The sequence below is a fragment of the Mesorhizobium sp. CA13 genome (genome assembly GCF_020165235.1).
Lineage (GTDB): Bacteria > Pseudomonadota > Alphaproteobacteria > Rhizobiales > Rhizobiaceae > Mesorhizobium.
This window is the reverse complement of the sequence record NZ_JAIUHS010000013.1, coordinates 115343-173013: the sequence shown is the minus strand read 5'-3', so window position 1 is coordinate 173013 and position 57671 is coordinate 115343. Positions and strand designations below refer to the sequence as shown.

44 protein-coding genes (1 of these 44 cut by a window edge) are annotated in these 57671 nt (G+C 62.2%); 26 read left to right on the top strand and 18 right to left on the bottom strand.

What is annotated here, in order from left to right; genetic code table 11:
* The 7 genes from LB566_RS25050 to LB566_RS25020 form a co-directional block, all read left to right on the top strand.
* On the top strand, nt 1-777 hold the final stretch of the coding sequence (locus LB566_RS25050; protein WP_224628323.1) for a DEAD/DEAH box helicase. It extends 4311 nt beyond the left edge of the window; the window shows 777 of its 5088 coding nt (coding positions 4312-5088); its start codon lies off the left edge, out of view; it ends in the stop codon at nt 775-777.
* Nucleotides 778-1007: 230 nt separating this feature from the next.
* Entirely contained in the window at nt 1008-3536 is a 2529-nt protein-coding gene (locus tag LB566_RS25045) for a DEAD/DEAH box helicase (protein WP_224628321.1), read from the top strand.
* Nucleotides 3536-7396, top strand: a complete 3861-nt coding sequence (locus LB566_RS25040; RefSeq protein ID WP_224628320.1) for an Eco57I restriction-modification methylase domain-containing protein — start codon at nt 3536-3538, stop codon at nt 7394-7396. Before LB566_RS25045 ends, LB566_RS25040 begins: the two co-directional genes overlap by 1 nt.
* Before the next feature lie 42 nt (nt 7397-7438).
* Nucleotides 7439-8617, top strand: coding sequence for an HNH endonuclease (locus LB566_RS30515; protein ID WP_224628318.1), 1179 nt, complete (start codon nt 7439-7441; stop codon nt 8615-8617).
* A 142-nt stretch (nt 8618-8759) separates the two neighbouring features.
* Nucleotides 8760-10649, top strand: a complete 1890-nt coding sequence (locus LB566_RS25030) for a DUF262 domain-containing protein (RefSeq protein ID WP_224628317.1) — start codon at nt 8760-8762, stop codon at nt 10647-10649.
* Nucleotides 10650-10668: 19 nt separating this feature from the next.
* Nucleotides 10669-11013: a hypothetical protein gene (locus tag LB566_RS25025; protein ID WP_224628316.1), complete on the top strand. Its 345-nt coding sequence runs from the start codon at nt 10669-10671 to the stop codon at nt 11011-11013.
* Between the two features lie 71 nt (nt 11014-11084).
* Complete coding sequence (locus tag LB566_RS25020; RefSeq protein ID WP_224628315.1) at nt 11085-11888, top strand: hypothetical protein; 804 nt, start codon at nt 11085-11087, stop codon at nt 11886-11888.
* Between the two features lie 161 nt (nt 11889-12049).
* Here the strand turns inward: LB566_RS25020 and LB566_RS25015 are convergent, their stop codons facing one another.
* Entirely contained in the window at nt 12050-12412 is a 363-nt protein-coding gene (locus LB566_RS25015) for a hypothetical protein (RefSeq protein WP_224628314.1), read from the bottom strand.
* Nucleotides 12413-13268: 856 nt separating this feature from the next.
* Between LB566_RS25015 and LB566_RS25010 the strand changes: the two genes are divergently transcribed.
* The 5 genes from LB566_RS25010 to LB566_RS24990 all read left to right on the top strand — a co-directional run bounded on the left by LB566_RS25010 (nt 13269) and on the right by LB566_RS24990 (nt 22847).
* Nucleotides 13269-15266, top strand: a complete 1998-nt coding sequence (locus tag LB566_RS25010; protein WP_224628313.1) for a hypothetical protein — start codon at nt 13269-13271, stop codon at nt 15264-15266.
* Complete coding sequence (locus LB566_RS25005; protein WP_224628312.1) at nt 15266-16237, top strand: OmpA family protein; 972 nt, start codon at nt 15266-15268, stop codon at nt 16235-16237. The genes LB566_RS25010 and LB566_RS25005 overlap by 1 nt, the downstream gene beginning before the upstream one ends.
* Entirely contained in the window at nt 16234-17562 is a 1329-nt protein-coding gene (locus LB566_RS25000; RefSeq protein WP_224628309.1) for an EH signature domain-containing protein, read from the top strand. Before LB566_RS25005 ends, LB566_RS25000 begins: the two co-directional genes overlap by 4 nt.
* Nucleotides 17559-20648, top strand: a complete 3090-nt coding sequence (locus tag LB566_RS24995; RefSeq protein WP_224628308.1) for a DEAD/DEAH box helicase — start codon at nt 17559-17561, stop codon at nt 20646-20648. Before LB566_RS25000 ends, LB566_RS24995 begins: the two co-directional genes overlap by 4 nt.
* An 810-nt stretch (nt 20649-21458) precedes the next feature.
* Nucleotides 21459-22847, top strand: coding sequence for a multicopper oxidase family protein (locus LB566_RS24990; RefSeq protein WP_224628307.1), 1389 nt, complete (start codon nt 21459-21461; stop codon nt 22845-22847).
* A 21-nt stretch (nt 22848-22868) separates the two neighbouring features.
* Here LB566_RS24990 and LB566_RS24985 read toward each other — a convergent pair whose 3' ends face one another.
* From LB566_RS24985 to LB566_RS24975, 3 genes are all read right to left on the bottom strand, one after another.
* A complete protein-coding gene (locus tag LB566_RS24985; protein ID WP_140513359.1) occupies nt 22869-23156 on the bottom strand; it encodes a PTS sugar transporter subunit IIB in 288 nt (95 codons plus the stop codon).
* 17 nt (nt 23157-23173) lie between these two features.
* Nucleotides 23174-23635, bottom strand: a complete 462-nt coding sequence (locus LB566_RS24980; protein ID WP_140552662.1) for a PTS sugar transporter subunit IIA — start codon at nt 23633-23635, stop codon at nt 23174-23176.
* A 74-nt stretch (nt 23636-23709) separates the two neighbouring features.
* Nucleotides 23710-25116, bottom strand: coding sequence for a PTS galactitol transporter subunit IIC (locus tag LB566_RS24975; RefSeq protein ID WP_224628306.1), 1407 nt, complete (start codon nt 25114-25116; stop codon nt 23710-23712).
* 594 nt (nt 25117-25710) lie between these two features.
* On the opposite strand from LB566_RS24975, the gene LB566_RS24970 reads away from it, so the two are divergent.
* The 3 genes from LB566_RS24970 to LB566_RS24960 all read left to right on the top strand — a co-directional run bounded on the left by LB566_RS24970 (nt 25711) and on the right by LB566_RS24960 (nt 27723).
* Nucleotides 25711-27024: an NAD(P)H-dependent oxidoreductase gene (locus tag LB566_RS24970; protein WP_224628305.1), complete on the top strand. Its 1314-nt coding sequence runs from the start codon at nt 25711-25713 to the stop codon at nt 27022-27024.
* Nucleotides 27025-27088: 64 nt separating this feature from the next.
* Nucleotides 27089-27331 carry a type II toxin-antitoxin system VapB family antitoxin gene (locus tag LB566_RS24965; RefSeq protein WP_140552658.1) on the top strand — a complete coding sequence of 81 codons (243 nt, stop codon included), beginning with the start codon at nt 27089-27091 and terminating at the stop codon, nt 27329-27331.
* Nucleotides 27331-27723 (top strand): type II toxin-antitoxin system VapC family toxin, encoded by a 393-nt coding sequence (locus LB566_RS24960; protein WP_224628304.1) that lies wholly within the window; start codon nt 27331-27333, stop codon nt 27721-27723. Before LB566_RS24965 ends, LB566_RS24960 begins: the two co-directional genes overlap by 1 nt.
* Nucleotides 27724-27791: 68 nt before the next feature.
* Here the strand turns inward: LB566_RS24960 and proC are convergent, their stop codons facing one another.
* The 3 genes from proC to LB566_RS24945 are packed head-to-tail and all read right to left on the bottom strand — an operon-like array spanning nt 27792 to nt 30980.
* Entirely contained in the window at nt 27792-28607 is an 816-nt protein-coding gene (gene proC, locus LB566_RS24955) for a pyrroline-5-carboxylate reductase (RefSeq protein ID WP_224628302.1), read from the bottom strand.
* 59 nt (nt 28608-28666) lie between these two features.
* Nucleotides 28667-30013 (bottom strand): O-antigen ligase family protein, encoded by a 1347-nt coding sequence (locus tag LB566_RS24950; RefSeq protein WP_224628300.1) that lies wholly within the window; start codon nt 30011-30013, stop codon nt 28667-28669.
* Nucleotides 29982-30980: a glycosyltransferase family 2 protein gene (locus tag LB566_RS24945; RefSeq protein WP_224628297.1), complete on the bottom strand. Its 999-nt coding sequence runs from the start codon at nt 30978-30980 to the stop codon at nt 29982-29984. Before LB566_RS24945 ends, LB566_RS24950 begins: the two co-directional genes overlap by 32 nt.
* A 170-nt stretch (nt 30981-31150) precedes the next feature.
* On the opposite strand from LB566_RS24945, the gene LB566_RS24940 reads away from it, so the two are divergent.
* The 3 genes from LB566_RS24940 to LB566_RS24930 are packed head-to-tail and all read left to right on the top strand — an operon-like array spanning nt 31151 to nt 34040.
* Nucleotides 31151-32323 carry a glycosyltransferase family 4 protein gene (locus LB566_RS24940; RefSeq protein WP_224628295.1) on the top strand — a complete coding sequence of 391 codons (1173 nt, stop codon included), beginning with the start codon at nt 31151-31153 and terminating at the stop codon, nt 32321-32323.
* Nucleotides 32320-33114: a WecB/TagA/CpsF family glycosyltransferase gene (locus LB566_RS24935; protein ID WP_224628294.1), complete on the top strand. Its 795-nt coding sequence runs from the start codon at nt 32320-32322 to the stop codon at nt 33112-33114. The genes LB566_RS24940 and LB566_RS24935 overlap by 4 nt, the downstream gene beginning before the upstream one ends.
* Nucleotides 33111-34040: a DUF6492 family protein gene (locus tag LB566_RS24930; RefSeq protein ID WP_224628273.1), complete on the top strand. Its 930-nt coding sequence runs from the start codon at nt 33111-33113 to the stop codon at nt 34038-34040. The genes LB566_RS24935 and LB566_RS24930 overlap by 4 nt, the downstream gene beginning before the upstream one ends.
* 45 nt (nt 34041-34085) lie before the next feature.
* Here LB566_RS24930 and LB566_RS24925 read toward each other — a convergent pair whose 3' ends face one another.
* Entirely contained in the window at nt 34086-35381 is a 1296-nt protein-coding gene (locus LB566_RS24925) for a lipopolysaccharide biosynthesis protein (protein WP_140552650.1), read from the bottom strand.
* Between the two features lie 199 nt (nt 35382-35580).
* On the opposite strand from LB566_RS24925, the gene LB566_RS24920 reads away from it, so the two are divergent.
* The 4 genes from LB566_RS24920 to LB566_RS24905 all read left to right on the top strand — a co-directional run bounded on the left by LB566_RS24920 (nt 35581) and on the right by LB566_RS24905 (nt 42088).
* Nucleotides 35581-38175 (top strand): Wzz/FepE/Etk N-terminal domain-containing protein, encoded by a 2595-nt coding sequence (locus LB566_RS24920; protein ID WP_224628262.1) that lies wholly within the window; start codon nt 35581-35583, stop codon nt 38173-38175.
* 241 nt (nt 38176-38416) lie between these two features.
* Complete coding sequence (gene folD / locus LB566_RS24915; RefSeq protein WP_224628260.1) at nt 38417-39316, top strand: bifunctional methylenetetrahydrofolate dehydrogenase/methenyltetrahydrofolate cyclohydrolase FolD; 900 nt, start codon at nt 38417-38419, stop codon at nt 39314-39316.
* Nucleotides 39317-39371: 55 nt separating this feature from the next.
* Nucleotides 39372-40334 (top strand): GlxA family transcriptional regulator, encoded by a 963-nt coding sequence (locus tag LB566_RS24910; RefSeq protein WP_140501084.1) that lies wholly within the window; start codon nt 39372-39374, stop codon nt 40332-40334.
* A gap of 89 nt (nt 40335-40423) precedes the next feature.
* Nucleotides 40424-42088, top strand: a complete 1665-nt coding sequence (locus LB566_RS24905) for a vWA domain-containing protein (RefSeq protein ID WP_224628259.1) — start codon at nt 40424-40426, stop codon at nt 42086-42088.
* A 69-nt stretch (nt 42089-42157) separates the two neighbouring features.
* Here LB566_RS24905 and edd read toward each other — a convergent pair whose 3' ends face one another.
* From edd to zwf, 3 genes are all read right to left on the bottom strand, one after another.
* Nucleotides 42158-43981, bottom strand: coding sequence for a phosphogluconate dehydratase (edd, locus tag LB566_RS24900; RefSeq protein ID WP_224628257.1), 1824 nt, complete (start codon nt 43979-43981; stop codon nt 42158-42160).
* Between the two features lie 73 nt (nt 43982-44054).
* Nucleotides 44055-44771 carry a 6-phosphogluconolactonase gene (pgl, locus tag LB566_RS24895; protein WP_224628255.1) on the bottom strand — a complete coding sequence of 239 codons (717 nt, stop codon included), beginning with the start codon at nt 44769-44771 and terminating at the stop codon, nt 44055-44057.
* Nucleotides 44753-46225: a glucose-6-phosphate dehydrogenase gene (gene zwf, locus LB566_RS24890; protein ID WP_140501096.1), complete on the bottom strand. Its 1473-nt coding sequence runs from the start codon at nt 46223-46225 to the stop codon at nt 44753-44755. The genes pgl and zwf overlap by 19 nt, the downstream gene beginning before the upstream one ends.
* A 313-nt stretch (nt 46226-46538) precedes the next feature.
* Here zwf and LB566_RS24885 point away from each other — a divergent pair, with 313 nt between their 5' ends.
* On the top strand, nt 46539-47285 hold the full coding sequence (locus LB566_RS24885) for an SDR family oxidoreductase (RefSeq protein WP_224628253.1): 747 nt from the start codon (nt 46539-46541) through the stop codon (nt 47283-47285).
* Between the two features lie 68 nt (nt 47286-47353).
* Here LB566_RS24885 and LB566_RS24880 read toward each other — a convergent pair whose 3' ends face one another.
* The 4 genes from LB566_RS24880 to LB566_RS24865 form a co-directional block, all read right to left on the bottom strand.
* Complete coding sequence (locus LB566_RS24880) at nt 47354-48208, bottom strand: SH3 domain-containing protein (RefSeq protein ID WP_224628251.1); 855 nt, start codon at nt 48206-48208, stop codon at nt 47354-47356.
* Between the two features lie 224 nt (nt 48209-48432).
* A complete protein-coding gene (locus tag LB566_RS24875; RefSeq protein WP_224628250.1) occupies nt 48433-49719 on the bottom strand; it encodes an NAD(P)/FAD-dependent oxidoreductase in 1287 nt (428 codons plus the stop codon).
* Nucleotides 49720-49789: 70 nt separating this feature from the next.
* Nucleotides 49790-50152 carry a four helix bundle protein gene (locus tag LB566_RS24870; RefSeq protein ID WP_224628338.1) on the bottom strand — a complete coding sequence of 121 codons (363 nt, stop codon included), beginning with the start codon at nt 50150-50152 and terminating at the stop codon, nt 49790-49792.
* Between the two features lie 55 nt (nt 50153-50207).
* Nucleotides 50208-51641, bottom strand: a complete 1434-nt coding sequence (locus LB566_RS24865; protein ID WP_224628248.1) for a glutamine synthetase family protein — start codon at nt 51639-51641, stop codon at nt 50208-50210.
* Between the two features lie 144 nt (nt 51642-51785).
* Here LB566_RS24865 and LB566_RS24860 point away from each other — a divergent pair, with 144 nt between their 5' ends.
* The gene (locus LB566_RS24860; protein WP_224628246.1) at nt 51786-52496 is read left to right on the top strand and encodes an HAD family hydrolase; all 711 of its coding nucleotides are present in this window, start codon (nt 51786-51788) and stop codon (nt 52494-52496) included.
* A 15-nt stretch (nt 52497-52511) separates the two neighbouring features.
* On the opposite strand, the gene LB566_RS24855 is transcribed toward LB566_RS24860, so the two are convergent.
* The 3 genes from LB566_RS24855 to aceA form a co-directional block, all read right to left on the bottom strand.
* Nucleotides 52512-52955, bottom strand: a complete 444-nt coding sequence (locus LB566_RS24855; protein ID WP_181172613.1) for a response regulator — start codon at nt 52953-52955, stop codon at nt 52512-52514.
* Between the two features lie 240 nt (nt 52956-53195).
* A complete protein-coding gene (locus LB566_RS24850) occupies nt 53196-53438 on the bottom strand; it encodes a hypothetical protein (RefSeq protein WP_140498529.1) in 243 nt (80 codons plus the stop codon).
* Nucleotides 53439-53490: 52 nt separating this feature from the next.
* Nucleotides 53491-54780, bottom strand: coding sequence for an isocitrate lyase (gene aceA / locus LB566_RS24845; RefSeq protein WP_224628244.1), 1290 nt, complete (start codon nt 54778-54780; stop codon nt 53491-53493).
* Between the two features lie 237 nt (nt 54781-55017).
* On the opposite strand from aceA, the gene LB566_RS24840 reads away from it, so the two are divergent.
* The gene (locus tag LB566_RS24840; RefSeq protein WP_224628242.1) at nt 55018-56463 is read left to right on the top strand and encodes a short-chain fatty acyl-CoA regulator family protein; all 1446 of its coding nucleotides are present in this window, start codon (nt 55018-55020) and stop codon (nt 56461-56463) included.
* A gap of 140 nt (nt 56464-56603) precedes the next feature.
* Nucleotides 56604-57557, top strand: a complete 954-nt coding sequence (locus LB566_RS24835) for a DMT family transporter (RefSeq protein WP_224628240.1) — start codon at nt 56604-56606, stop codon at nt 57555-57557.
* Nucleotides 57558-57671: the final 114 nt, after the last annotated feature.

The following is a 57671-nucleotide window of genomic DNA, read 5'->3' as shown; positions in this document are numbered from 1 at the left end:
GTCACACAACGGGTCGTGCCCATCGTTCAGGACAACAAGAACGCAGCCTTGTTCCGCCCGGCTGATCAGCAAATAAGCGAAACCTCCATTGCCACCGTGCAACATGCGCTTACGCGCGGTATCGAGATTGCGTTCCAGCTTGAGGAGGGCGAGGTCCTCACCGAGCCGGTGCCCAGCCGAGAAAACCGTCGCGCTATCCTTGCGTTCGAGGCCACCGAGGGCGGCGCGGGCGTGCTTGGACGCATCGTCGATGAACCCGAAGCCATCAGGAGAGTTGCGAGAACGGCACTGCAACTCATGCATTTCCAGCGCCTGGAGGAAGCAATCGCCGCTCGCGATCCTGCCTTGCTGGTGGATGCGCCGGATGCGAATTGCGTAAAGGGCTGCTATCGCTGTCTGCTTTCCTACTACAACCAGCCAGACCAGGAGCTGATCGATCGGACGGACGAAGCTGCGAAGCGCATGCTCTTGCGACTGGCGTGCAGCGAGATTCGACCGTCATCAGTCGACTCGGCGGTCGCGACGGGCGGCGGAGGTTGGGCCTCGGCATTCAAGGATGCAGGGATACCCAGCCATGACGCCGATCCACTGAAAATCGGCAACCAGACATTGCCATTGGTGTGGCGCTCCCATCTGGTTGTCGCAAGCGATTCCCCGGTGGCACCTGAGGATCTCGCCGAGATCGAGGCGCATGGGTTTGCATTTGTTGAATTGCCGCAGAGTCCTTCGCGGTCGGCACTGACGGAATTGCGGCGTTTGCTGGGAGTATCGGATTGACGGCGGCGTTTTCTCCGGGAGATCTCGTCCACGCTCGTGGTCGCGAATGGGTTGCCTTGCCTTCGCCGGAGGAAGGGTGGCTTTGCCTTCGGCCGCTTTCAGGGGCGGAGGCTGATATTCAGCTCATTCATCCCGAACTTGAGACCGACAAGCCTCGGCCGGCGCGATTTGCCTTGCCGGAACGGGAGCCGTTAGCCACGCAGTCGGCTGCCCAATTGTTGTCGGAAGCGTTGCGACTGTCGCTCCGCCGCGGCGCCGGTCCGTTCCGTTCCGCAGCCCGGTTGTCGTTCGAGCCTCGCGCCTACCAGCTCGTTCCGCTCATCATGGCGCTCAGGATGCAGACCGTCAGGCTGCTGATCGCCGACGACGTAGGTATCGGTAAGACCATTGAGGCCGGGCTCATTCTACGCGAGCTGATCGATCGCGGCGAGGCGGAAGCATTCACTGTCTTGTGCCCACCGCATCTTGTCGAGCAATGGACCGGCGAACTGAAAGAGAAGTTCGACATCGATGCGGTTGCCGTCACCGCAGCCTCGGCCGCGAGGCTCGAGCGCGGCTTGCCCCAGCACATGACCCTGTTCGATGCGCACCCGCAGACGGTCGTCAGTCTGGACTACATCAAGGCCGACAAGCGTCGCGACTCCTTCGCCAGGGCCTGCCCCAATCTGGTCATCGTCGACGAGGCGCATGCCTGCGTCGGCACCCACCAAGGGCGCCAGCAGCGTTTCGAACTGCTGAAGCGGCTCGCCGAGAATACAAACCGTCATCTGATCCTACTCACCGCCACACCGCACAGTGGCGACGAAGAGGCATTCGAGCGTCTGCTGGGGCTCATCGATCCTCAGTTCTCTGGTGGGGCCTTCGAAGATGAGCGCTCGCGCATCCGTCTGGCCCGTCATTTCGTGCAGCGGCGTCGCATCGACGTCACTTCGCGCGACTGGGGAGAGGAGCGCTCGTTCCCGCGTCACGAGACGAGCGAAAGTTCCTACAGGCTCGACAGCGCTCACAGTGCCTTCCACGACGCTGTGCTCGACTATTGCCTCGGTGTCGTCGAAGGTGCTGGGACCGGCCAGCGCGAACGTCGCCTGGCGTTCTGGGGCACGCTGGCGCTGATGCGCTGCGTCGGTTCGTCGCCCGCGGCCGCGGCGAGCGCGCTCCGCAACCGTTTGAGATCCGACCTGGAACTCTTGGGCGATCACGTCTTCGACGACGACGGCGAGGACGAGGATGCGATCGACGTCGAACCGGCTTCGGGGCTGGACAACGGTCCGCTGGCGTCGCTCGTCACCCAGGCTGAGAACCTGGCTCGTCAGCCGGACCCCAAGGTTGCTGCAACCGTAAAGGTCCTGCAGCCGCTGATAGCGGGTGGCGCCAATCCGGTAGTGTTCTGCCGATACATTGCCACGGCCGATCATGTCGCCGAGGGGTTGCGCAAGGCATTCCCAAAGCTGCGCATCGAGGTGGTGACAGGTGCCCTAACAGGCGAGGAACGCCGTGCGCGTGTCGAAGGCATGGCCGACGAAGGGCAGCGCTTGCTGGTCGCAACGGATTGCCTGTCGGAAGGCATAAACCTGCAGCACCTCTTCGACACGGTGATCCACTATGACCTTTCCTGGAATCCGACCAGGCACCAGCAGCGCGAGGGCCGCGTCGATCGTTTCGGCCAGTCAGCGACGCTGGTGCGCTCGGTGCTGCTGTTTTCGCCGGACAGCGCGATCGACGGTGCGGTGCTCGAGGTGATCCTGCGCAAAGCCGAGGCCATTCGTCGGGCTACCGGCGTGACGGTGCCATTGCCCGAAGAGCGTGGCGCGGTCACCGGCGCGCTGATGAACGCCGTCCTTCTGAGAAAGGGCCGCAGCCGGCAGCTCAGCTTGGATTTCGGCCTTGAGCAGGACACCAGGGCTTTCGAGATTCGGTGGCGTGATGCCGAAGAGGGCGAAAAAGCCTCTCGCGCCCGGTTTGCTCAGAATGCCATGAAGCCGGAGGAAGTGGCGCCGGAGTGGAAAAAGTGGCGCGAGCTGCTCGGCGGCCCTGCAGAGCTGCTTCGCTTTACCAGCCAGGCCATGAGCCGACTTGGCGTGCAGCTCGAAACGGCTAGGCAGAATTCATACCGCGCTCATTTGGGCGAATTGCCAAAGCCCATTGCCGAGCGCCTGGCCTCGCGTGGCCTCGCGGGCACGATCCAACTATCCTTCGACGAACCGCCTTTGCCCGGCCACATGGTGGTTACGCGCAGCCATCCGCTGCCGGCGACGCTGGCTGAATCTCTTCTCGAAGGTGCCCTGGATCCGGTCTCCAGCCCGCTGGATCCGATCGGGCGCGCCGGTGCCTGGTCGTCGTCCGCCGTCAACGCAATGACGACCGTCGCCCTCCTGCGTCTTCGCTTCAAGCTCACCGTGCATGGCCGGACAGAACGTATGCTGCTGGTGGAAGAGGCGAGTGCAATTGCCTTCGGTCCGACGGGCATCGCCGCCGCTGGCGAGGCGGCGCGAAGACTGCTTGATGCGGAGGCGGCCGGCAACCTGGCGGACGTTGCGCGCTTTCGCCTTGTCGACGCCGCTCTGTCTCGCGTCGCCTCGCTGATTGACGGTCCGATTGCCGACCATGCCAAGGCCCGCGCCGAGGCGCTTGCCGAAGACCATGATCGTTTGCGGCGGGCGGGCGCCGACGCCAGCCGCTTCCTGTCGCGCGTCTCCGTGGAGCCTGTGCGTCCCGCTGACATTATCGGCCTCTTTGTTCTCGTGCCTTCCGCAAGCTGATGAAAAAGAAACCTATCGCCCTCGAATTCTCGGCGCTGCAGATCGAAGGCAACCTAATTTCGCCGGCCATGCTCTCGGCGGTCGACCGGCAAGCCGCTGGCGACCAGGCCGAGGCTGACTACGGCGTGCCCAAGGGTCTCACCATCCGCGATGAAGTCGCGCGCTATTTTCGAATAGGCCAGGCATTGTTCGCGGACTTCGCCAAGGCTGAAACGCCCTCGTCGCGCGCCACGACACGCTTCGTCGAACAGCTGCTCGGCCAGGTGCTGGGCTTCTCCGACATCACCCATGTCGGCAGCCGCACCGAGGATGGTCGCCTGTTCGCGATCACCTTGGAAGCCCTCTCCGGACGCGTCCCGATCGTCGTCGTTCCTCCCACAGACGATCTTGACCATGCCAGCGAGAGCCTGCCGACCGACGGCCGCAAGCGCTCGGCCGCCACGGCGATGCAGGATTGGCTGAATCACTCAGACGCGGCGCTCTGGGGTCTCGCGTCCGATGGCGAGAAGCTTCGCCTGATGCGGGACAACCAGAGCTTGACGCGTCCCACATTTATCGAGGCCAATCTACGGCAGATCTTCGAGGCGGAGGATTTCGCCAGCTTCGCGGCGCTTTGGCTGCTGATGCATGCCAGCCGCTTCGGCAAACCGCCGGCGCCGGCCACCGATTGCGCCCTTGAACGATGGCGTGAGCAGGGCTCAAAGCAGGGCATCGCCGCGCGCGATCGCCTTCGCGACGGCGTTGAGGCCGCGCTGGTCGCGCTGGGCACCGGCTTTCTCGCTGAAAATCCAGTCCTGCGCGACCGCGTCACGTCTGGCGACTTACCGCTGACGGGCTTCTTCTCGGAGCTTCTGCGGCTGGTTTACCGGCTGATCTTCTTGATGGCGGCGGAAGATCGCGACCTGCTGCATCCGCTATCGGCGCCGACCGCTGCGCGCAGGCTCTATGCCCAAGGCTATTCACTAGGCACCTTGCGCGAGCGCTCGATCCGGCGCTCCGCGTGGGATGCCCATCGCGACCGCTGGGAGGGTCTGAAGATCACCTTTGCGGCGCTCGACCGGGGCGAGAAGCTGCTCGGCCTGCCAGCGCTGGGTGGCCTCTTCGCGTGCGGCGAGGTCCCCGACCTCGACAATGCACGACTCTCCAACCGAGCATTGATGGAGGCGATCTATCGGCTTGCCTGGCTGAAGGACGCTTCTTCGCTCCAACCGGTCAACTGGCGCGACATGGAAACCGAGGAACTGGGCTCGGTCTATGAAAGTCTGCTGGAGCTCACGCCTCGTCTGGTCGACGAAGGCCGCGCCATGACGTTTGCCGAAGGCGCCGAAACGAAGGGCAATCAGCGCAAGACGACCGGTAGCTACTACACCCCCGACAGCCTCGTGCAAGCGCTGCTGGACTCGGCACTCGATCCGGTGCTCGATCGCACCGAGGCGGAGGCTGATGACCCCGGAGGCGCGCTGGAGCGCGTTACCGTCATCGACCCTGCCTGCGGTTCGGGTCATTTCCTGCTTGCTGCTGCCCGACGCATAGCGACGCGCCTAGCGCGTGTCCGTTGCGGTGGCGTGGCGAGTGCGGCGGACTATCGTCATGCGCTGCGAGACGTTGTTCGCAACTGCATTCACGGCGTTGACCGCAATCCGATGGCCGTGGAACTGACCAAGGTCGCTTTGTGGATCGAGACGGTGGAGCCGGGCAAGCCGCTCGGCTTCCTCGACGCCAACATCCGCTGCGGCGACGCGCTGCTTGGGATCTTTGATCTTGATGCACTGAAGCATGGCATTCCCGATGCCGCCTATAAGCCTCTGACCGGCGACGATAAGGAGGCGGCAAAGATCGCCGGGCGCAACAATCGTGCCCAGCGCGAGGAGCGGAGCCAGCAGGAACTTGCTTTGGCGCAGGGCAGGACGGCATTTTCGCGCGCGAGCCGCGATGTTAAGGCCATGCCGGAGGACGATGTGGCTGCTGTGCGGGCCCGCGCGCGTGCCTTCGAGGTGGCGCATGCCGACCGCAGCTGGTGGGCCGCCAAGACTGCCTGCGACCTCTATGTCGCTGCGTTTCTCATCCCGAAGAAGTTCCGGGCCGGTGCAATGGCGCAGGCGAAGAACCCCGACCTTGTGCCGACGACGCGGGACGTTCGCGCAGCATTTGCCGGGCGTTCGGCCGACCATCAGCTCGTCGCCAAAGGCGTCGATTTCACGGGCGCCGCGCGTGCCTTCCACTGGCCGCTGGAGTTTCCCGACATTTTCGAGCGCGGCGGTTTCGACTGCGTGCTGGGCAATCCGCCGTGGGAACGCATCAAGCTGCAGGAGCAGGAATTCTTCGCCGCGCGCGATCCGGAGATTGCCGAGGCGGCCAATGCCGCGGTGCGGGAACAGATGATTGCAGCGCTTGCAAAGGCTGACCCGGGCACCAGGGAATGCAACCTGCATGAAGAGTTTGAGCTCGCAAGACGAACAGCCGAAGCAACGTCGACGTTTGTCCGAACCACGGAGGAGGAGGTTGGGCGCTTCCCGCTGACGGGGCGTGGCGATGTTAATACCTATGCACTTTTCACCGAGCTATTTTCTCGGCTCGCAGGTCGCAAAGGCCGTGCAGGCGCCATAGTGCCGACCGGAATCGCTACCGACGCAACTACCGCCCCCTTCTTCGGTGCGATGATCGATCGCAAGCGGCTCGCAAGCCTTTTCGATTTCGAAAATCGAGATGCGATCTTCTCTGCAGTCCATCGTAGCTACAAATTCAGCTTGCTCACGATAGGTAGCGACGTTGAGGAGGCGGCTTTCGCGTTCTTCCTCACCAATCCCTTGCAGCTGGGGGAACCAGAGCGCAACTTTACCCTCACGTCTGACGAGATTGCAGCGATCAACCCAAACACCAAGACTGCTCCGGTTTTTCGTAGCGCGGAGGATGCACGCCTAGCGACGTCTTTGTCTGGCCGACATGGTGTCATTTCTCTGGCGGCACCCGGCACAGACTTCTACCGGTGCGTAGACGTCAACAAAGACGCAAAATACCTTTCTAGATACTCCCCTGTCGCGGACGCAGACTGGGTTCCATTATACGAAGGCAAGATGCTTCATTTTTTCGATCATCGCGCCGCAGGCTACGGCGAGCGTGGGGACGATCGAGGATATCGTGTCTTACCCGAGACAGCGCTCGATGAACATCAGGACCCCTCATTTCGCCCGGCATTCTTTTGGCAGGTGCGGGCTTCGGTTGTGGAGGAGAGGCTTCCTCTTTCATGGCCGCATCAATGGTTGATCGCATACAAGGACATAAGTTCTGCGACGAATGAGCGATCTCTCATCGGGTGCATCGTGCCCCGATTGGGAACGGACTACTCTATCCGCTTATGTTTTCCTGAAGGAAAACCCGAACAAAAGGCGTTGTTTGCAGGAATGCTGAATTCGTTCGTATTTGACTACATGCTTCGCCAGAAAATGAACGGGTTGCACATTTCCGATTACATTATGAAGCAAATGCCGATTTGTGCTTTGACATCTACCGGCAGTGCCAGCGCTTTGGAGGCAATCTTGGAACTCACTTATACGTCAAAGGATCTTCAGCCGTTCGCACTCGACCTCGGTTTCGATGGCCCGCCGTTCGCCTGGAACGAGGGGCGCCGTGCGAACTTGCGCGCCGAGCTCGACGCCTTTTATGCTCGTGCCTACGGCCTCACCCGTGACGAATTGCGCTACATTCTCGACCCTGCCGACGTGAAGGGACCGGATTACCCTTCTGAAACCTTCCGCGTTCTCAAGAACAATGAGGTCAGGAAATACGGCGAGTATCGCACGCAGCGGCTTGTGCTCGAGGCATGGGACAAGATGGAAGGCGAGTGGCAAGATCGCCGATAACGGTGAAGTGAGACAACGAGAAATTCTTGGGGAGAGGGGGCCGTGGGAGATCAACTTCGATTGGTAGATGCGCTGGAGCAAGTGACCGACAACATCCGCCAATACAATCGTGATTTGGCTACGTCTCCTGAACTCCAAAACCGCCTCGGCAACCACATCGACTGGTATGCGATTCCTGATGGGCCTGATGGCTGGTTATTCGGACCTTCGAAGTTCATTGGATATCGCGACATGAACGCCGAGCGGTATCTGAAAAGTCGGGAAAACAATGCCGAACTGCATGGTTGGGATACGGAAGCGAAAGCCACGCCGCTAAACGATGCATTCGCGTTAGTGGACAGGGCGACTGACTCGGAGATATTCAACCAACTGAACCGCTATCTCGCAACTTTCGGAAAGCAGCCCAACGCACGTGCCAAGCTTAAGAGGCTGAAGCACCCTCTCGTTGGGGCAACTGACACGCCTCAAAACCCACCAGGCTCAATGGTCGCGACCGAGTTGCGGAAAGCGGCTTACGCCAAAGGATTTAGGATCGAACGTGGGGAGGCCAATGGTTGGCAATGCTATGCATCGACCACCGCCCATGGCCAAGTGTTTCTCGCAGGGGCGGGTATCCATGGGCCTTGGTTCGCGGCCTTCGATCACGCTGGCGTTGTTGCCGAGCTGGTGCTGCCCAGAGCGGATATGACCGGGCCTGGGCTAGCTCAATATCGCTTGGAAACCTTGTCCGGACTCTACGACGCGATCGATCAGGCCTATCGACTAGGTGATAGCCTTCCGGACGCACCGCTCCAGCAGTTTGAGATGGCCGTCAGAGATCTTCCTGCAGCGACCGAGGTCGAACGACTTGTGCTCCAGCGCGTCGGCCAGGACATTTTTCGGAAGGCACTGCTCCGATATTGGCGAGACCGTTGTCCCCTAACTGGCATCACCGAACCGGCATTGCTTCGCGCCTCACACATTGTTCCCTGGGCCTTGTGCGATAACAACGCCCAGCGGCTTGACGTGCACAACGGGCTGCTTCTGTCGGCCTTGTGGGACGCCGCTTTTGATGCGGGCCTGGTCTCGTTCAGCGATGAAGGCCTGGCACTATTCGCGCCATCGATAGGTGAAGACGCTCGCCTCGCTTTGTGCGCCGAAGAGCCGCTTGCCTCGATCAATCTGGCGCCCGGCCACTGCAAGAACCTCGCCTGGCATCGCGCTCGACACGGCTTCGCGTGAAGGGGATACGAACTATCGTCTCACGAGAAAAGCTCGCGGGCTGTGACGCGAGCAAGAGAGAGTATTCCAGTGGGCGAAGACCGTTGCTACTGATAGGCGGGCACCAGTTAGCAATCGGCAGCAAGAATTCGGGGGGATTTGAATGCAACCAGCCTATCATCCACTTGCCAATATTTTTGGGACGCAGACACGGCACCTGGTGCCCTTATTTCAGCGTCCATATGTTTGGAGCAGGGAAGAACAGTGGGAGCCCCTCTGGGACGACGTATCTCACCTCGCGGATCGCCTCGTTTCCGCAAATGGCAAGAAAGTGGCAGGCCACTTTCTAGGCACGGTCGTTCTTGAGCAAGCCGACACACCCAGTGGGCGTGTAACGAGGCGCGAAGTCATTGACGGCCAGCAACGTCTCACGACGCTGCAGATCGTGCTCCAGGCGGCAAAGCATGTCTTCGGTGAAATCCTGGGCTCAGGCCATGAGCCCGCGGAGAGGGCCGCGCGGATTGAGATCCCTCGGTTAGAAGCGCTGACTTCGAACCCGCCGGGATATGAAGAAGAGGAAAAATATAAGGTCTGGCCGACCAATGAGGATCGCGCGGCATTTCGGCAGGTCATGGATGCATCTGGCCCGCAAGGCCTCATAGGCGTGAAGACCCGCATGGCGGAAGCCTACGCCTATTTTGTCGAATCGATGCGAGCTTGGTTGGACAAAGGACCTGCAGAGCAGCGCGTGCCGGCGCTTTCTTCCGCGCTGAAAGACCATCTTCGCCTCATCGTTCTGGACCTCGACAGTTCCGACGAGCCACAGGCGATCTTCGAAACGCTCAACGCACACGGCACCCCTCTGCTACCTGCCGATCTAATTAAGAACTGGCTTCTCTGGCAATTCGCCCGAAAAAACCACGATGCGGCCGCGCCCTATGAGCAATACTGGAGCAGCTTCGATCGCGATCCCGCCTACTGGCGCCAAAAGATAGGCACCGGTCACGCCGCCAGGGCACGCGTGGACACCTTTCTCCAAAATTGGCTCATTTGTCGTGTTCGCCAGACGATATCGGCCAACCATCTATATGATCAATTCCTAAAATACGCGCAGTCGCGCGTTTCCCCTGAAGACATGCAGTCCGTTCATGTTCTGATGAGCGACATCCAGGTCCACGGCGATCTCTTCCGTCAGATCGACCAGCCGCCCGGGCGCTCCCGCTTTGCGACCTTCTGCGCACGGCTGAAACCACTCGACATGTCCGTGTTCCAGCCGGTGCTGATGGCACTTATGAGTCGTGAGGGATCGACCGAAGACGACAAGAACTCGGTGGCCGCGGCCTTGGAGAGCTATCTTGTTCGACGGATGGTTTGCGGTGGCCAAACCAGAGGTTACGGCAATCTGGCAATCGACCTGATTGGAGTGATCAACTCAGTAAATCCGGCCGAGCCAGTCGCTGCGAAGATTTCAAACTACCTTGGCGCCCTGGAAGGCGCGCTGTGGTGGCCCGACGACGAGCGGTTTAGGTCAGATTGGTGTGGCAGGGTCTTCTACGGCAATTTCCGTCGCGCGCGTGTTCTTATGATCCTGCAGGCTCTCGAAGAACACTACCAAACGCCAGGAGCTTTGGGCGAGCCGGTCGTGGGCTTCGATTTCTCGAGGCTCACCATCGAGCACATCATGCCGCAAAAATGGCGAGATCATTGGCCGTTCGATGGGGATGAGACCGGCAAGGTCAACAGAGACCGCGCGCTTCACGGCATCGGCAATCTCACGCTGGTCAGTGGGGCGCTAAATCCGTCCCTTTCAAACTCGGCCTGGAAGCTGCCTCCTCGCGTCGATGGCAAGCCGAGCGGCAAGTTCGCCGCGCTTAAAGCTCACTCGAATCTACAGATGAACGCCAAGCTGCTCGACCGCTGGCCGGATGTCTGGAGCGAGGCGCAGATGCTCGAACGAGCAAATGCCCTGTTCGAAACGGCTCTCCTGATATGGCCTAGGCCAGCGGCCAACGGAGCCAATCAAATCAGCAGCAGCAGACCAATCGCGAGCTAGCGCCATAGGCGAGCAAGACATGACGGCGAACGCCGCGCTGCGCGAGGGGAAGGGAACGATGTCGAAGCATGAAGGGCCTTTGTTCTTTTGCGAGATCACGCCCGAGCGTGAGTGGGCGATCGAAATGCGGGCTAGGGACGCGTCCGGCCTGAGAAAGCTTGGATACAGAGCGTCGGGCACGATAGACCGGCGAAAGGTGCCGAACGGATACGGCATCCAAGTGCATGATGCGGACAGGGCCGTGTGGACGACCATGCCCCTGAACGACCGAAAGGATATCAGACGGCAGTTTGACGCATTGCTCACGCAGGCAATGCAGGCGCTTGCGAGCCACGGCCATTTGGATGGACTGTCATCAAAATAGGGTCAGCGCAACTTCCTCATGCAGGGACCGGGGGCGTGGTTTGGATCAAAATCGTTGACGGAGGCGAAGGCATGGGACCGAAGGCGACCACAACCACCGCAGCCTCGCATAGGGGGCTCCGTATATGGATTACAGCCGGCGCGCTTGTTGCAATTGTGCTTCGCATAGCGTTCCCAACGCTTTTCGAGCGCATAGATTCGATCAGTGTTGCTTTGATCCTAATAGCGGCCATCCCATGGCTCTCGCCAATCATTTCCAAGATATCCATTCCGGGTTTGATCGAAACGGAGTTGCGGGAACTTAAGCAAAACGTTCGAGAGGCGAAGGACGAGGTCGCGTCTGTCTCCAAGATCGCTTTTAGGTCGCAAGATACAGCCCTCCTTTCCGGAGCCGAGCGCGGGCTCGAAATGACAAACCGCGATGGGTCTGTCCAACGCTTGGTGGAACTAGCGAAGGAATATGCCGCGGTTCGAGGAAGTATGCCGAGTGGTCCCGCTCGAACAGCCGCTATGGATAAGTTGTTTGGCCAGATGCTACAGGAAGCTGGAAGGCTTGAGGGAAAGTGGCCACAGCACAATGAAGCCCTGCGAAGCAACGAGGCTGGTGAGCAGCTGGGTGCTATTGCATACGCATTTGCATTTCCAGAAGCGGTCGATTTCAGCGGGCTAATTGAGTCCGTCGAAATCGCAAAGCAACCTTTCGTGCAATATTGGGGGCTAAGAGCGATCCAACGGGCGGTTGATGTGGGTGTTGGATACAGTCTCAAAGACGCAGAGCGGCTTCGAATCCTTGCTTCTGCGTTTCGCCCTGGAACTGACCGGTTCCTGATTGCGAATTCAATTTCCCGCGCCCTGGGCAAGAAGCTAGCTAACTGACGTTCGAGTCATGTCGAATGTGAGGGTTGTTCGCCTACCTTGCCTGACGGAAAAGTGGGGCAAAAGAAGGTCCCTTCTTTAACACTCCGAGGCGAGCGGCATCGCAGATGGCACAGCGCGCACTATTCGCCCAGGCCGGCTGACGCAGCTCCCACCCGCGATCATGCCGCCTCGAAGGGTTGAAGAGTATTTAGGATTGTGATGAGGTTGCGAACCACGGCACAGATGCCGGCTGCCCGTCCGTTCGTATCAGCGTAGTCGTTCGCATGTGCAAGCTGATTTCGTAAGGCTTCGATTTCTTTGAGATTCTTGACAAATTGTGCACGCCGTGGGTCTTCTCGAAATAGCAGCTTCATCAATATATCTCGTTTGTCGCAGAATTCGGTATAGAGAAGCTCGTCGAGAATGCCGCCCTTTGATCGCGCGAGCTTGATCCGGCTCTCCATGGAGGAGCGCCGCCCTGCAGACATGAGGCTGGGCCACCGCTCTTGACCTAGATCTTTGGCCTTTATGGCTTCTGTCATCTGGATCTCCAACTCCGTCACAAGCCCAAAAAGAGCAGCGCGAACTGGAAGTTTCTGCAGATCCGAGAGGCTCACCAATCCGACAATTCCATTGTGTCGGAAACTAGAAGTCGGAATGGATGATAGTCAGCCTCCAAAATGAAGGACAGAATGCTGGCATCTGCGCCGATCAGGTATCGTTCGCTCAGTTGTTCAAAGGCCTCGCCAACGGATACTTTGGAGGGGCTGTTTCGAAGTAGGGTTCAAGGTGGACTACGCCGACCACATGCTCATAGTCGCTCCCCTTCTCGATAACGGGCATGTAGCTGAATTTATCGCTGTTTCCGGCAACCAGGTCGGGGAGGCTACTCTTCTTTTGGCAGGTGACGAAATCACATCTCTTCGTTGCGATCATGCTGACGGTCAATCCGGCGTGCAAGTCATGAGTCTTCTTGGGTGCATATCTTGCCATATCTGATCAACTCTCGCTTGTTGCCAGCTCTGGACCGCCGCAAAAGATGGCGTCAATTCGGTTCACTGATAGCCTAATTTGCATCCGGCAACCCTCCTAGGGGAGGGTAATTATGCGTGCGCTTATCGAGGATACAGATCCTCATTTGAGGACATGATGAACACGGAAACCCGCCGATCTTGGCACCCGTTTCCGCCACAAGCTTCACTACACGTTGCCCGAGCTTGCCTTTGATATGGTCAATTGCAAGAGCAGAAGCAGCACAACAGTGGATAAGGTCGCGCGGCAGTGGAAATTAAGTGGCGAATATCGGAACGTCCCTGGCTGGGTTGTTAATGCCGGCGGATCTTCCGGCAGCGGGGTGGAATAGCGATTATGTTTAGTTCAGTTCTTGGGCTAGGGACCTTGGTAAAGGACCTGGTTCTTTCCGCAGCGTCATTTCTAACTGGTGACGCGGCACCAGGCATCGTCGTGATCCTGCTGCTGATTGCGCTTGCCGTCATCCTAGCGTTTGCGTGGCACACCTTCCAGAAGCGGATCAGCTCAATCAAACGGTTGCGCCGCGAACTTGGGAGTGGCGACTCACCGCTGCTGCAAGGCCGCGAAAAGATTAGTGCGTGGTTCAACAGCCAGAAGGGAGGCAAAGAGCAGGAGGCTCTTCGCGAAGCTTGGAGCGAATTCGACGAGACACTGTTCATCGACAACTCAAGCGGCGAGCCGCTGCTTCGCAATTCCGTGCGTCCGTCAGCGTTCTTCAACATCGACGATCTGCACTTTGGCCAGGGCTTCTATCGAATCTGGCCAGGCCTGTTCGTCTCGATCGGTCTGGCGCTCACCTTTCTTGGCCTTATCGCGGCACTGAATGCATTGTCTGGAAAGCATATCGACGACGCCGCTATGGCCAATCTGCTGCGGATCGCATCGGCCAAGTTCATCATGTCCCTGACGGGTTTGGTCTGTTCGATCGTGTTGACGATCGTGCTCCGGATTTTCGTCGGCAGCCTTGATGAACAGTTGCATCGGCTTTGCAGGACGGTCGAAGGCCGGATAAATTTCGCCAGTCTGGAGCAGATTGCGGTCGACCAACTCCGTGCGACGATCGAAAGTCGCGAGCACCAGCGACAACTTACCCTGCAAATGATCGCGGAGATCGGTGGGCCTCTCAAAACTGAACTGCCGCAGGCAATTTCGTCCTCCATCACGACGGCCATGCAGCCCATCATGGATAAGGTGAGCCAACAGGGCACCGATAGCATTGCGACTATGGCGACGGACTTGTCGCAGCAGGTGACACAAGGGGTCGCCGGTGCGCTTGGGCAGGCAAGTGAGCACTTGGCGCACGCTGGCGACAAGATAAGCCAGCTGGCCGATCGCATGGATCAGTCTTCCGGCCGCATGGGGAGCGAAATGGAGCAAGCCGTTGCTCGTGTCGCCCAGGCGGTGGATGAGCTGCGTGGAGCAATGTCTGCCTCTGCACAATCCGCAGCCGGCGTATTCAACCAGGGCGCCGAGCAACTTCTCGGTGCCATGAACCGGACGCTGGAAAGCATTCGCGACAACACCGGCGAAGGTGCCCGGGCGATTTCGGCCGCTGCGGTGGACATGCGCGACGCTGCTGTCGCCATGCGTAGCGAAATTGAGACCGCGGCGCGCAGTGGCGCCGATGCAGCAAAAGCTCGCCTGGAACTCGCGGGTGAAGATGCGGGTAAAGTAATTGGCGCTGCCGGGCAGACAATGTTGGATGCTTTCAGCAAGGCGGGTGCCGACATAGCCGGAATGACCCAAGCGCTTTCTTCGAAGGCGGGCGATAATCTGATTGCTCCGATCGAGGCGATTGCACGCCAGCTCGACGGCATGGTGAGTTCGCTCGCGGGCGGCGCCGACCAAATGCGCCGACTTGCGGATGCTGTGCGCGACGGCGCGTCGGCTAGTGCCGAAGCCGCGGGCACTTTCCGTGGAGCGTCCCAAGAACTAGTTGCCGCGGCAGCGCCTGTGCGCGCGACATCCGAGCGGATAGAGGGCACCCTACGCCAATTTGCGGACGGCACGCGGGATGCCGTCGCAACCGTCCGGGAAAGCTCGAGGGCGACTGCGGAGGCCGCTGCCCGGACATTGGAGGCGGCGCGTGAAACGATTGCCGCAGAACGCCAGGGCGTCGAAAGCTCGCTTGCCGCGGTCGCGACCATGCTAGAACGGCTGCGTGGTCAAGGCGATCGCATGGATACGATCGACCACAAGCTTGGCCATGCGTTCGATCTTTACTCCAGCCAGACTGAACAGGCGATGCAGGCCGTTCGCAGCCATGTTCAGACCATGGCGGGTCAACTGAACACGGCGCTCTCGACGCTTCAAACGATCCTTGATGGACTGCAGGAGTTCCAACCACAGCAGGGACGCAGCTGATGCGTGCCAGCTCTATGCGTCGTCGCCGGCATGAGGAAGAAGAAGAGTCCGCCTTCGTGTCGATGACAGACATGACGGTTGGCTTCCTCTTCATCGTCATCCTGCTGCTTGCTTTCTTCGCAAGTCGATACAATCCGTCAGAGATGGTGCCTCGTCCCCAATACGAGCAGGTCTTGAACGAACGCGACGCATTGGCTGAAGACCTGAAACGCCTGCAAGAACGCATCTCGCAATTGGAAACTGAGCGCGACGCGGCCATCGCAGCCCGTGAGAGGGCGGATAAGGAAATCGCCGAGCTGAAGGCCCGGATTGCACAGCTCGAGGCTGAACTGGAAAGGTTGAGAAAGCCAAATCCGCTCGAAGCCTACATCAATAACAGCATGGAGGCTCGGAGGCGTATCCTTCAGCAGCTGCGCGACCGTATCCGTGTGGACTTTCCGGATCTCCAGCTGATGCTGAGCGAGGAGTCGCTTCGCTTCCAGGGAGAGGGGCTTTTCAAGCGGGGGGAGTATACGCTCCTTCCCGAGCGGCTGCGCCTCGTGCAGGTGTTAGCCGATCGTCTGAGAGACATCCTACCTTGTTATACCCTGGGTGCTGATGCCAGATTCGATGCGAACTGTAATTCGGGGTTCGCCCTTATCGAAGCCGTCCAGATCGAAGGCCACACCGATTCCGACGGTGACGATATGGCAAATCTCGTGCTGTCCACCAATCGTGCCACGACCACGTTCCGCGCGATGACCACGCACCAAGAGAAGCTATTGAACTACCTCAACTTCCAGCGGCAACCTGTCTTGTCAGTGGCTGGCTACGGTCGGATGCGTCCGATCGCTCCAAATGACACTGTCGGAGACAAGGCATCCAACCGGCGCATAGATCTGCGCATTATCATGCATGTTCCTCGCGACACCGACGAGATCGAGAAGGTCCGCGGTGCGCTGCTCATCGGATCTCGGATGGGTCGCCCGTGACCAACGAAGCGCATCAGCCGTCCCTGTCCCACCGACTCGACGATCTACGACCGCTCGCGACGCCCTCGCTGCCATCGTTCGAGTTGATCGAGCGAAACATCCGTCGGGTTCTCGACAGATACGACGCACCTGACAAGCCTCCGGAACGGGACGCCGAACGGCTCTTTTCCGAGATGCTGCGCAGGATCAGAGAACACGATTGGCACAAAGTGCCAATGAGTTTCGTGACGCGCGTAGCTTCTCTCGTCTACGCGGCAGCGCACCGGTTTCGTGACGATCTGGCTGACATTCGCCGCTTCCTGTGTGCCGAGATTCGCGCAACGACACGGCATGGTTTCATCAACCCGATGGTGCGGATCTATATCGAGAGCTACGAGACAGGTAAGGCCCACACGCTGGAGTTAGCTGAGGCGCTGCAACACTCTCGCTCCAGGATCGGAGCTCGTTGGCAGCCTCTCTTGGAGAACGTCCCGGAGTTGCTAGACGCGCACCATGCACCCTCGGCGCTTGCCGCCAAAATGGACCTTATGCCGGATCCTTGGCATGGCCTTCGGGCGTTGGGACTTCATCAGCCGCATGCGCCCGGTCTAATGGACACGGCTCATATCGAATTTCTCAATATCATCGAGCCGCAACTCACGTCGCTCAATGATATTGAGCGATTGCTGGGCTGGCTTAAACCGGATGATCGTGCGCTCAGACAGGTAGGGGCGGGTAAGGCGATTGAAATTCTCCTGGGCCACTGGCGGACACGCAGCCCCCCCGCAGAGATCCAGAGCCTTCTGGTCGATCGGTTGACGCAGCTCTACAGCCATCCTCGTGTCAACCCTCACCCTGCCTGGAATGAGGTCGATCCAGCTTTGGTTCAGATATTCCTGCGCTGGCTAATGGGTGCGGATATACGGTTCTTGTTCCGAGTTCTGACGGAAGTAGAACGCGGTCACATGTGGGCCGACAGGGAGAAGTTCTGGTGGACACTCCATGAGCAAGGGCGCATTGATGAAGTCTGGATCGCCTTCAACGATGATGGACATCGTGCGGCGCTTTCGAAGTTGCCCACAGATGTCCGTCAAAATGGACGGCGTTTCGGCCGGCAGGTCGGCGACCGCGACAAGTCTCTGCTCGTCATGCGTATCCGCAACAAAATCGTCGTTGAAGGGACATTCAACTTCAAAGTCCATTTCTTCAAGGCCGACCAGCCGCGCACCCCTGAGCTCTATCGATCACGTTACGACGTGGCAGACATCCGGAACCTCCCAAACCTCGACGCGATCGCGCACTTGGGCGACTGGCAATCCCGTGTCCTGATGGCACTATCCCGATGACATTTGAACTCAGCTACGACGCCTCCAAGATCACGCTGCGCCTTTTATCCCACCGCTCTGGTCTGCTGGGGCGTTTAATGCCCGGCAGGAAGATTGATCTCGAAACGCTTTCAGGCGCCGATCGTCGGCTAGTCCTGGCCCTCGCAGATCTCAAATCGATGGCCGACCGCCTCGATGAAACTATTCAGATATCGTCCGATCGCATCACACTTGGGCATCATCTGGCCGCAGCATTGGACAATTCTACTGCTGTTGAGGTCGGCTTGCCTACGCTGACGGACCTGACATTGCGCACCGACGCAGAGGGCGTGCTCGGGACAGAGGGCTTTCGCCTTCAAGTCCAGTGGTTGCGGTCGGGTCAGCAACGAATTCCGAAGAGAACTGGAGCGATTCTCGACACGGACCGAGGCTTGCAGCGGCTGCCAATATGGATGCTCGAGGCAATTGAGGTAGCAGAGAGGTTTCGTAAGTCCAAGGACGACGCTGAGCACTGGGAGGCTTTAGCGCGCTTTCGCAAGACGCTTGAACCTGGTGTCGAGATGTCGGCTGATAGTGCCATGGCCCGGCTTTCGATGACGGATTTCCTTTCCGGACTTGAGGTCTCGCTCGCCGACGGCTTCTCAATCAGCCCGACAGACGATGGTGACGACTTCGAGGTGTTACCCTTTGCCAATGAAAGGCTCGATCCCGACGCGGTCACAAGTGAGGCCATGGCAGAGCTCGCCGGCGCCGATCTCGTTCAGTTTCAGCGACGATTGCGCGAGCGCGGTGCGCTCAACGCGTTTCGACTCGCACCGGGTAAGTTCCTGGTCGTTGATCGCAGCGCGGGGGCCGCGCTTAAGGTCATGGCCGATATGCAGCGCGCGGCTCCCGAAGAGCGCAGGGCATTCGTGCGCAATCCTCGTGCACGAATTACCGAGGCAGTTGAGGCGCATCTGCGAAGGCAAAGCGGTTTTCAGGAATTGTCTTCAGCGGCGCAGGAAGAAGCTGTTGAGGCCGCGGCAGGACCACTGTTCATCGAGACCGAGGAGTATTCCCAATTCTCGGAACGCGTAACAGGCACCGAGGCCTACTCGGGAAACCCAGTGGCGGAATTTGCATCAAGTGGCACGACTTGGCTGCCCGAGGCCTTCACCGATGCTGTGCTCAAGCGCCTAGATAAACTGCGGACACCCGAACTTGAAGAGCTGCGTGATCGCGTGCAAGCGGCTATCGATGGCGGGGATGCAACTCTGTCGTTCGAAGACATCGAACTTCCCGCAAACAGCCAGACGCTTCACGTCCTTGAGGGTCGTATCCAGTCGCGGAGCCTCGCAGAAGAGGAACCTGATCACGATGATGTAGGTCCGAACGGCCCCATAATACTGAAGACCGAGGTCAACTTCGAGGACGTCTCTTGGCGCCCGACCCGGGGGCCTCGACATTCAAATCTCGGAGACAGGGTGCCTTATGCGATCAAGACCAGGTTGAAAGATCACCAGGTCGAGAGCTTAGCCTTGCAGATTGAATCCTGGAAGGCTGGAATGCCGGGCATCCTGAATGCCGATGAACAAGGCCTGGGCAAGACGCTGCAGACAATCGCATTCCTGACGTGGCTGAACGAGCATATGAAGCGTGACGGAACAGCAAGCCGCGGCCCAATGCTGATTGTTGCTCCGACGTCGTTGCTTGAGAACTGGGAACTGGAGGTTAGTCAACACGTCGAGTCGCCGGGCCTCGGACATCTCATACGGCTCTATGGATCCGCTACGGGAGCTAGGAAGCTTGCAGGGGCGAACGGGCGCGATACTCTCGACGGCGAATCCAGATTGGACTTCTCTGATATCCGTGGTGCACTCAATGCGGGAGCGGGGCACCTTACCTGGATCCTAACCACCTATACGACGCTAACCAACTATCAGCATTCGCTTGGCAAAATCCCGTTCGCGGTTGCCGTTTTCGACGAGATTCAGAATATCAAGAATCCAGGCACCCTGGCGGCGAACGCCGCTAGGGCAATGAATGCCGACTTTCGTATTGGCCTAACGGGAACGCCGATCGAGAATTCGACCGTCGATCTTTGGGCGATTATGGATCAGCTGACTCCTGGCGCGCTGGGGTCGTTACGGGAGTTCCGCGATCGATATGGAACCCCGGACGAAGACAACATGTCGGAACTCCACTCTCGCGTGTTCAAGACGCAGAACGGTTTGCCGCCGCTAGCCTTTCGACGCTTGAAGGAAACAGTCGCCCGAGACCTTCCGGCAAAGTCACGTTTCATGCATCCGCGAGCAATGCCGCCACTCCAGGCGGGCCGCTATGAGGAGGCTCGCGTCAAGCTCGCAAGTGGCGGGCCCGGCGCTGCGTTGAAGATGCTGCACCATATTCGCTCCGTTTCGGTGCATCCGGCAATCGACGCGCAAGAAGACGCGCAGGAATTTATTGACGCGTCAGGGCGTCTGGCAGCAACTTTCGACATATTGCGGCGCATCAGGTCGGCTCGTGAGCGAGCTCTGGTCTTCATTGAGAGCCGGCAGATGCAATTCCGCTTTATGGAACTGGTGCGTGCCGAGTTCGGCTTAGCGCGGGTCGATCTCATCAATGGCGACACGCCCATCCAGAAGCGACAGGCGATCGTAAATCGCTTCCAGGAGCACCTCACCAACGATGGCGGATTCGATCTGCTGGTTCTCGGTCCAAAAGCAGCGGGAACCGGTCTAACCCTAACGGCCGCCACCCATGTTATCCACTTGTCTCGCTGGTGGAATCCGGCCGTTGAGGAACAGTGCAACGACCGCGTCCATCGCCTAGGTCAAACCAGACCCGTAACAGTCCACTTGCCTATGGCAGTCCATCCAGAATACCGCGAGCACTCTTTCGACTTGCTGCTTCAAAGTCTCATGCAAAAGAAGCGCAAGCTCGCCAGTTCCGCGCTCTGGCCAATGGGCGATTCCAACGATGACGCAGCACATCTCCAGCATATGTTACGGGAGGAAGGCGAACCTATATCCGGTCGGACAATCGACGACGCAATGGCGGCGATGATGAGGCGCGATGGCATTAACTCAGCCGCACCCAACGCAATGGGCGCTTGGCAGTTTGAATGATCGGCGTTTAGATCTGTTGGGTGGATGACCGTTCTATGTCGATAGATGGGATGGGCGTAACTTCGGCTTTTTGGGCTGGATCCTTCCTTTTGACAGAAGAGCGAGCCGGAGTTCTCGACGACTCGAGACACCACTGTCAAAACCGCAGTCTGCTGAAGGCCGCCTTTGGTTCACCCCGCTGCATCTCCCTGAATTTCCGTCCCCGTCATCGATTTTTCCAGGCCTATGCGACGCAACGGAATCCAGGCAAGGGCGAGGGCCGATTCGCTAAAACCTGGCTCCCAGACAATTGCGGTGTCCACTATATCGTTCGTTGCGCGGGTCGTCACAATGTTACAAAATATACTCTAAGTGATTGATTTTATTTAAACAACCTAGAGTTCAATCCTCTCTCGCAGCACCAGTCTGCCTAACACTTCCAGCGCCATCCGCCTCCTTCCTGTGCCTTTCCGGCATGGACGGGCAAAACAAGGCGCATCCCGGCACCTGAATCCGAGGATTTCGCGCAAGGTTGGTTCCCGTTTGCCGGCAATATCTTACGAATCGGGGCTTCAACGACATGGTCTGGCACCGGATCGCGCACAGTCGCACAATCCGGTCGCGCGTCGGCTAGCCCGTCCGTTCCTCTCATTGAAGATGAGAAAATTCGGCATACACGTTCCCGCCGAAACGGCGGGGGCGAAGTGCCGTCCGCGCAGACCTGCTGGCCGCGGCTTCATCGGGACGCAAATGCCGATATCGGCATTTGCGCTGGCCGTCCGATCGTGATTCAAGTCGGCGATTCCGAGGGCTTTCCCGCTGGAGCGCAGCATGAGCTTGATCACACGCCGTCGACTTCTGAAATCGGCCGCTGTTGCCGGTGCGGGCGGGCTTGCCGCGATGGGCAGGCTTGGTGGCTGGGCCGCCGCCACGCCCGAGCCGGTGGTGCTGCGGACGGCCAAGATCCAGGCCAAGCTGATGGAGATCGGCCCGACCAGGGACGTGCTGACCTATGGCAGCGCCGGAATGCCGCCGGTGCTGAGGATGAAAAAGGGCGAGCCCTTCGCCGCCCGGCTCGTCAACGCCATCGATGACCCGACGACGATCCACTGGCACGGCGTTCGGGTCCCCAACAGGATGGACGGCGTTCCGTTCCTGGTCCAGCCCTATGTCTATACCGGCGATCACTTCGATTATGCCTTCACGCCGCCCGATGCCGGCACTTTCTGGTACCACCCGCATTGCAACACGCTGGAGCAGATGGGGCACGGCCTGACCGGCGTGATCGTGGTCGAGAACCCGAACGATCCGAAATTCGATGCCGAAATCGTCCTCAACCTGCGCGACTGGCGTCTCGGCGACGACGGCCAGTTCATCGACCAGTTCCGGCCGCGCGATGCCGCGAGAACCGGCACCTATGGCACGGTGCGCACGGCCAACTGGCTCGACCAGCCGCACTATGACGCGCCGGCCGGCGGGCTGGTGCGGCTGCGCGTCGCCATCACCGACGTGACGCGCATCCATGCCTTCCGCGTCGAGGGCGCGCAGGCGACGGTGATCGCGCTGGATGGCAATCCTGTGCCGCGGCGTTTTTCGCCCGATGCCTTGCTGCTTGGCCCGGGACAGCGCATGGAACTCGCCATCCGCATGCCCGACGAGGAGGACGCGACCGTGAGCCTGCGGGACGTCAGGGGCACCAAACCCAAGGTGCTGACGACCTTGCGTGCGGCCGGCCAGTCGCTGAAGCGCGATATTCGTGATATCGCGCCGCTGGAGGCCAATCCGGTGGCGGAGGTCGATCTCGGCGCGGCCCGGCACATTTCGCTGGCCCTCAGCGCTACGGCCGAGAACGTTCCGGGCGACGGCATATGCGGTTCGCTCGGCTACAGTTTCTGGGCCATCAACAAGGTGCCGTGGCCGGGTGACACGCCGGATCCGACCGCACCGCTGGCCGAACTGAAGCTTGGCAGGAGCTATGTCATCGACATGGAGAATCTGACGCCGCAATCGCATCCGATGCATTTGCACGGCATGAGCTTCAAGGTGCTGTCATCCTCGACGCGGCAGGTTGAGCCGCTGATTTCCGACACCTATCTCATCCAGCCCAACGAGAAGGTGAGCCTCGGCTTCGTCGCCGACAACCCCGGCGACTGGCTGCTGCACTGCCACATCATCGAGCATCAGAAATCGGGCATGACGAGCTACGTCAGGGTGACTTGAAGCCGAGTCGCGCGCAGCGGCCTATTTGCGCAGTTGCGCCTCGATCTCGTCGAGCACCTTGTCCTTGCCGATGCCGGTGAGGAAGGCGAGGCCCTTGATGACCGGCTTGGTCACCGAAGCCGAGATCGGCGTCGTCGCGACGATGAAGTCTACGCTGTCGGCCAGCCCCGGTACTTCGGTCGCCTTGGCCTGCTGGGCGTTGAAGGTCAGGCCGCGCTGTTTCATCGCCTCGGTGACGGCGACGTTGACCGCGGTCGAGGTGGCTATGCCCGTGCCGCAGGCAAAGAGAATTGTTTTCTGTCTGGACATCTCTTGCTTCTCCTTGTTCAGCCGAGCACGGCCCGAACGTCGTCTAGCGTCCTGGCCGCCCTCAGGCCGTCCAAGGCTTGCTGGTTCTGGATGGTGGCCATGACGGCCTGCAGCGCTTCAATCTGCTTGTCCTTGTCATTGATGGCAAGCAGGAAGACGAAGCCGACCGGCAGCTTCTCGTCGGGATCTTCCATGTTGGCGAAGACGACGGGTTGGCGCAATGTGCCCAGGGCGATCCCGGGCTTCAGCACATGTTCCGGATCGGTGTGCGGCACCGCGACATTGTCGGGGCGCTCCAGCGGCAGTCCTGTCGGGATGGTCAACTCGCGACGCACGACCGCGTCGGCATAGGAACTTTTGACATAGCCGAGCGTCTCGAGCCGGCCGGCCAGGATGCGGATGATCTGCTCATTGGTCGAGGCATCGGATCCGAGCACGATCGCTTCGGGATCCAGAAGTTGCATGAGTCCGTCAGACATGTTTTTGCTCCGTCGATAAAATCGTGCGCCCGGGGAGGGCGCACGATCATTTCAAACGTCAGGCGTGATGAGGCTCAGGCCGTGCCTTCGGCCGGCTCGTCCTCGGCGCCGGCTGCCCGTTCCCAGCCGAGCGTGTTGCGGCGATAGAGGACGAACAATGCCGCGATGACCACGGCGATCGCGACGATTCCGGCAAGGCCAAGTCCCTGGATCGCCTCGATGATCACATAGGGCACCCACAGGAAGCCGTCGACGACCGAGGTGATCTGCAGCGCGTCCGCCGGGAGCTTGAAGCCCGAGGCGACGGCGGCACTTGTGAACAGCGGCGCCAGCGCGTTGGCGACGTAGAAGCCGATCGCCAGCGTCACCGTGCCGATCACCACCATGCGGAACACATTGCCTTTGACCAATGGCGCGGTCATGGCGACGATGAAGGGAATGACCGCCAGGTCGGCGAACAGGATGACGCGGTTGCCCGGCAGGATCACCGACAGGATGATTGCGATCGGCACAAGGATCAGCGACGAAGAGATCGCGGCCGGATGACCGATCAGGATGGCGGAGTCCAGCCCGACCAGAAGTTCGCGGTCGCCGGTACGCTTGCGCACGAATTCCTGCGCCGCGTCCGAAACCGGGATCAGCCCTTCCATCAGGATCTTCACCATGCGCGGCAAAAGCAGCATGACGGCCGCCAGGGTCATGCCGGTGCCCAGCACCTTGGCGAGCACCGTACCGAGATCCCCCGCATTGTAGAAGGCGATGGCGCCGAGCACGAGGCCGATGATCAAGCCGAGCACGACAGGCTCGCCGAACACACCGAACCGGCGCTCGATGGTCTCGGTGTTGATGTTGATGCGGTTGATGCCGGGAATGCGGTCCATGATCCAGTTCAGGATGATGGCGATCGGCAGGATCTGCGCCGAGGCCAGATGCGGCACGGAAATGCCGGGCACGCCGTAGAACTGCTGAACCGCGCGTGCCGACCAGTCGGCGAACAGCAGCGACAACGCCGCGACCAATGCCGCGATGGCGATGCCATAGGCCAGATTGTCGGTCGCCGCCACGACCAGCGAGCCGACAAAGGCGAAGTGCCAGAAGTTCCAGACGTCGACATTGAGCGTGCGCGTCATGCGCGTCAGCAACAGCACGATGTTGACCAGGATGCCGACGGGGATGACCCAGAGGCCGACCGACGAGCCGAAGGCGATGGCGGCCGCCGACGGCCAGCCGACATCGATGATGTCGCGATGAATGCCGGTGTTGGTGACGATGGCCTTGGCGACGTCGCCGATCGACGTGAACATCAGGCCAAGCACGAGGTTGATGCCGATGAAGGCGACGCCGATGGTGACCGCGGCGCGAAAGGCCTTGCTGACCTTTGCGCCCATAACGACGGCTATGATGAAAATGACGATCGGCAGCAGCACTGTTGCGCCGAGCGTGTCGATGGCCCCTTTGAGGCCTGAAAGAATAGTATCCATTTGTCCTCCCCTGGAGCACCGAGCCCGACCCCCGGGTTCGAAATGATGCTCCGTTGACCTCCAACGCCTTTGCCGCCAACCTCGGCGCAAAGGCACTCCCCGTTCTGCCCGCGAGCCGGAGTGCGTCCCGCTCGGTGATGCGGGATGAACATTTGCCTTCGCTGGCGAACGAATGTTTTATTGAGGCAGTTCAAGGCAATGTCAATTGGCAAGTCTTTGAAACCCAAAGGCAACGAATCCGGGCTGACGGAGCCTTCGCCTGCGCGCTCTTGACGGACCATTGAACGCAAAAACCCGCCTGTGCGGCGGGCCCGTGGCGCAACTCAGCACCATGGGCAAATATGTAGCATAGTTGCCCTCACCCAGTCAAGAAAAAATTCCTATCACGGGAAACTGCCGGCAAAGCCTGGCTGGCAGCCGTCGGGTCTTTGTCGCCCCGAGTTCGGAGCCCCGCTTCGGGCCAGTCGGGACCGGAGCGAGCGCGTCTGTACCGCGCGATTTCATGGGAAATCGATGGGCCGAGGCCAGTTTCGTTGGCAAGGAGGGACTATTCCCTGCTAATTCGATGCGAACCAAAACTTTGGACATCCCCGCATGACCAACGTCGCGCTGACCGGACTTGCCCGAGATCTTGCCCGTCGCGCCGCCGAGGGCCGCCCGGTGCGCATCGGCGTCATCGGTTCGGGCGAGATGGGTACCGACCTGGTCACGCAAGGCATGCTGATGCCCGGCATTTCGGTCTGCGCGGTCTCGACGAGACGCCCGCATACGGCGCGCCAAGCGGTCCGCATTGCCTATGGTGACGAAGCGAAGGCCGTCGAAGCCGATACCGCTTCGAAAGTCACCGCGGCGATCGAGGCGGGAAAGATCGCCATCACTTCCAACGAGATGCTGGTCACCAATCCGCTGGTCGACGTCGTCATCGACGCCACCGGCAAGCCCGGCGTCGCCGCCGATTTCGACCTGATGGCGATGGAGCATGGCAAGCATCTGGTGATGATGAATGTGGAGGCCGACGTCACCATCGGCTGCTATCTCAAGCAACAGGCCGACCGGCTTGGCGTCGTCTATTCGGTCGGCGCCGGAGACGAGCCCTCGAGCTGCATGGAACTGATCGAGTTTGCGTCCGCGCTGGGCCTGACCATCGTCTCGGCCGGCAAGGGCAAGAACAATCCGCTCAACCACGATGCCATGCCCGACGATTATCGCGAGGAAGCGATCCGCCGCAACATGAACCCGCGCATGCTGGTCGAGTTTGTCGATGGTTCGAAAACCATGGTCGAGATGTGCGCCATCGCCAACGCCACCGGGCTGGTGCCCGACGTGCCCGGCATGCACGGCCCGAAGGCCGACCGCGATGACCTCGTCAAGGTGCTGATCCCGCGCGAGCACGGCGGGCTGCTCACGAAAAAGGGCGTCGTCGACTACACCGTCGGCAAGGGTGTGGCACCCGGTGTCTTCGTCATTGTCGAGGCGACCCATCCGCGCATCGTCGAGCGCATGGACGACCTGCATATCGGCCACGGTCCCTATTACAGCCTGTTCCGGCCCTACCATTTGACCTCGCTGGAGGTCCCGCTGACCGCGGCCCGCATCGTGCTCTTCGGCAAGCCCGACATGGTGCCGCTGCCAAGGCCCGTCGCCGAGGTATGCGCCGTCGCCAAGCGCGACCTCGTAGCCGGCGAAACCTTCGATGCGATTGGCGAAACCTGCTATCGCTCCTGGACGATGACCGTCGAAGACGCTCGCGCCCGGCGCGCCGTGCCGGTCGGCCTGCTCGAAGGCGGCAAGGTGCTGAAACCGGTCAGGAAAGGCGAGCTGCTGACGGCCGACAACGCCGCGCCCGACCAGACGACGAGGCTGTTCGGCTTGCGCCGGCTGCAGGACGAGATGCTGTACGGAAAATAGGTCGCTGTGGCGCCGTCATGACAAGTGCACTATATTGTAGTGGCATGTCGCTGAGGACCGATTAATGAACCTCCAGATCAGAGACCCGCGGGCACGTGAATTGGCACAGCGGCTCGCCGCCAAACGTAAGATTTCAATGACCGAAGCTGTTATCGAAGCGCTTGAGTCGGAATTGAAACGGGAAAGCGGACGCATCCCCCTGGCGAAGCGGCTGTCTGCGATCGCCGATGACCTTAAGACCAAAGCCGGCCACGGCGGCCGGCCTGTGAGCAAGGATGAGATCGACGACATGTGGGGACATCCCTGATGTTCGTCGACACCTCCGTGGTCGTCGCAATTCTTTCGGCAGAAGGGGATGCCGGCGAATGGAGTGACAGGATCGCGGCAGCACCACGCAAGATTACTTCCGCGCTGGTGGTGCTTGAGGCAGCGATGCGGCTTTCCACCATGCTTGCTGTCGAGCCGCTGGTTGCGGAAACGGCGATAGAAGCGTTTCTGCGCGAAGCCGAAATCGAAATTGTGCCGATCGGCGCCGACGATGCCAAACTCGCCATCCAAGCGTTTTCAGACTACGGCAAGGGACGTGGGCACCCCGCGCAGCTCAACCTTGCCGATTGCTTGTCCTATGCTTGCGCGAAGGGCCACGGCTCGGTTTTGCTCTACAAGGGCAACGACTTCTCACATACGGATCTCGCTTAGAGCAATTCCAGGAAAAGTGTGAGCGGTTTTTCGTCCAGAATTGCGTCAAAACAAAGAGTTAGATCGCTCTATTTCCCCAATTCGATCGACCGCAGCCGAGCCGCTTCCACTGCTTGCGTGAGAAGATTGGTCAACCGGTCATCGCCCATCAGCACTGCCAGCGCGGCCGCCGTCGTGCCGTTCGGGCTGGTCACCTGCTGGCGCAGCAGGCCCGGCTCCTCGCCGCTTTCGGCGGCAAGCGAGGCGGCACCATAGACGGTCTGCATGGCGAGCAGCCTGGCGGTCGCCGCCGGCAGGCCCGCCTTCTCCGCGGCGACGGTCAGCGCTTCGATGAAATGGAAGATATAGGCCGGTCCCGATCCCGACACGGCGGTCACCGCATCCATCAGTCCCTCGTCGTCGATGGTGGCCACTTCGCCGCTGGCCGACAAGAGGTCGGCGACGAAGCGCTTGGTGTCGTCGGAAACCAGCGGATTGGAAAACACCACCATCATGCCCTTGCCGATGGAAGCAGGCGTGTTGGGCATGCAGCGCACAACAGGCGCGCGGTCGCCCAGGATTTCCTCGAAGGTGGCGACCGGCGTGCCCGCGGCGATGCTGACGAAAGTGGTGCGCCCCTCGCCGAAACGTTTGTAAGCGGCCGTCACGTCGCGGATCACCTGGGGCTTTACGGCGATGATGATGAGATCAGGCACGGCACCGGCCGGAATATTGGCGGCGTCGGCAGCCGTGCCGCATCCGAGTGCGGCCGCGCGCTGGCGCAGGTCGGCATTGGGCTCGACCACGAAAACGGCCGACGGTGCAAGCTTGCCGGATTTCAGCCAGCCCGAGAGCATGGCGTAACCCATATTGCCGCAGCCGGCGAGAACAAGACTGATCGTCATCGAAAGCCCTCCGAGGAAAGGCTTCACATAAACGCTCGCGGATCAACGGGGAAGCCCTGTCAGGTGGAGTGGCCCAATCGCGCGCCACGACCGGCGTTGCGCACCGCGACCGGACGCAGCGAAACTTGCCTGAGCCCGAGCACGCCGAGCACGAAGAACAGCCACACCGGATCGCCGCGATGGAAGAAGAAGCTTTCGAGGAAGGCGTTGAGCGCGGCGAACAGCACCACCATCATGAAGAAGTCGCCGAGATAGATGTTTTCCTTGCGCAAGGGAATGCGCATGTAGTCGCGCAAAGGGGCGATCAGGAAAGTGTAGACCGCCACGCAAAGCGCCGGAATGCCCATCAGCACGGCGATGTCGAGATAACCGTCATGGCCGTGCACGATGGTCCTGATATCCCACGGCCGATCGAAGGGCTGATCCTGGTTGAGCAGCAGCGGCGTTCCCCAGAAACTCTCATAGCCGTAGCCGGTCCACGGTTTCTTCGCCAGCATCTCGCCGGCGAACTCCCAAAGCGTGGTGCGCCCGGTATAGGTCAGGCCGGGGAAATAGATCGCCGCCAGCTCTTTCACCGGCGGCAGGAAAACGATGCCCAGCGTGCCGACCGCGGTGATGATGATCGCCAGCGCAAACAGGATCGGCGTGCCGAGCCGCATGCCGACGATGCTTGGAAACATGACGATCAGGATCGAGAACGGCACCAGGCCGGCCGTGGTCTTGGATCCGGTGTGCAGCATGAACACCATTGCCGCGAAGAAAATCCCGGCGCCCCAGAACCGCTGCCCGCGCCGGAAGAGATAGAGGCCGGCGAAGCTGAGGCAGGCCATGACCGGGCCGGCGATGTTCTTGTGGGTGAAGACGCCGCGCCACAGGCCGGCATGTTCGGGTTCCTGCGAATCGGCCGTGTGCATCGCCTCGTGCGGAAAGACGATGAGGCCGAGATAGGAAAGGCCCATGACCGCCACGGCGGTGAAGATGATGACCTTCGAGAAGGAATCCGCATCGCGCGGCAGCACGAGGATCGTCGCCATGGTCAGGATGCCGATCATGGTAAAGGAGGCGGCGCGCATCGCCGAGGGCGGGTCGGTCGCCAGCACCACCGAAAGGAAGAAGAAGCCCAGCATCAGCATCCAGGACGGGCTGAGCAGCGAGCGCACGATGCGCGGGTCGGCAAACGCCATCAGCGAGAAGATGGAAACGGCGCCGAGCGAGCCGAAGCCGAGCTGGTTGACGATGTCGCCGCCTTCGCCGGTGAGTTCGGCACCCGCGGGCTGGAACGGGCGGAAGGACACCATGATGACGGTGAACAGCAGCGCCGCGATCGCAGTTGCCACGCCGTCGCGCGTGAACGCTGCGCTGAGCGGCGCGCGCTCAGTTCTTTTCAGGCTGGCGGTATTGCTCATTGGCATATCCGAATTCGGCCAGCACGCGGCCCAGCGCCACATGGACAGGGTAGATGGCGGCCGCGGGCGATCCTGTCCGTGCCAGCCTGGCGGCGCCGCGAAATGGCGAGGCGGCAAGCAGGGCCAGGCTCTTCAGCAACACCTTGACGCCGGCCAGCGGGGTGCCGGCGCGTTTCTTCTTTTCGACCAGCGTCGATATCACGCCGTTGCGCAGGCTGCGGGCGCGGATCCAGTCGGCCTCGACCCGCCGGGCCGGGACGGTCTCGATCACGCTGGCCTCGGCGCACCAGCCAAGCACGAAGCCGCGCTGCGCCGCCCGGCTCAGGAAGTCGGAATCGCCGCCGCCCATGAAATTGAATTTCAGGTCGAGGAACGGCGGCCCCATGGCGGTAAGCACGTTGCGCCCCACCAGGAGATTGCCGGACGAATAGAGCGCCGGCACGAGGCCGGTCTTGCGGTAGGGCGGCGCGAAGACCGGATGCTCGGCCCAGCGCGCATGGGCGGGATCGGCAAAGTCGGGCACTTGCGGGCCGCCGACAATATCGGCGCCAAGGCTTTCGGCCGCCCCGCACATCCGTTCCAGCCAGTATGGATCGGCTATCTCGTCGTCGTCGATGACCAGCAGGTGCCTGAAATTCGGGAAGTGCAGGATCGCCGTCTGCCAGCCGGCATTGTAGGCGCTGCAATTGCCGCGCTGATGCGCGATGATCACCATGCCCGGTATCTCGCCGCGCTCGAACAGCGGCAGCGACGCCTGGGCGCCGGCACGCGCCTCGGCCTCGTTCTCCATGACGATGACGGCGAAGCGCCTGCCGGTCTGCTGCGCCCGCAGCGACGCCAGCGTTTGCAGGACCTGGTCCGGCCGCTTGAAGGTCGGCAAGGTGACGATGGCTTCGACGGCCTCCGTGTCAAGCCGGAGGGATCGTCCCGCGATCGATACCGAACCGTCCGATGGCAAAGGGATCATCCGTGTCAGCCGCATGGTGGGTCGCGTTCTGTTAGCACCACGACGATAACGTTTCGTTAATCACCTTTCACGGAGTGGCCCTTCAAGCCGGGGTTTGGGCCGTCGATGCGCGCGCATTTAATCAAGGGTTCACCGCGCTTTGCTACCGGCTGCACCACAGGATAGGTGAGATGCATCTGCTGTTCGCCACATCGATCGTGCCCGATGGCGCTCTCGCATCGGGCTACGAGATCGCCAATGCTGCAATCATCGCTGCCTTGCGGCGCGCGGGCGCGCGCGTCACCGTCATCGGCTTCATCTGGCCGGGGAAAGTGGCGGCCGATCCTGAAAACACCATCGTGCTGGGTGCCGTGGACGTGCGCACCGAAAATGCTTCAGCGCTGCAAAAGCTCGCCTGGGTGGGCAAGGCGATGCTTTCGGGCTTCACCTTCGCGTCGGCCAAGTTGCGTGCGGTCTCCGATGCCGAAGTCCTCGCCGCCATCGAGCGCGCCGGCCCCTTCGACGGCTATGTGCTCAATTCCGTGCAGTTCGCAGGCGCCTTCGAAAAGCTCTTTGGCGACCGGCCTTCGATCTTCGTCGCCCACAATGTCGAGCATCTTTCGGCGCGGGAGAATGCCGCTGCCGCCCCGGGCGTCTTCCAGCGCCTGTTGTTCCGCCGCGAGGCAAGGCTGCTCGAGAGCGTGGAAGAGCGTCTGTGCCGCCGCGCGCGTTTCGTCTTCACGCTGGCCCAGGAAGACCGCTCCGCACTCGGCGTAGCCTCAGACGACCGCTCGGCGGTGCTGCCGCTGGTGACGGGCGCCAGGCCACCGGCGCACAACGGTCGGCGCAAGATCGAGTGCGACGCCGCGCTGATCGGCACCTGGACCTGGCAGCCGAACCGCATCGGGCTCGGCTGGTTCCTGGACAAGGTGGTGCCGCATCTGCGCCCGGACTTCCGCATCAGGATCGCCGGCAGCATGCCGTCTGATATCGTCTCGTCTCATCCCGGCGTCGCTTTCGTCGGACGCGTGCCGGACGCCCGGGCTTTCATACGCGGCGGCGCCGTCATTCCGCTCATCAGCACCGCCGGCAGCGGCGTGCAGCTGAAGACGATCGAGACGTTCGAGCTCGGCCTGCCTGCCGTCGCCACCAGCCACGCGCTGCGCGGCATCGACCATCGACCGGTCAATTGCGCCGTCACCGACGATCCGGTCGCCTTTGCCAGGGCGCTGGAGGCCGCGGCGGCCGATATTCGCGACGTCGACGGCAGCGCGTTCCACCGCCGGCAGCTCAAGGCGCTCGATGCCGCCATCCGGCTTGGCCTGGAGAGGCTCGGTCCTGTCATGCAGGAGGCGTTTGCATGAACATGCACACCGCCCGCGCCGCGTTCGGGTCCGACACATTGAAGACGATCTTCGGCATCTCCGTGCTCGCCATTCGCTGGGACGAGGCGATCGCCCTGCTGACGCGGCTGATCGCGGAACGGCGCTTCACCAAGGTCAGCTTCCTCAACGCCCATAATGCCAATCTCGCCTACACCGATCCGGTGTTCGCCCAGGCGCTCGACGATTTTCTCATCCTGCCGGACGGCATCGGCGTCGATCTCGCAGCGCAGCTTCTCTATGGCGCGCCGTTCCCGGACAATCTCAACGGCACCGATTTCGTGCCGGCCTTTCTGCGGTCGGTGGCCCGGCCGCTGACCGTGGGGCTGCTCGGCGCGACGCGCATCAATGCCGAGGCCGCGTCGAAGAAGCTCGCGGCGATTGCCGTCCAGCACAGATTCGTGGTCATCCATGACGGCTACTTCTCCGCTGCGCAGGAGCCGGAAATCATCGAGCGGATCGCGGCGCTGCGGCCTGATATGCTGCTGGTCGCCATGGGCGTGCCGCGCCAGGAATTGTGGATCGAACGGCACATCGACGAGCGCCACTGCACGCTGCCGGTCGCGGTCGGCGCGCTGCTGGATTTTCTCAGCGGCGCCGTGCCGCGCGCGCCCTTGTGGATACGGCGCCTCAGGCTGGAGTGGCTGTTTCGGCTGGCGGTGGAGCCGGGACGGCTCTGGCGCCGCTATGTGGTCGGCAACCCCTTGTTCCTGTGGCGGGTCCTCAAACAGAAATTGTTGAACCGGCCCCAAGCCGCCGGAGACGTCCGTTGAACGAGAGGTTCGTTCCAGGCGCGATCGCCGAACCCGGACTGCTTCGGGCAACGCCGACGGCAGCCATGGTGACGGCAAGCTATGCGCCGGATTTCGAGCGTTGCCGCCTGCTCTGCGAAACCCTCGACCGGCATGTTACGGGGGTCGCGCATCATTACATTCTGGTCGAAGGCCGGGACGTCAAGCTGTTTCGCCGGTTGGAGAGCGCCAACCGTTCGGTCGTCGACGAACGTGAGCTGCTGCCGCGCTGGCTGCATGTCTTCGACGATCCGCTCAGTCTGTTCCGGCGGCGCGTCTGGCTCAGCCTGAAGACTCAGCCGCTGCGCGGCTGGCACGTGCAGCAACTGCGCCGCATCGCCGTTGCGGCGCATGCATGCCAGGACGTCCTGGTCTTCTGCGATTCCGACGTCGCCTTCCTGAAGCCTTTCGATTGCGGCGCGTTCTGGCGCGACGGCAAGGTGCGGCTGTTCCGCCGTGACGGCGTGCTTGCGCAGGACGGTCATGACGAGCATCGCATATGGTCGCGCAATGCCGGTTCCGCGCTCGGCATCGATCCGTCGAGGAATTCGGTCCACGATTATATCTCGACGCTGATCGCCTGGCGCCGCGACACCGTGCTGGCCATGTGCAACCGGATCGAGGAGGTGCATGGCCGAAACTGGGTCGAGGTCGTCGGCTCGGCGCGCAAATTCTCCGAATGCATGATCTATGGCCGCTATGTCGACGATCTGCTGGACGGCGCGGGGCACTTCCATGACTCGGAAGAATTCTGCCGCGTCCATTGGACCGGCGAGGCGCTGTCGGACGACGAATTCCGCCGCTTCATTGCCGCCATGGCTCCCGAACAGGTGGCGATCGGCATGCAGTCCTTCATCGGCACCCACACCGGCCGCATCCGCCGGCTGATCGGGCTCGACCGATCCTGATCCTGAAAAGCAGTCGGTTCTCGGAAAGACTGCCCGGATGAAGGATCAGATCGCCTTCGCCGGTTTGCGCAGCGCCGAATAGGTCAGCAGCATCGACGCGAGATAGAGCAGCAGGAAGACGACGTTGAGCGACAGCACCAGCTTCGATGTGTCGGCAATGGTTGTCAGCACATAGGTCAGCAGCAGCGCCTTGAGAGCGGCGAGCAGGCCGAGATTGAGCGCCCGCACCAGCGTCTGGCCGCGCGCGAACAGAAGTTCCGCCTGGTATTCGACCAGATTGCGCAGTCCCGGAACGCCGATCGCAAGCGCCACCAGGGGAGCGGCCTCCGAGACGTTCTTGCCGAGCGCCCCGGGGAAGAAATGCAGCACCACGGCAAGCGCCAGCAGCGCCAGCGTCGAGACCGCGAATACGCCGCCTTCGATGCCGCTCTTGACCGCCAGCCGTGACAAGAGCTCCGGGGCACGCATCATGCGCTGCACCAGCATCATGGAGAAGGTGCGGATCGGGATCGCCGTCAGGTCGACCAGCCGCATGATGATGGCATAGATGCCGGCCAAATGCGGGCCACCGATCGCCAGCACCAGAAGCTTGTCGAATTCCATCTGCAGGTAGAACAGCACCTCGGCGCCGGCGACATAGACCGAATCGGCGAGCCGCCTGAGATAAAGCTCGCTGCGCAGCCGCAGCCGCTGGCGCGGATAGAAGAGGCCGAACGCGAGCACCAGCGAGGCGGCGTTGGCGCCGATATAGAACCAGGACCATACCCAGACGCTGTGTTGCGCCCATAACATGAACAGCACCGCGCCGGCTGCCCGCAACGCCGTCGCCAGGATCGCCAGCACGGCGGCACGGCCGAATTTGCCGAGGCCGTTGTTGACGATCAGCGCCACCTCCACCGGCCGCCACAGAAGCGCCTCGGCAAAGACGATTGCCGCGAACACCGGCAGCGGCACGGTGCTGGCAAAGAAGATCAGGTAGACGATGTAGGAGGTTGCGGCGAGCAGCGGCAACGAGACGATGCCGAGCAGCAGGAAGCCTGCGGTGAAGGTGCCGATCAGGTTGGGGCGGATGGTGGCGGTGCGGTAAAGTGCCGAGATGAAGCCGAAGGCCAGAAGCCGCGACAGCATCACTCCGGCGGCCGAGGCGGTGGCGAACATGCCGAACTCGGCGATGGAAAGCGTGTTGGCCAAGGCGATGAAGTAGGCGAGTGAAAACACCAGCCGCCCGCCGGCGCCGCTGATCGCCGAAAAATAGTCGCGAACCAGCCCCCGTCTTTCGGCCACCAAGGTGCCGATCCGGGCGAGGGGCCGCCTCTGCGGTATGTCGCTGGCCTCAGTCATGGGTCAAGGAAAGGCATAGGCGGCAAAGTTTAACGTGCCCTTCTGAAATCTTCCTGCATCTGCTGAAATTCCAGGCACCCGGCATCAAGCGATGCTTTCGGCCGCCTAAAATTAACCTTTTGTTTCCTATGCTTGTTTAGCGTGGCTTAACAAATGGCCGACCGCCGCTGTCTGGCGGCTGAAAGTAAGCTTCGCGACAATGGGCGACAGGGAAAATCGTGAGGACTGGAGGCGCGAACGATCCTTGCTGGCGCTTGGCCAAGCCGTACGCGGTGAGGACGAGGCATCGCTGGTCTCGCTAGGGGATCGGGCAAATCCGTCATGGCGCGAGGATGCCGCCACACGTCATCGCCTGGCGCGTTCGCAGCGCGAGGCGAAGACGAATCCGGCGCCTCCCGCATCCGCCGGAACGCAACGCTTGCAGCCGGGCGACGAGCCGGCTCCGGCATCCGCCGGCATTTCGCATTCGCACGATGGGCCCGGTATCGGCGGTTCGGACTCGGCGATGCCGTATGAAGAGACGGTTCCTGAGATCGCCTCGAGAGTTGATTCCCCGCGCAGCACATCCGAACCGCTGAGCGCGAGCGAAGCGGGAACATCTCCTGGCGAGGATGCCGACAGCCAGCAATGGAAGCCCCTGATCGATCCAATGCAGGTGGTTCGCGGCGTCGCCAGGTCCAAAGCGCTGATCATCACCACGACGGTGCTGGGCGCGGCGCTCGGCGTTGCGATTGCCCTGTCGACGCCGAAGAAATACGAATCCACCACCGAGCTGATCGTCGACCCGCGCGACCTGAAGCTTACGGACCGCGATCTCACCCAGGCGGTGGTCATGCCCGACGCGGCGCTCGTCAACGTCGAGAACCAGATCAAGTTGCTGACCTCCGGCACCGTGTTGAACAAGGTTGTCCAGGAGCTCGACCTGGTCGACGACCCCGAGTTCAACGGCCAAGGCAATGGCGGCCTTGGCGTCATGTCGCTGATCCGCTCGATCCTGTTGCGCCAGGACGGACCGGGCGGTGTCGACCAATCCCGCCGCCTTTCCCTTGCCATCATCAACCTGGCCGAGAGCGTTTCGGTCGAGCGCGGCGGCAAGACCTCCGTGATCACCATCGGCGTCACCACGCAGGATCCCCAGAAATCGGCGCTCATCGCGGAAACGATGACGAAGGTCTTCCTGCAGACTTCGGGTGAAATCCAGTCCGACACTGCCGGCCGGGCCAACAACGAACTGACGGCGAAACTCGACGAGATGCGCAAGGGCGTCGAGGCGGCCGAGCGCAAGGTCGAGGATTTCAGGGCCACCCATGATCTTGTCGACGCGCAGGGCCACCTGATCAGCGACGACCAGATGCTCAAGCTCAACGAGCAGCTTTCCGTCGCCCGCGCCCGCACGCTGGAGCTGAACGCCCGCGCGGCCTCGGCACGTCAGGTCAACGTGAATTCGGTACTCAGCGGCACCTTGCCGGAAGAGATCAACTCCAACTCCATGAGCGATCTGCGCTCGCAATACGCAACGCTCAAGCAGGAGGCCGATCGGGCAGCGGTCCGGCTCGGACCGCGCCATCCCGAGCGCCAGGCGCTCGAGGCCCAGCTCACCGGCGCGCGCGAACGCATCGTCGCCGAACTCAGCCGCATCGCGTCCTCGTTGCAGGTTGACCTGAAACGCTCGGTCCAGCTCGAACAGGACCTTGCCTCCCGCCTGGCGCAGATGAAGGTGCGCAGCGGCGACGTCAACAGCGACCTTGTCTCGATGCGCGAACTGGAGCGCGAGGCCTCGGCCAAACGCTCGGTCTATGAACAATATCTCCTGCGCGCCAAGGAGACCGGCGAGCAGAAGAATATCAACACCGCCAATATGAGCGTCATCTCGCCCGCCTCCATTCCGCTGGAGCCGAACGGGCCGTCGCGCGCCGTGGTGGCGCTTGCCGGCCTGCTGCTGGGCTTTGCCTCCGGCGTCGGCCTCGGCGCCATGCGCGGCGCCTATGAAAGCCTGCGCGAGACCGCCGGGTCACGATCCCGCCGTGACCGCAAGATAGAGGAACGCCGGGTGCCGCTCGACGACCAGGCATTCCGGGCGCCGCCTCCGCCGGCGCTGCCGATACCGCAAGCATCGCCGCCGCAATCACCGCCGTCGCCGCCAGCTTCAGTGCCGCCGCTTGCCGCGCAGGCCGAGGCCGCTGCCGTCGAGAGCCCAGGACGGATCGGCGCGCTGATGTCCAGGCTGCGCAAGGCTGTGTCCCGCAAGCCCGCCACCGAGACGCAGGACGAGGCGTTTCCCGGTGCATCTGCGTCGGCCCCTGTCGCCGAGGACGGCCGGCCGGCGAACGCTCCTCCATTTCCCGACTATCCGGCTCCGGATTCCGCCTTCGGGCATCGGTCGCCAGCTCCAAACTATCCGCGCCCATCTTTTCAGCCAGCCGCGGACACCGGCTACGCGCGGCCCATGGGATCGCCGTCAAGGTCGCCCCTGATGCCGCAGCAGGCGATGTATCCGGCCTCGTCCCATCCCTATGCGCAGCCTTTGGTTTATCCGCACATGCAGCCTTGGCAGTCGCGGTCGCCGGCAGGGCATTCCCAGGCCACGGCCCCCTATGGCGCGCCGATGCCCTACCCGCCCGCACCAGCTCCGGCTCAGCTGTCGGCCTATCCCGCCGCGCCGCTGGAGCAGCCCGCCGCCGCCGAGAAGGGCACCGAGCAGGCGTCGATCGAGGAAATTCGCGCCAGCCTGCGCGAATTTCGCGAGGCTGTTCGCGAACTTACCGAGAGCCGCGCGGGCCGTCGCTATTTCTGAGCCACAAGATAGTCTCCTGTGCCGAACAAAAGCGCGCCGGTTTCGCGTAAACGGCATCGGACGGCGCTTTGACGGGATTGCGTGTTCGAATTTTCGTCAAAATGCCGCGCGGTGTCTTTGCTGGAGACGCAGCCCGGCTGGCCGGGCCATGCAGGCTTCGGCGCACGCTTGAGAAAAGGATCCAAAGCGCCGCATTTTCGGACGCGGCCGGTTTGGCGGAACGTATCGAGGGGTGATTCATATGGCCGAAGTGATTGACGGCAAAAGCGTTGCCGAAGACGTGGTGCGGACGGTGAAGACCTTGACCGCCGAGCTTGTCGCCAAGGGCAATGTCCAGCCCGGCCTCGCCGTGGTCATCGTCGGCGAGGATCCGGCGAGCCAGGTCTACGTCGCCTCCAAATCCCGCACCGCCAAGGAATGCGGCTTTCATTCGGTCCAGCACACGTTGCCGGCGGATACCTCCCAGGAGGCGCTGCTCAAGATCATCGCCGACCTCAACGCCGACCCCGCCATCAACGGCATCCTGGTGCAGCTTCCGCTTCCCGCCCACATCGATGCCGGCAAGGTCATCCAGGCGATCGCGCCGCATAAGGATGTCGACGGCTTCCATTTCATCAATGTCGGTAAGCTCGGCACCGGCGAACTCGACACCGCTTTCGTTCCTTGCACGCCCGCCGGCTCGATGCTCCTGATCGAGCGCGTGCGCGGCAAGGACCTGTCGGGCCTCAATGCCGTCGTCGTCGGCCGTTCCAACATCGTCGGCAAGCCGATGGCCAATCTCCTGCTTGCCGCCAATTGCACCGTCACCATCGCGCACAGCCGCACGAAGGATCTGCCGGGGCTGGCCCGCACCGCCGACATTCTCGTCGCCGCCGTTGGCCGGCCGGAGATGATCAGGGGCGATTGGGTGAAGCCCGGCGCAACCGTCATCGACGTCGGCATCAACCGCATCCCGGCCCCGGAGAGGGGGGAGGGCAAATCCCGCCTCGTCGGCGATGTCGCCTATGCCGAAGCGGCCAAGGCCGCCGGCGCCATCACGCCCGTGCCCGGCGGCGTCGGGCCGATGACCATTGCCATGCTGATGGCCAATACGTTAGCCTCCGCCTACCTTGCGGCCGGGTTGAAACGGCCCTCCTTCTGACCACCAGAAAGCAGCAGCTTTGCCGAACCCAACTATTCCCTTGGAACGGCCGGTCATGAATGATCCCGTTCAAGGCGGCCGGCAATTCGCATTCTTGCTGGTCGACAAGTTCTCCATGTTCTCGCTGGCCGCCGCGATCGACACGTTCCGTTCGGCGAACCGGCTGCTCGGCCGCGATTTCTACGGCTGGACGACGGTATCGGCCGATGGCGATCCGGTGATGGCGTCCAACGGCTTGCCGCTCAAGATCGACTATGCGGTTGCCGACCTGCCGCCGGTCGACATCCTCTTCGTCTCGGTCGGGTTGACCACGGAATTTCCCGGCAAGAGCAAGGTTCTGGCGGCGCTACGCAGCTGGGGCCGGCGCGGCAATGCGCTCGGCGCGCTGTCGGTCGGATCCTATTTGCTGGCCGAGGCCGGCCAGCTCGACGGCTATCGCTGCACTATCCATTGGGAGAACCGCGCCGGCTTCGTCGAGCGCTTTCCCGACATCAACTGCACTGGTAACGTCTTCGAGATCGACCGCAAGCGCTACACCTGCGCCGGCGGCACCACCTCGATCGACCTGATGCTCGAGATCGTGCGCGGCGACTTCGGCTCGAACCTCGCCAATGGCGTCGCCAACCAGTTCCAGCACGAGCGCATCCGCTCGGCCGGCGACCGCCAGCGCGTCGGGCCAGAGCGCGACCTCACCGGCAAGTCGGAGAAGCTCAGGCGCATCGTCGAGCTGATGGCCGACCATCTCGACGAGCCGCTCTCGGCGGTGCAACTCGCCAAATCGGCTGGCCTTTCGGTGCGTCAGGTAGAGCGGTTGTTCCTGCGCCACCTCAACGTCACGCCCGGCCGCTACTACATGCGGTTGCGGCTGGAGCGGGCGCGCGAATTGTTGCGCCAGACCAACATGCCGATCCTCGACGTGGCGATCGCCACCGGCTTCACCTCGCATTCCTATTTTGCCCAGAGCTATCGGCTGCAGTTTGGCCGCCCGCCTTCCGAAGAGCGCCGCACCACCTACTAAGCCGCGGACAAGCCGCATCCGGGCTTGTGTCCCAAGGTGGGCTCAAATAGCTTCAGCCGGCGGACGGGGCGGCTACTCAGGAGATTTCGATGGCGGGATTTGCACGGAGCGTCGCTGCGGCGTTTCTCCTTTTGTCGATGACGACATTCGGCTTTGCCGCGAACAAGGTCATTGTCATCCTCGACGCTTCCGGGTCGATGTGGGCGCAGATCGACGGCAGGCCCAAGCTCGAAATCGCCCGTGAGTCGCTGAGAAGCGTGCTGCAATCGGTTCCCGCCGACGATGAACTCGGTTTCATGGCCTATGGCCATCGCGAGAAAGGCAGTTGCGAGGACATCCAGTTGATCGTACCGCCGCAGGCCGGCTCGGCGAGCGCGATTTCGGCCGCGGCCGACAGCATGAAATTCCTCGGCAAGACGCCGCTGACATCAGCCGTCAGGCAGGCGGCCGAAGCGCTGAAATACACCGAGGACAAGGCGACCGTCGTTCTCATCACCGACGGGCTCGAGACCTGTGGCGGCGATCCTTGCGCGCTTGGCAAGGAACTCGAATCGTCCGGCGTCGATTTCACAGCCGACGTTGTCGGCTTTGGCCTTACGGCCGACGAAGGCAAGCAGATTGCTTGCCTCGCCGACAACACCGGCGGCAAGTACATCCAGGCGTCGGACGAGAAGGCGCTGCGGGAAGCTTTGGTCGAAACCGTCGCCGCACCGGCACCCGAACCGGCCCCTGCACCCGAACCGGCTCCAGCGCCTGCACCGGAGCCCGCAAGGCCTGTTTTCAATTTCCAGCCGAGCGTGGTGATGGCCGAAGGCGGCGAGCCGATCACCGACGGCAATGCCTGGGAGATCTACAAAGCCAACCCAGACGGCTCGCGCGGCGAGTCCGTCACCACCGAATACGGCACCTATAACGGCAATCTCGATCCCGGCGACTATATCGTCGTTGCGCGCGACGACGAAGCCAAGGTTGAGCAGAAGGTCAAGATCGAAGCCGGCCAGATCTATAAGCCGCTCTTCACCCTGAACGCCGGCACATTGATCATCCACCCACATGCAAGCCAAGGCGCCGAGATCAGCAGCGAAGCCCGCGTCGATTTCGCCTATCCCGGTGGCAGCACCACCCATTACGGCGACACCCAGGCCATCGTGCCGGCGGGCGAACAGAAGGTCACGGTGCAGATCGGCGCCGGCACGGTGACGGAAACAATCCAGCTCGCCCCCGGGCAGACCGTTGAAAAGGACCTCGTGGTCGGCGTTGGCCAGGCCGTGCTCAATGCCTATTATACATCGGGCGGCGACAAGGCCGACAATTCGGCCATCGGCTTTGAGATCGTCAAGGCGAAGAAGAAGATCGACGGCAGCCGCGACAGCGTCGAGCACTCCTATGGGGCCGACAGCAAGTTCTGGCTGCCGCCCGACGACTATGTGGCGGTGACAACGCTCGATCTCGCCGTCGTCGAGCAGCCTTTCAGCGTCAAGGCCGGCGACAGCCTGGATGTGAAGGTCGTGCTCGATGCGGGTGTGCTCGCAATATCGGCGCCCGGCGCTTATTCGATTGAGGTGCTTTCGTCGAAAAAGGACATCGAGGGCAAGCGCAAATCGCTCGGCTTCAACTACGGCGACAACTGGCAGCAGGCGATCCCGGCCGGCGATTATGTCGTCGTCCGGCATATGTCGGATGAGGGTCATGACAAGGAGATGCCGGTGACAGTCAAGGCCGGCGAACGGACCGAGATCGCCGTCGCGGAATGATGGCTGGGGTTCCCGAAGCAAAAAGGGCGGTTCCGAACCGCCCTTTTTCATGAATTCCTTGCAGATGGATCAGGCGGTTCCAAACGCGCTGGCCCCGTGGTCGGCGCGGCCGACCAATTGCCGGAATCCGGCGAAGAGCTCACGGCCGAAGCCGAACTCATTGCCGATGAGATCGGCTTCCGCTGTTCGGCGCAGCGCGAATTCCGCTGCCGGTACCAGAACTTCAAGCGTGCCGGCATCCGCATCCAGCCGGATGATGTCGCCGTCGTGGATCCTGGCGATAGGGCCGTCCTCGACCGCTTCCGGCGTGACATGGATCGCCGCTGGCACCTTGCCGGAGGCGCCGGACATGCGCCCGTCGGTGACCAGCGCGACGCGCTGGCCGCGATCCTGCAGGATGCCGAGCACCGTGGTCAGCTTGTGCAGTTCCGGCATGCCGTTGGCCTTCGGTCCCTGGAAGCGGATGACGGCGATGAAGTCGCCGGTAAGCGTGCCGGCCTTGAAGGCCTCGTTCAGCCCTTGCTGGCTGTCGAACACCTTGGCCGGCGCCTCGATGAGGCGCCGTTCCGGCTTCACCGCGGACGTCTTGATGACGGCATGGCCGAGATTGCCGGCCAGCACTTTGAGGCCGCCCGTCGGCTGAAAGGCTTTCTTGAACGGCGCCAGCACCTTCGCGTCGCCACTCGCGCGCGGGGCGGCTTCGCGCACGACGCTGCCGTCGGCACCGAGCTTTGCCTCGACTGCGTAGGGCCGCAGGCCTTCGCCCCATACCGTCTGCACATCTTCATGCAGCACGCCTTCGTCGAGCAACTCGCGAATGAGAAAGCCGAGCCCGCCCGCGGCGTGGAAATGGTTCACATCCGCAAGCCCGTTGGGATAGACGCGCGCCAGGAGCGGCACCGCTTCCGAGAGGTCGGAAATATCCTGCCAGGTCAGCGCGATCCCGGCGGCTGCGGCCATCGCGATCAGATGAATGGTATGGTTGGTCGAGCCGCCGGTCGCGTGCAGGCCAACCACGCCGTTGACGATCGAACGCTCGTCGATCATCCGCCCGACCGGCGTATAGGCGTTGCCAAGCGCGGTGATCGCCAAGGCCCGCTTCGTCGCCTCGCGGGTCAAGGCGTCTCGCAGCGGCGTGCCCGGATTGACGAAGGATGCGCCTGGCGTGTGCAGGCCCATGATCTCCATCAGCATCTGGTTGGAGTTGGCCGTGCCGTAGAAGGTGCAGGTCCCCGGTCCATGATAGGACTTGGACTCGGCCTCCAGCAGTTCGGCGCGTCCTGCCTTGCCCTCGGCGTAGAGCTGGCGGACCCTGGCCTTTTCATCGTTGGGCAGGCCTGTCGTCATCGGCCCGGCCGGAATGAACACCGCCGGCAGATGGCCGAAGGTCAGTGCCGCGATCACCAGCCCGGGCACGATCTTGTCGCAGACGCCCAGATAAACGGCGGCGTCGAACATGTTGTGCGACAGGCCGATCGCGGCCGCCATGGCGATGACATCGCGCGAGAACAGCGAAAGCTCCATACCCGGCTGCCCCTGGGTGACGCCGTCGCACATCGCCGGCACGCCGCCGGCGACCTGGGCGATGCCGCCGGCCTCGCGCGCCGCTTCCTTGATCAGGGCCGGGAAGGTCTCGAACGGCTGATGCGCCGACAGCATGTCGTTGTAGGAGGTGATGATGCCGAGGTTCGGCACATTGTCGCCGCCCAGCGCTACTTTCTCGGAGGGGCTGCACACGGCAAAGCCATGGGCGAGGTTGCCGCAGGATAGCACCGCCCGGTTGGCGGTCTGGTTCGATGCCTCGGCGATACGGCCAAGATAGCGCTCGCGCCCCGGCTTGGAGCGTTGGCGGATGCGCTCCGTGATGGCTTCGATATCGCGTCTGGCAGTCATGGCATCAGGTCCTTTTCAAGCGAGGTCCCGGAAACATCCTCCCGCCGTTTGCCGGGACCAGATAAGTCTAGAATTAGGGTGCCCAGAAAACCTCTACAGGCCTGGGGGCGGCGTCGAGCACGGCGCGGATCGGCTTTCGCGGACCGGGCGCGACCGCGCCGTCGAAGGCGGTGCGTTTGTCCTCGCCCTCTATGTGCAGCGCCAGGAGGCCGGCATCGATGATGCGCGCCAGCGACAAGGTCAGCCGCGGCTCGCCGGCGCTTGCCGCATGAACCGGCAGCACGATCCTGTCCGAGGACGGGTCCAGCAATTTCGCAAGTTCGTCGGCGTCGGGAAAGAATGAGGCGGTGTGGCCGTCAGGTCCCATGCCGAGCACCGCGACGTCGAGCGGCCAGGACAGGGACTGGAGTGCTGCATTGTCCGATGCCGCGGCATCCTCGATGCTGACGGCTTCGTGGTAGAGCGGCACGAACCGTGCCGCCGCGGCCGCGTTCTGCAACAGATTGGCGGCAACCAGTCCAGCGTTGGAACGCGGCGAGGACGCCGGCACGAAGCGCTCGTCGATCAGCGTCACCGTCACCTTGTCCCAGGCTATCGGCATTCCCGACAGGGCAGCAAAGAATTTTGCCGGCGTCGTGCCGCCGGAAACGGCCAGCAACGCCGTGCCGCGCGCCGCGATCGCCTTTGCCAGCCGGTCGGCGACGCGGCCGGCCAGCGCCGCCGCCAATTCCGCGCGATCGGAAAAGCCATTCCAGTTGTAGCTGGCGCGGTTCAATTGCTCTCGTGCCATGTCCGTCCGTCACGTTCGATAAGCGCTATCGAGGCCGAAGGTCCCCAGGTGCCCGCCGTATAGCCCTGCGCCTCCTGCCTGGCGCTTTCCCAGGCGTTCTGGATCGGGTCGATCCACCTCCACGCGGCCTCGACCTCGTCACGGCGCATGAACAGCGTCTGGTTGCCGCGCACGACATCCATGATCAGCCGTTCATAAGCGTCGGGCGCGCGGCCGTCGAAGGACTGCGCAAAACTCATGTCGAGCGAAATCTGCCGCAGCCGCATGCCGCCCGGACCCGGGTCCTTGATCATGATGAATTGCTTGACGCCTTCGTCGGGCTGCAGTCGGATGACCAGCTGATTGGCGAAGATCGGCCCGGCGCTGTCGCCGCCGAAGATCGAATGCGGGATCGGCTTGAACTCGATGACGATCTCCGAGACCCGGGTTGCCAGCCGCTTGCCGGTCCTGAGATAGAACGGAACGCCTGCCCAGCGCCAGTTGCCGATCTCGGCCTTGATCGCGACGAAGGTTTCGGTGTTGCTGTCCTTGCCGAGCTCCTCGACATAGCCTTTCACCGGCCCGCCTGCGGAGGCGCCGGCGCGGTATTGTCCACGCACAGTGTGCTTCGGCGCCTCATTGCCGTTGATGCGCTTGAGCGCGCGCAGCACCTTCAGCTTCTCGTCACGGACGGCGTCGGCGTCCATCGACGAGGGCGCTTCCATGGCCACCAGGCAGAGCAGTTGCAGCATATGGTTCTGCACCATGTCGCGCAGCGCGCCGGCCTTGTCGTAATAGGTGACACGGTCTTCCAGGCCGACGGTCTCGGCGACGGTGATCTGCACGTGGTCGATATGGGCGGAGTTCCACAACGGCTCGTAGAGCGCATTGGCAAAACGCAGCGCCATCAGGTTCTGCACCGTCTCCTTGCCGAGGTAGTGGTCGATGCGGAAGATCTGGCTTTCGTGGAAATCATCTCCGACCAGATCGTTCAGCGTTTGTGCCGAGGCGAGGTCGCGTCCGATCGGTTTCTCCAGCACGATGCGCGAGTTCGGCGTGATCAGATCGTGTTCTTTCAGCTTGTGCGAGATGTCGCCGAACAGCGCCGGCGCCACCGCCAGATAGAAGGCGCGGATGCAGTCGCTGTCGCCGATCGCCTTCTTCAGCCTGTCGAACCCCGCGCCGCTCGTCGCATCGGCCGGGACATAGGAAAGCCGCGCCAGGAAGGTCTTCAGCTCCTTGGGGTCGATGTCGGCCGCCTTGACATGGTCGGAAATAGCCTGCTTGGCGAAAGCCCGAAATTCGTCATCGCTCATCTTCGAGCGCGACGTGCCGATGATGCGGGTCGGCTCGGAAAATTGATGGTCGCGCTGGCGATAGTAGAGCGAGGGCAGAAGCTTGCGTTCCGACAGGTCGCCGGTGCCACCGAAAATGATGAAGTCGAAAGGGTCGACGGGGATGATCTGGCTTGTCATGGTCTGTCCGCTTTGACGCCGGTCGCGAGTACGCGGCTTATGTATTCTAATCGATTTAAATTTTCCAGTGCCATGGTGTCACATCGAGGACCGATCGCTACATATTTGCGTCGGTCCAGATGTGTGCTTGACACTGGCACCAGGCGGAGGCTTGTCGGCAAACGACAACTCCGCCAAGCCTTCGCAGTTGCAGCATAGGACGTGAATGTGACGAAAGCTAAGGGAGAATCAGCGCTCTGCCTGTTGCGGCACATGCCATGCCGCCGGCAGCCCGCGGTAAAAGCCACGCGATGAACCCAGGGAGCGGAAAAACATGCGTCTGAAGGACAAGGTCGCCATCGTCACCGGAGCCGCTTCGGGTTTCGGCGAGGGCATTGCCCGGCGCTTCGCCGAGGAGGGCGCCAGGATCGTCGTGGCCGATCTCGACGCCAGGGGTGCCGAACGCGTAGCCCGCGACATCGGCGAGGCGGCGATCTGGACCCAGACCGACGTTTCGCAGCGCTCCGAATTCGACGAGATGGTCCATGCCGCCAAAAGCGCCTTCGGCCGTATCGACATCATGGTCAACAATGCCGGCTTCACCCATCGCAATGGCGACATGCTCGAAGTCGACGAGGCGACGTTCGACCTGATCACATCGGTCAACATGAAGGCCATCTATCATGCTGCCCTTGCCGTCGTGCCGATCATGGAGCGGCAGGGCGGCGGCGTCATCCTGACCACGGCGTCGACCGCTGGCCTGCGGCCTCGGCCCGGCCTCACCTGGTACAACGCCTCCAAGGGCTGGGCGATCACCGCCACCAAGTCGATGGCGGTGGAACTCGCGCCCAAGAACATCCGCGTCAACTGCCTGTGTCCGGTGGCCGGCGAGACCGGCATGCTGGAAAAGTTCATGGGCGCCGACACACCCGAAATCCGCGAGAAATTCCGCGCCTCGATCCCGCTCGGCCGGCTTTCGACCCCGCTCGACATCGCCAATGCGGCCCTGTGGCTGGCATCCGACGAGGCCGCCTTCATCACCGGCGTGGCGCTGGAGGTCGACGGCGGGCGCTGCATCTGACGCACATCGTCATCGCTGCCCCCAACCATCGGCCCGGCCGTGCCTGGTTTGATCGAGGCGCTGGCGCGTCAGGCGCCGGTCTTGATGTAGGTTTTGTAGACCCAGCCTGTCTTGCCGTTGTAGACGATCTGGCACCAACGCTTGCAGCTCATCACTTGCACCGAGGTCTTGGCGGGCACCGTGACGATGGCGGCTGCATTCTTCTTCGGACCGCTGCGCATGGTCACGGCCCTGAGGATACGCCCGGTGCCAGCCGCGGCCGCTTTGCGCGGTTCGGCCTTGCTGTCGTCGTCCTGCTGCGCCGCAGACTGCTGTGGTTGCGCGGCAGGAATGGCGGCGGTCTGCGCGCCATCGGGACTGCTGCCCGCCGCCGGGGCCGGTGCGGCGACCTTGGCGAGCTCGGTGGCGGCGTCGGTGTCGGCAGCGGGTTGCGCGAACGCCGCGGCCGCCGCCGGCTTGTCAGGCGCCTGCCCGGCCTTGCTCGTCGACTGGCCGGAAGCGGCAGGCTCGGAAGCCGGTGCGGTCTTCGACTGGGAAGCGGTCCAGCGCGGGTCGTTCGCCGCGAGCGCCGGAATGGCGGCTTCCGCGACAGCCACGGTCGGCGAGACCTGGCCGGATTTTCGCGCTGCTTGCGGCACGGCCGCCGCGGCCACCGTGATCCCCGCCGGCGCGATCTTCATCGTTTTCACAGGAACCGCCGGAATGGCTTGCTCTGGATTGGCAACCGCTTGCCGCTCGCTCGCCGGCAACGCCAGCCAGAGTGCCACCGCGGCCACGCCGAGCAGCGCGGCCGTGCCAACCGCGGCAATCACCAGATGCGAGTTCGAACGGACTTCCTGCCAGAATGACGGGCGCATGTCATAGCCGAACTGCATGGCAAAGCGCCGACGTTCCGGAGCACCGAAACTGAAGGGCTCTCTCACTCTTGCCACCTCCATAAGGGGCCGATGTTCTTCGATCAAACACCGCAACGCGTGCGTCGATCACACCGGTCCCAAATCAAACAGCGGGCGGGCCCGCAGAAAATCCCCGTCTATATTCGCCCAGAGAATGCACTTTTTGCCCGCGATTGTGGCATCAGTGCGCCATTGCTGAAGATTCTGCAACGCTTGGATGTCGCAGCCTCAATGATATTACTCAACAATTGTTAAATCCTGTCGCGCAACGCGAACCAGTTGAGCGCCAGGAAAAGCAGCGGCGCGCGCAAGCGCCGGCCACCGGGAAACGGCGGAATCTTCAGATCTTCGATCAGCTTCAGCCGGTCGCGGTTGCCGGCTACCGTTTCGGCATAGAGCTTGCCGAAGAAGTTCGACAGCATGACGCCGTGGCCGGAATAGCCGCCGGCCGAGATCACATTCGGCATCACTTCCCGCACGAACGGCTTTCTCGGCACGGTGATACCGACATAGCCGCCCCAGCCATGCGTGATTTCGACGTCCCTCAGTGCGGGATAGAGTTCCGCGATCTGGCGGCGGATATGGATATGGATGTCCTTGGGATCGTTGACGCCATAGACCTCGCGCCCGCCGAACAGCAGCCGGCCGTCCCTCGACTTGCGGAAGTAGCGCACGACGAAGCGGGAATCATCGACCGACTCGCCGCCCGGCAGAACGTTCGAATCCGCTCCAAGCGGCACGGTCGCGCCGATGAACGAGCCGATCGGCATGATGTGCGCGGCACTTACCGGTTCGAGCGTGCCGCCATAGGCATTGACCGCGATCAGGCATTTCTGCGCTGTGATCGTCCCCTTGGCTGTCGAAACCTTCACCGTGCCGCCGCTCGAAACAATGCCGGTCGACGGCGTCGCTTCGAACAATTGGGCGCCGGCCTGTGCCGCCACCCGCGCCGTGCCGATCACCAGCTTCATCGGATGGATATGGCCGGTGCCGGTGTCGCGCGTCCCGCCGAAATAGGCTGTCGAGCCCAGCCGCTGCGCAGTTTCCGTCGCATCCATGAACGAAATATGCGGATAGGAGAAGCGGCCGGTCATGATCTCGGCATGCGCCTTGTAGTCGTCGACGTAGCGCGGCTTGTGCGCAACCGAGAGCTGGCCCGGCATGTAGTCTATTTCGATCTGGTTGGCGGCTGCGAATTCGAGCAGATACGCCTTTGCCTCCTCGGCGAGATCGAACAGTGTCTTGGCCCGGGAAAACCCGTATTCGGCCTCCAGGTCCTCGGCCCAGGCGCGCTGCCCGGTGCCGAGCTGGCCCCCATTGCGCCCGGAAGCGCCGTCTCCAAAGCGATACGCCTCGATCAAAACGACATTGGTGCCCGCCTTGGCCAGATGGACCGCCGCCGACAAGCCGGTGAAACCGCCCCCGACAATTACGACGTCGCAGCTGCGGTCGCCGTCCAGCGCCGGATACTCGGGTCGCGGGCCGGCCGTGTCCTCGTACCAGGAACGGCCGGGGGAGATCGGGGATTGGTAGGGCATGATGCTCACGGAGTAGGGGAGTAGGGCAGTAGGGCAGTAGGGCAGTAGGGCAGTAGGGCAGTAGGTGGGACTATTCAGGCGACAATTTGCGGATCAAAAGCCGTAAGAGCGTCCCCACGCTCTCGCTCCGGGTCATCAATGGTTCGGCTGCTTCATGCGACGTAATTCCGACGCGCTGTGCGATCAGCAGATGGGTCTCGAGTTCCTTGAGAGATCCCTGCGCGATCCTCAGAAACTGCTGATAGGAAGCGCGGCTTTCCCGACCATAGCCCTCGGCGATGTTGGCAGGCACAGAGGTAGCTGCCCGACGCAGCTGTGCTGTCAGCCCATAGAGCTCTTCTTTCGGCCAGGCTTTTGTAGCTTCATAGATTGATACCGCCAACTCCACGGCCTGCTGCCAGACGATCAGATCCTTGTAGGACTCGATCTTCACCATCGACTGTCACCCCTACTGCCCTACTGCCCTACTGCCCTACTGCCTTATTCCCCTAAACATTCAGCAACAAATACTCCCTCTCCCAAGGACTGATCACTTCCATGAACGTCTCGAATTCCGCCCGCTTGATCGCCGCGTAGGTCGCGGCGAAGGACTTGCCCAAAAGTGCGCAGAGTTCCTCGTCCCCTTCGAACAGGTCGACGGCTTCGAGCAGGCTGCGCGGCAGATCGATCTCGTCGGCATTGGCGGTGGTCAGCACCGGAGGCTCGGCCTTGATCTTGTTGGTGATGCCGATCAGCCCGCAAGCGAGCGAAGCGGCCAGTGCCAGGTAGGGATTGGCGTCGGAGGAGGGGATGCGGTTTTCGACGCGCCGCGCCGCCGGATCCGAGCGCGGCACGCGGAATGCCGTCGTGCGGTTGTCGTAGCCCCATTTGTTGTTGACCGGAGCTGAAGCCGCCTGTGTCAGCCGCCGGTAGGAATTGACATAGGGCGCAAACATCACCAGCGCGTTCGGCACATGCTTCTGCATGCCGCCGATGAAATGGAAAAAGTCCTCGGTTTCCGAGCCGTCCTCGGCCGAGAAGATGTTCTTGCCCGTCTTCTTGTCGATGACCGACTGGTGGATGTGCATGGCTGAACCCGGCTGACCCTGGATCGGCTTGGCCATGAAGGTGGCGTAGATTTCGTGCTTCAGCGCCGCCTCGCGAATGGTGCGCTTGAACATGAATACCTGGTCGGCGAGTTCGACGGGATCGCCGTGGCGCAAATTGATCTCGAGCTGGCCGGCGCCCTCCTCATGAATGAGCGTGTCGATCTCCAGGCCCTGGCTTTCGGAAAAATGATAGATGTCGTCGATCAATTCGTCGAATTCGTTGACGCCGGCGATCGAATAGCCGGCGCCGCCGCCGATCGCCCGCCCCGAACGGCCGACGGGCGGTGTCAGCGGGTAGTCCGGATCCGGGTTCTTGCGCACCAGATAGAACTCGATCTCGGGTGCCACCACCGGTTTCAGCCCACGCCTGTCATAGGCGGCCAGAACACGCTTCAAGACGTTGCGCGGCGTGAATTCCACCGAGCGGCCATCCTGGTGGACGAGGTCGCAGATGACGGCCGCCGTCGGGTCTTCCTCCCATGGTACCACCGTCAGCGTCGACAGGTCCGGCATGAGCTTGAGGTCGCCGTCGTCCTCCGGATAATGGAAGCCGTTGCCGTCCTCGGGATAGCCGCCTGAAATGGTGGTCATGAACACGGCTGAAGGCAGCGCCAGCGAGGTGTTGGAGGTGAATTTCTTCGACGGCATCATCTTGCCGCGGGCGACGCCGGCCTGGTCAGGCGTAATGCATTCGATGTCTTCGATGCCGCGCCAGTCCAGCCATTCGCTGACTTCCTTCCAGTTCTTGACGCCACGCAGGTTTTTCACGAAAGCAGGCGTGCGGGCGCGCCCTCCGCGACTCGACGGACGGACTTCCTTTTTTGCAGGCGGCATTATTCACCAGATTGGGTTGCGGATTTAGGAGTATAGCCGTGCCCGGCGACCGAAGGGAAGGGGAGCCGCCGGTATCGGCCGTTGCGGTTGAAAATCGCGGCCGTGAGCTTAGGTTCAGCCTCGTTTACACATGAGAAGGCGTCGATGCAAAAGACCGGCCAACTGACCACCATAGGCTTCGATGCCGACGATACGCTGTGGCAGAACGAACAGTTCTTCCGCATGACCGAGAAGCGGCTTGCCGCCATGCTCGCCGATCACGGCGAAGAGGAACATATCTCGGCACGGCTGCTGGAGACGGAGAGGCGCAACCTTGCCGTCTATGGTTTCGGCATCAAGGGATTCACGCTGTCGATGATCGAGACGGCGATCGAGGTCACGCAAGCTCGCGTCCCGGCTTCGATCATATCGGAGATCCTCGGCGCCGGCCGCGAGATGCTGAGTCACCCGATCGAGGTCTTGCCGCATGCGCGCGAGACCGTGGAGCGGCTCGCCGGCGCCTTTCGCCTCGTGCTGATCACCAAGGGCGATTTGTTCGACCAGGAGCGCAAGCTGGCCGGGTCCGGCCTCGGGGATCTGTTCGACGCGATCGAGATCGTCAGCGACAAGAACGCGGCTACCTATGCGCGCGTTTTCAGTCGTCATGGCGATGGCCCGGCCAGGAGCATGATGGTCGGCAATTCGCTGAAGTCCGATGTGCTGCCGGCCATCGAGGCCGGCGGCTGGGGAGTTCATGTGCCGCACGAATTGACCTGGGTGCTTGAACATGTCGAAGCGCCCATTGCCGAACCGCGCTTCCGGCAGATCTCCGATCTCGGACAACTGCCCGAACTGATCGAGAGCCTCGCCGGATAGGCTTGCTCGCTGCCTTCAGCGGTTGACCAGCCGATCAATCACCGGCTGCAATCGCTCGGGCGTGATCGGCTTGGCCACCACCGCGTCGACGATGTTTGAAAGGCCCAGGCTCTCCGGCGTGCCGTTCTTGGTTGAAAGCAATACCACCGCAGGGAGCGATTTGCCCGAGGCCCGCCGCAACAGCTCGATGCCGGGCATCAGAGTGTCGCAGTCCCTGTTATCGGCGCCGCCGTCCAGGACAATCACGGCCAGGACCAGCAAGCGCAAGGTCTTCGCCGCCATGTCGGGTGATTCCGAGATCGGCTTGAGCCCGGACCGCTCGACGATCTTGGAAATCACCACCCGATTGATCGGCGACTTGCCGACAACGAGCACCTGCGAGGTCTGACGGATCGTCTCCGTGGCTGAATCCCGGCTCACCAGATTCGGACGTCTCGCGCTTTCGTCGTCACGCTTCACTGGGCACCCAAGTCAGCCAAGAAACTCGTCCCATTTCAATGCAGAGTTGAAATCAGGCGACAATTGGCGTGAGATCGCGGTCCCTGTCAAGCCGAAATAAAAAGCTTCTGGAAAGCATTCCCGCAGCAGTCAATTCAAGCAACAGTACTGTACTGCTCTGTCCATTCCTTGGTTGCATGAAGATAAAATTCACCTGCGCATACACGGCGCAGGTGAGAGGCGGCCCTGCGCGATCTTCGATCAGCCATGGCTTTGCTGCGTGACGATGACCGGGATCAACAGGTCCCCCCAATTGCCGTCGCCGCCATGGTGTCGTGCCGAGCGCACCAGCTCGACCGAGACGCCGGCTTCCACCGCCTTCATCACCGACTGGTTGAGCCGGTGCAGATCGTTGGCCAGCATGCGGATCGTCGCTTGCTGGTCGATGCTCATCGTGGTCGACTGCTCTTCGGCCCGTTCCTTGACGCGGCTTATCGATGCCATTGGTCTTCTCCTTGCTGTATGCCCTTGGGCGTTTGCCGAGATCCCTGGTCTGCTATTCCGCAGCCGGTTTGAACTGGGCGTGCTCGGTCGATTCATGCATGGCCGTGGTCGATGACCGTCCGCCGGTGATCGCCATCGACACGGCATCGAAATAGCCGGTGCCGACCTCGCGCTGGTGCTTGGTCGCGGTGTAGCCGTTGGCCTCCGCCGCGAACTCGGCTTCCTGCAACTCGGAATAGGCTGCCATCTGCCGCTCCTTGTAGCCGCGGGCGAGTTCGAACATGCCGTAGTTGAGCTGGTGGAAACCGGCCAGCGTGATGAACTGGAACTTGTAGCCCATGGCGCCGAGCTCTTTCTGGAACCTGGCGATCGTGGCGTCGTCGAGGTTCTTCTTCCAGTTGAACGAGGGCGAGCAATTATAGGCCAGCAGCTTGCCGGGATGATGCCTGTGCACGCCCTCGGCGAACCTCCTCGCCTGCGCCAGGTCGGGCTTCGAGGTTTCGCACCAGATCAGGTCGGCGTGGGGAGCGTAGGCAACGGCGCGCGCGATGCAGGGCTCGATACCGTTCCTCACCTGGTAGAAGCCTTCCACCGTGCGGCCGGCGTCGTAGTCGACGAAAGGCTGGTCGCGCTCGTCGATGTCGGAGGTGAGCAGCTTTGCCGCTTCGGCGTCCGTGCGCGCCACGACCAGGGTGGGCGTACCCATCACGTCGGCTGCCAGACGTGCGGCATTGAGATTGCGGATGTGGGCCGCGGTCGGGATCAGCACCTTGCCGCCGAGATGGCCGCACTTCTTTTCCGATGCCAATTGATCCTCGTAATGGACGCCGGCGGCACCTGCCTCGATGAACGCCTTCATGATCTCGAAAGCGTTGAGCGGCCCACCGAAACCGGCTTCGGCGTCGGCGACAATAGGTGCGAACCAGGTATCGACCGAAAGCCCCTTGCCTTCGGAGGTCTCGATCTGGTCGGCGCGCTGCAAGGTGCGATTGATGCGCTTGACGAGTTCGGGCGCGGCATTGGCCGGGTAGAGCGACTGGTCCGGATACATGGCAGAGGCGGTGTTGGCGTCGGCGGCGACCTGCCAGCCAGACAGGTAGATCGCCTTCAGCCCGGCGCGCACCTGCTGCATTGCCTGGTTGCCGGACATGGCGCCGAGCGCGTTGACGAAGTCCTCCTCGTGGATGAGCTTCCACAGCCGGTTGGCGCCCATTTCCGCCAGACTCTGGCGGATCTGCACCGAGCCGCGCAGTCGCGTCACATCCTCCGGCGAATAGGGACGTTCGATGCCGTCGAAGCGACCCTCAGGGGCCGAGGGGACGAGGTTGTAAAAATCAGTCATGCTCTACTCCGGAGGATTGTTTCTCTGTGGCTCGGCGGCATTCCCCTCGCCGCGTTTGGATGTGACTGAATTTACAGTGGGAGGCGAAATGAGCTAGGGAAATCGAAGAATTGCGCCATCGATAAGGGAAAATCTGTATTGTGTTTGACAGATCGCCGAGGTAAATTTGTAATTATTGTAAAGCCTGGCACGGCAGCGTAGCAGCGACTGAAATGTAAATTCCTGTCAAGGACGTCCATGGCCGACCAGAAGATATTTGCCGGGCCGCGTATCCGCCGCATCCGCAACGCCAAGGGCCTGACCCAGACGGCAATGGCCGAAGGCCTCGGCATCTCGCCATCCTATCTCAACCTGATCGAGCGCAACCAGCGGCCGCTGACGGTGCAGTTGATCCTGAAGCTGGCGTCCGCCTACAAGGTCGATCCGCGTGAGCTGCAGGGCGAAGCGGGCGGCTCTGTCGCGGCCTTGAGGGAAGTGTTTGCCGATCCGCTGCTGGCTGGCGAACTGCCGGGAGACCAGGAACTGATCGAGCTTGCCGAAGCCGCGCCCAATGCCTCCGCGGCCGTGATAAAACTGTTCCGTGCCTATCGCGAGCAGGCCGAGCGCCTGTCCGACCTCAACGAGCTTCTTGCGCGCGAGGGGCGGGTGACGGCGCTTTCCAGCGCCCGCCTGCCGATCGACGAGGTGCATGAGACCTTCGAGCGTCGGCCGAACCATTTTGCGCATATCGAGGAAGAGGCGGAAGCGTTCACTTCGGTGCTCGATCCCGGCGACGATTTGTCTGCCGCGCTGAAGGCCTGGCTGAAGCGCGAATACGGCATCGTCGTCAAGGTGCTGCCGGTCGCCACAATGCCGAACTGGCGCCGCCGTTACGATCGCCATTCGCAGCGCCTGTTCCTGTCCGAGCGCCTGTCGCCGTTCGACCAATTGCGCGAAATAGCGATGGAGGCATGCCTTATCCGCATGACCGTCGCGGTCGCCGGCGAGATCCAGGCGCTGAAACTGTCCACAGACGAGGCCCGCCGCCTCGCCCGGTTCGAACTCGGGCGCTACGCGGCGCATGCGCTGATGATGCCTTACCAGGCTTTCCACGCGGCGGCCGTTCGTGCCCGCTACGATATCGACGTGCTGCGCTCGCGCTTCGGCGTTTCCTTCGAGCAGGCGGCCAACCGGCTGACCACGCTCCAGCGGCAAGGCGCCGCGGCCGTGCCGTTCTTCATGCTGGAGATCGACAATGCCGGCAATCGCTTCCGCAAAGCCGGCAGCCAAGGCTTTCCGCAAAGCCGCTTCGGTGGCGCTTGTCCCAAGCTTCCGGTGCACGTCGCCTTCAGCCAGCCCGGCCAGATTTTCGTCGAAGCGGTGGAAATGCCCGACGGCGCCGAGTTCCTCTGCATCGCCCGCACGCTGGAAGGGCCGCAAGGCGCGTTCTCCGAGCGCCCGCGCCGCACCGCGCTGCTGCTGGGGTGCGACATCGGCTTTCGCGACGACATCGTCTACGGTGCGGCACTTCCCGGCCTGGCGGCCGGAAAAGGCGGAGCTGGCACGATAGCGGCGACGCCGATCGGGCCCGCCTGCCGGCTTTGCGAGCGCGTCGGCTGCCTGACGCGCGCCGAGCCGCCGGTGACGCGCCCGCTTGGCCTCGACGAGATGGTGACGGGCCTGAGCGCCTTCGATTTCCAGTGACGTTTCGCAAGGCGGACTTGCCACAATCGCCGGCGGTCTCTGGATCACGCCGGGCTCGCGCCTTTGCGCTACGCGAATAAGGTACGTTTTTGTCGTCCCTTGCGCATTGTGCCGTTCTCAAAACCTCGACAGTCGTACCCATGACCGACACCGCATCATCGCCGATCGCTCGTTCATCGACCGTCCTGCAGCGGGAGGAGCGCATCGGCTTCCTGCTCGTGTTCCTGTCGGCATTGATGTGGAGTTTTGGTGGCACGATCGCCCGCTTCATCACCGCCGGCGACAGCTGGACGGTGGTGTTCTGGCGTTCCGTATGGGCGGCGGCCTTCCTGCTCTGCTTCATGGTCTGGCGTGACGGCTGGCGCGGCATGCTGAGGTCGTTTCGCGGCATGGGCTTGCCCGGCCTTGCCGTGGGGTTCTGCTTCGCCACCGCATCGACCTCTTTCGTCGTGGCGCTTGCCTACACCACCGTCGCCAACATCCTGTTGATGCAGGCCGGCGTGCCGCTGCTTGCGGCGCTGTTTGCCTGGGCGCTCTTTCGCGAAAGAGTGGCGGTCGCGACCTGGCTGGCGATTGCCGCCGTCATCGCCGGTGTCGCCATCATGGTGTCGGAATCGCTCGATGGCGCCGTTTCGCCCATAGGCGACGGGCTGGCGCTGCTTATCGCCGTCATGTTCTCGATCGCCACCGTCATCACGCGGCGCTTCTCCAGCGTGCGCATGACGCCGGCGACCTGCCTCGGCACGATCCTGGCGGCGGGCTTTGCCGCCTCGCAGGCTTCGGCCTTCGCCGTATCGGGCAGCGACATGGGTTTTCTCTTCGTGTTCGGCGTGGTCAATCTCGGCCTCGGCCTCGCCTTCTTCGCCACCGGCGCGCGGCTGATCCCGGCCGCCGTCGCCGCGCTGCTGGGCACCTTTGAACCGATCCTCGGGCCGATATGGGTGTGGCTGATCCATTCCGAGGTGCCGTCGGGCCGCACCATCATCGGCGGCGCCGTGGTGGTCACGGCGCTGCTCGTCCATATCGGACTGGAGTTCAAGCGACAGACGCGGCCAGTCAGGGCAGGGGTCACCGGCGTGCCGTCGCCGAATTGATGCGGCGCCCTAGCTTTGCCATTGACAAGTTCGCTGCCGCGCGGGCAGGCTGGGACCACGGCAACAACAAGACAGGCTTATCTTGCCAAGTCTCCCCGGCGACCCGATCGAGAC

Excerpts from the sequence above, each read along its gene's own strand:
- LB566_RS25040 (WP_224628320.1), top strand. The coding sequence starts at position 3,536 with ATGAAAAAGAAACCTATCGCCCTCGAATTCTCGGCGCTGCAGATCGAA.
- LB566_RS25030 (WP_224628317.1), top strand. The coding sequence starts at position 8,760 with ATGCAACCAGCCTATCATCCACTTGCCAATATTTTTGGGACGCAGACA.
- LB566_RS25025 (WP_224628316.1), top strand. The coding sequence starts at position 10,669 with ATGACGGCGAACGCCGCGCTGCGCGAGGGGAAGGGAACGATGTCGAAG.
- LB566_RS25020 (WP_224628315.1), top strand. The coding sequence starts at position 11,085 with ATGGGACCGAAGGCGACCACAACCACCGCAGCCTCGCATAGGGGGCTC.
- LB566_RS25015 (WP_224628314.1), bottom strand. The coding sequence starts at position 12,412 with ATGACAGAAGCCATAAAGGCCAAAGATCTAGGTCAAGAGCGGTGGCCC.
- LB566_RS25005 (WP_224628312.1), top strand. The coding sequence starts at position 15,266 with ATGCGTGCCAGCTCTATGCGTCGTCGCCGGCATGAGGAAGAAGAAGAG.
- LB566_RS24995 (WP_224628308.1), top strand. The coding sequence starts at position 17,559 with ATGACATTTGAACTCAGCTACGACGCCTCCAAGATCACGCTGCGCCTT.
- LB566_RS24990 (WP_224628307.1), top strand. The coding sequence starts at position 21,459 with ATGAGCTTGATCACACGCCGTCGACTTCTGAAATCGGCCGCTGTTGCC.
- LB566_RS24985 (WP_140513359.1), bottom strand. The coding sequence starts at position 23,156 with ATGTCCAGACAGAAAACAATTCTCTTTGCCTGCGGCACGGGCATAGCC.
- LB566_RS24980 (WP_140552662.1), bottom strand. The coding sequence starts at position 23,635 with ATGTCTGACGGACTCATGCAACTTCTGGATCCCGAAGCGATCGTGCTC.
- LB566_RS24975 (WP_224628306.1), bottom strand. The coding sequence starts at position 25,116 with ATGGATACTATTCTTTCAGGCCTCAAAGGGGCCATCGACACGCTCGGC.
- LB566_RS24970 (WP_224628305.1), top strand. The coding sequence starts at position 25,711 with ATGACCAACGTCGCGCTGACCGGACTTGCCCGAGATCTTGCCCGTCGC.
- LB566_RS24965 (WP_140552658.1), top strand. The coding sequence starts at position 27,089 with ATGAACCTCCAGATCAGAGACCCGCGGGCACGTGAATTGGCACAGCGG.
- LB566_RS24960 (WP_224628304.1), top strand. The coding sequence starts at position 27,331 with ATGTTCGTCGACACCTCCGTGGTCGTCGCAATTCTTTCGGCAGAAGGG.
- proC (WP_224628302.1), bottom strand. The coding sequence starts at position 28,607 with ATGACGATCAGTCTTGTTCTCGCCGGCTGCGGCAATATGGGTTACGCC.
- LB566_RS24950 (WP_224628300.1), bottom strand. The coding sequence starts at position 30,013 with ATGAGCAATACCGCCAGCCTGAAAAGAACTGAGCGCGCGCCGCTCAGC.
- LB566_RS24945 (WP_224628297.1), bottom strand. The coding sequence starts at position 30,980 with ATGATCCCTTTGCCATCGGACGGTTCGGTATCGATCGCGGGACGATCC.
- LB566_RS24940 (WP_224628295.1), top strand. The coding sequence starts at position 31,151 with ATGCATCTGCTGTTCGCCACATCGATCGTGCCCGATGGCGCTCTCGCA.
- LB566_RS24935 (WP_224628294.1), top strand. The coding sequence starts at position 32,320 with ATGAACATGCACACCGCCCGCGCCGCGTTCGGGTCCGACACATTGAAG.
- LB566_RS24925 (WP_140552650.1), bottom strand. The coding sequence starts at position 35,381 with ATGACTGAGGCCAGCGACATACCGCAGAGGCGGCCCCTCGCCCGGATC.
- LB566_RS24920 (WP_224628262.1), top strand. The coding sequence starts at position 35,581 with ATGGGCGACAGGGAAAATCGTGAGGACTGGAGGCGCGAACGATCCTTG.
- folD (WP_224628260.1), top strand. The coding sequence starts at position 38,417 with ATGGCCGAAGTGATTGACGGCAAAAGCGTTGCCGAAGACGTGGTGCGG.
- LB566_RS24910 (WP_140501084.1), top strand. The coding sequence starts at position 39,372 with ATGAATGATCCCGTTCAAGGCGGCCGGCAATTCGCATTCTTGCTGGTC.
- LB566_RS24905 (WP_224628259.1), top strand. The coding sequence starts at position 40,424 with ATGGCGGGATTTGCACGGAGCGTCGCTGCGGCGTTTCTCCTTTTGTCG.
- edd (WP_224628257.1), bottom strand. The coding sequence starts at position 43,981 with ATGACTGCCAGACGCGATATCGAAGCCATCACGGAGCGCATCCGCCAA.
- pgl (WP_224628255.1), bottom strand. The coding sequence starts at position 44,771 with ATGGCACGAGAGCAATTGAACCGCGCCAGCTACAACTGGAATGGCTTT.
- zwf (WP_140501096.1), bottom strand. The coding sequence starts at position 46,225 with ATGACAAGCCAGATCATCCCCGTCGACCCTTTCGACTTCATCATTTTC.
- LB566_RS24885 (WP_224628253.1), top strand. The coding sequence starts at position 46,539 with ATGCGTCTGAAGGACAAGGTCGCCATCGTCACCGGAGCCGCTTCGGGT.
- LB566_RS24875 (WP_224628250.1), bottom strand. The coding sequence starts at position 49,719 with ATGCCCTACCAATCCCCGATCTCCCCCGGCCGTTCCTGGTACGAGGAC.
- LB566_RS24865 (WP_224628248.1), bottom strand. The coding sequence starts at position 51,641 with ATGCCGCCTGCAAAAAAGGAAGTCCGTCCGTCGAGTCGCGGAGGGCGC.
- LB566_RS24860 (WP_224628246.1), top strand. The coding sequence starts at position 51,786 with ATGCAAAAGACCGGCCAACTGACCACCATAGGCTTCGATGCCGACGAT.
- LB566_RS24850 (WP_140498529.1), bottom strand. The coding sequence starts at position 53,438 with ATGGCATCGATAAGCCGCGTCAAGGAACGGGCCGAAGAGCAGTCGACC.
- aceA (WP_224628244.1), bottom strand. The coding sequence starts at position 54,780 with ATGACTGATTTTTACAACCTCGTCCCCTCGGCCCCTGAGGGTCGCTTC.
- LB566_RS24840 (WP_224628242.1), top strand. The coding sequence starts at position 55,018 with ATGGCCGACCAGAAGATATTTGCCGGGCCGCGTATCCGCCGCATCCGC.
- LB566_RS24835 (WP_224628240.1), top strand. The coding sequence starts at position 56,604 with ATGACCGACACCGCATCATCGCCGATCGCTCGTTCATCGACCGTCCTG.